The organism is Pseudomonas sp. PWP3-1b2 (assembly GCF_049896045.1).
GTDB classification, from domain to species: Bacteria; Pseudomonadota; Gammaproteobacteria; order Pseudomonadales; family Pseudomonadaceae; genus Aquipseudomonas; species Aquipseudomonas antarctica_B.
This window is the reverse complement of the sequence record NZ_JAFCTN010000020.1, coordinates 1-53,851: the sequence shown is the minus strand read 5'-3', so window position 1 is coordinate 53,851 and position 53,851 is coordinate 1. Positions and strand designations below refer to the sequence as shown.

Sequence of the window (53,851 nt, the reverse complement as noted above, 5' to 3'; positions counted from 1 at the left end):
GTGGTTTGACACCAATTACCATTACCTCGTGCCTGAGTTCAGCGCTGACCAGCACTTCCACCTCGGCTGGGACCAGCTGTTTGAGGAAGTGCAGGAAGCCCGCGACCTCGGCCACACCGTCAAGCCCGTGGTGATCGGCCCGCTGACGTACCTGTGGCTGGGCAAGGCCAAGGGCGGTGACTTCGACACACTCGACCTGCTTGACCGCCTGCTGCCGCTGTATGGTCAGATCTTCCAGCGTCTCGCCGAGCTGGGCGTGGAGTGGGTGCAAATCGACGAGCCGATTTTGGTTCTGGACCTGCCGCAGGCGTGGAAAAACGCGTTTGAGCGTGCCTATAACCAGATCCAGCGTGACCCGCTGAAAAAGCTGGTGGCCACCTACTTCGGCGGCCTGGAAGAGAACCTCGGCCTGGCGGCAAACCTGCCGGTGGATGGCCTGCACATCGACCTGGTGCGTGCGCCGGAGCAATACCCGACCATCCTTGACCGTCTTCCGGCTTACAAAGTGTTGTCTCTGGGCATAGTGAATGGCCGTAACGTCTGGCGCTGCGACCTGGAAAACGCCCTGGCGACCTTGCAGCACGCCCATGAGAAATTGGGTGATCGCCTGTGGGTCGCGCCGTCCTGCTCCTTGCTGCACAGCCCGGTGGATGTGAGCCGTGAAGACGCGCTGGATGCCGAGCTGAAAAGCTGGCTGGCGTTTGCCGTGCAAAAGTGCGCTGAGGTGGCGGCTTTGGCTCACGCTGTCGATCAGCCTGAAGCGCCGAAGGTGCTGGCGGCTCTGGCCGAAAGCCGCGCCGTGCACGCTGCCCGCGCTGCCTCGCCGCGTATTCACAAGCCAGCGGTGCAAGCCCGGGTTGCGGCGATTACTGCCAGGGACAGCACGCGGCATTCGCTGTTTGCCCAGCGCATCGAGAAACAACGTGCCGGCCTGAACCTGCCGCTGTTCCCGACCACCACCATCGGCTCGTTCCCGCAAACTGCCTCGATTCGCCTGGCGCGTCAGTCATACAAGGCCGGCAAGTTGAGCGAAGCCGAATACGTCGAAGCCATGCACAGCGAGATCAAGCACGCCGTTGAGGTGCAGGAAAACCTCGGCCTGGACGTGCTGGTGCACGGTGAAGCCGAACGTAACGACATGGTCGAATACTTCGCCGAACAGCTCGACGGCTACGCGTTCACCCGTTTCGGCTGGGTGCAAAGCTACGGTTCGCGCTGCGTGAAACCGGCGGTGATCGTCGGTGACCTCAGCCGCCCGAAGGCCATGACGGTGGAGTGGACCCGCTACGCCCAAGGCCTCACTCACAAGGTGATGAAAGGCATGCTGACCGGCCCGGTGACTATGCTGATGTGGTCGTTCCCGCGCGAAGACGTGAGCCGCGAAGTGCAGGCGCGCCAATTGGCGTTGGCGATTCGTGATGAAGTGCTCGACCTGGAAGCCGCCGGCATCAAGATCGTGCAGATCGACGAGGCGGCCTTCCGCGAAGGCTTGCCGTTGCGCCAGGCGCAGTGGCAGCCCTACCTGAACTGGGCGACCGAAGTGTTCCGCCTGTGCGCCTCGGGTGTGCGTGACGAAACCCAGGTTCACACGCACATGTGCTACAGCGAGTTCAACGACGTGATCGAGTCGATCGCGGCGATGGATGCCGACGTGATCACCATCGAAACGTCACGTTCGGACATGGAGCTGCTCGACGCGTTCGAAGCCTTCGCCTACCCGAACGACATCGGCCCCGGCGTTTACGATATCCATTCGCCACGGGTGCCGGAGGCTTCGGAAATGGCTGACTTGCTGCGCAAAGCCGCCAAGCGAATTCCGGTAGCGCGGTTGTGGGTCAACCCGGATTGCGGCCTGAAAACCCGTGGCTGGGCGGAGACGGAAGCGGCGTTGATTCACATGGTCACCGCCGCCCGGCAACTGCGTGCCGAATTTGCCTGATACAACCCCTGATCTTTGTGGAGAGCGGGCTTTCTGTGGAGAGTGGGCTTGTTGTGGCGAGCGGGCTTGCCCCGCGTTGGGCTGCGAAGCGGCCCCAAAGCCAGCCAACCCATTCTGTCTGATGTTTTGCATGAGCCTGAATGGGGCTGCTTCGCAGCCCAACGCGGGGCAAGCCCGCTCGCCACAACAGTTGTGTTCCACAGAAATAGCTGACCTTACGCTTGATCAAGAGCGGACATTTTGAACAAGGGAAGGCTTGCAAGTTCGGCGTCGGGTAGCGCTTGTGTGGCAGGTTTTTTGTAGATAAACCTGTTAACACTGACAGTAGACTGAGTACTGGATTGGGTATCTAGTGATGGTAAGTCGGCCTCTCACAAAAGCAGATGAGCGTTATCACCCAGCCTGTGCGATGAACGCCCAAGGCGATAGGAGTGTCAATCATGTCTGATTCAACCGAGTCTTCGCGTGAAGTATGCTGCACTGTGAATCTTGAGAATTGCCATGAACACCATGACGGCTGTTCTGAGCACGGTCATGAGGTGCATGTACATGTTCATGTGCATCATCATTGCTGCCGCGCCGCGCCAGTCAAGCCGGATACGTTGCCTATTATCAGGATCGGATATTCAGGTCTCATAGCAATTGGGGTACCCAGCTATCCTAATTTACTGACTCAAATTAAAGCCCCTTCAAACTACGGGCCGAAGGGGACTTATAATAAGATCCAGTCTGTAGAATTTGCAGATGCTACGGCAGATCTAGGTTCTTCATCATTAACAGTGACTCAACTAAGAGATAAATATGATCTACTTTCCATTGGTCTTCATGGTGTTGCAGTAGTAGAAGCAGTCAGGTTGAAAGAGTATGTAGATTTAGGAGGCGCTGTGATATTAGCGTGTGACCATTCTCCGACTCCAAGCGTGATTAATGTTCTACAGCAATTTGGACATACCGGTGACTTTTCGAAATCTATTACTGGTGCTTACAGTGGGGTGTCTTCTACGACGGAAAATTTAAGCAGCTATTTTGGTAGCTCAACTGGAGTGCCGCTTAAGGGGCAATCAGGAATAACGATAACTGCTGCACAACTGCCTTCCGGGAGCAGAGTCTTTGCTACGTATGGTGCCAATGTGCTTTGTTGGAGTGTAGGCGGGATGCAGGATCGAGTATTTGGATTGGCTGACATAGAACTCACAGTAGCAGATGTTGCAGGAACTGGAGTCGAAACCGTACAAGAGAAATTCCTCCATAACTTGATTGCGCGTATTTTCGATCAGGTTTTGAAAGTGTCGAAATAATTGGTTATATCATTATGGCTGGCAGGTCAAATGATAAACGTGGGGACATGCTGAAAATATCCGCGCCATTATCACCAGCCATTGTTGTAGGCATTCCCAACAGGAATGCCCCCATAAAAACCGCGCATTGTCTTTCTGACCGCCGATCTCGTAGCGTGGGCTTCTACTCAAGGAGACTCGCCATGAACCGACCTTCGTTGCGCCTATACGTCGATGCCCAATTCACCAGCCCCTACGCGATGGCGGCGTTTGTCACCCTGCGCGAAAAAGGCCTGGCGTTCGACACGCTGACCGTGGACCTCGACACCGCACAACACCAGACGCCAGCATTTGCCCAACTGTCGTTGACCCGTCGCGTGCCGACATTGGTAGACGGCGACTTTGCGTTGTCGGAATCTTCCGCGATCTGCGAATACCTGGAGCAGGTGTATCCCGATACGCCGGTGTACCCGGCCGACCCGAAACAGCGGGCGAGGGCGCGACAGGTGCAGGCGTGGTTGCGCAGCGATTTGCTGCCGATTCGCCAGGAGCGTTCGACGCTGGTGGTGTTCTACGGCCAGAGCATGCCGCCGCTGTCACCCGTGGCGCAGGTCGCTGCGAACACGCTGATCAATGCGGCGCAGGTGCTGTTGGCGGGCAACCCTGCGTACCTGTTTGGCCAATGGTCGATTGCTGACGTGGACCTGGCCGTGATGCTCAATCGCCTGATTCTCAATGGCGACAGCGTGCCAGCCGAGTTGGTGGACTACGCGCAGCGCCAGTGGCAGCGGCCTGCGGTGCAGGAATGGGTCAATCAGCGGCGCCCGGCACTTTGATGCTTGATGCCTCTCGCGCCACACGCCGGTCCAAGTCTTCCCAATCGGCCATGCCCAGCACGCGCATGGTGTTGAGGCCACGCAGGTAGCCGCGCAATTGCTGGGCGCTGGCGTAGGCCTGGTGCGGGGCGGCCGCCTCATCCAGCAACACGGTTTCATAGTCGACCAGGTAATCGGCGACCCGCTCGCGAAACTCCGGCAATACGGCTTCGCGGATGCGGTCGAAGGTTTTCTGGTGGGGCTTCATGGCGGGGTCCTTATCGGTTTTATGGGCGCACTATCGCTTCAGATAATAGTCACCATCACGTAACGCAAGTTCTGTTTTTACACCAAAAGCGCAGAATCACCTCCATCGAGACGCTGCTCAAGGAACTGCGCGATGAGGACGATTTTCCAGCTTGGCTTAATGATTGTGATGCTCGGCACTGCGGTGCTGGCGAACTCGGCGATTGCCGGTGATCTGCGTACGGGCCATTTGCTGCCCCTCGTCGGTAGCGTAGACTCCCTGGCGCGCGCGCAGTCGGTGGGTGTGCTGTACAGCGAAAACACCCGCGACAACCTCAGCTACCTTGAACGCTACCATGCCATGGCCTTGAACGGCGCCAGGAATGAGCTCGACGGGCGCATCCGCGAGGCGTTTGTCGACAGCTCCGATCCGGAGTTGGCCATTGATTGGTTGATGAATTCGTTGCAGGGCACGTTTTTGTCGGTAACGGTTTACAGCAGCCTGGACGAACTGGTGCAGGCGCACCCGGACGTGGTGGTGATGCTCGATACCCATAACCAGTTGCTGACCCAGCGCAACGACGTGGTCGAGGCCAGGTTTACCGCGCGGTTCTACGACGCGGACCTGCAATACATCGCCAAGGCAGAAGGCTCGATGCACAAGCAGGTGGCCTCGGTTTGGGTGCATGACAAGGCGGCCCCGGAAATTGCCGCGCAAATTGAACAGCAACGAGATGTACAGCTCGATGCCTTGAAGCAGTTCGACGCCTCGCTCAAGGCGTTGGTCCGCGAGGGATGACACGCGGATTGATGTGAACCCCATTGGCTTTTTTCAGGAATGTTTATGCGCTCTTTTTTCGTCCCGGCCGCGGTTGTTGCTTCTTTGTTGCTGACCGGTTGCATCACCGCTCCAAACGCTCCAAGCCTGACCCTGCAAACCGACAAGACGCCTGACGCCTACGTGCAGTGCGTGGTGCCCAAGCTTGAAAAGCACGGCATCACCGCGACCGTCACGCAGAACTCGCGCCACGTTAAGGTGGTGTTGACCAGCAAGATTGCTGCCGATGATGTGCTGGAGGCCTACAAGTCCCAGGACGGCACCAAGGTGTTTTTGTATGAGCGCAAGCCGCTGGCGTCGGCGATCAAGCCATCGCGGCTGGAGATGTCGGCTAAAGCCTGCCAGTAACCCCACGTCCTACATAGATCCAAATGTGGAAGCGGGCTTGCTCGCGAAAGCGGTGGATCAGTCAGTAATGTATTGACTGACACTGCGCCTTCGCGAGCAAGCCCGCTCCCACATTGTGTATTGTGTTTGGCTTTAAGGTTTTGCTTCGTTGCTGAAGCTGTTCACGGTGTTGACCAGCCCTTTGGCCGCCAAGGCCACCAACTCTCCGCCTTTTTCCACCGTCGCCAGCGCCGGGTCTGAGCCCATGCGGCCGTCGGGGAAGCGTGCGCGGAAGTCCAGGGCTTCGCGGATCGGCCCGGTGTTGGCGATTTGTGGCGAGTACTCGGCTGACTTGATCGAGCCTGGGTACGCCCACTGCGTCACGGCGATTTCCGACGGCGTGGCATGGCTGCCATGGCCGACCGGGAATTGGCGGTGGGCCAGGTCGTTGACGCCTTCCAGGTCCCACCAGTTAACCAGCTTGAGCGCAAAGCCGGCCGGGCGACGGGCGAAGCTTGCTTCGGCGTACAGCTCGGAAAACGCCGCTTCAATGGTCGCGACATTGCCGCCGTGGCCGTTCAGAAACAGGATCTTCTCGAAACCATGCCCGGCCAGCGAACGCACCCAGTCGCCAATCGCGGCGATAAAGGTGGAAGGGCGCAGCGAAATGGTGCCGGGAAAGCCCAGGTGATGCTGGGCCATGCCGATGTTGAAGGTCGGGCCGATCAGGATATCGGCGTTTTTCTGCGCCTCATGGGCGATGATTTCCGGGCACATCCAGTCGGTGCCCAGCAAGCCGGTGGGGCCGTGTTGCTCGTTGGAACCGATGGGGATCACCACCGTGCGGCTGCGTTCCAGGAATTGACCGATCTCGATCCAGGTGGACGTGTGTAAAAGCATTAGTTGCTCTCTTTTGTCTGTGGGACAGGCTAACCACCACGCAGTGTACGACTACTTGCCACTTGTTGGGGCTTGCAGTTCAAGTACGTCGACGACTTCAGCCAGCGCTGGTCGGGGTACCACGAGAACATGAACTGCCCATCCTTGAGCTTGTCCACCACTTGACGCGCAACTTGTGGGCGCACGGCGGGGCAACCCTGGCTGCGACCGATACGGCCTTCGCGCTTGCTCCAGGCCGAGTTTACGTAGTCGGCAGCGTGGATCACCAACGCGCGGTCGCGGGCCTGGTCGTTGAAGCCGGGCTCCAGGCCGTCCATGCGCAGCGAGTAGCCGTGGCTGCCCAGGTAACTTTCCTGGGTACGGAACAGGCCCAGGCTGGATTGGTGGCTGCCTTCGAGATTGGAGAACTGTGTGGCGAAGTTCTCGCCGGAGTTGGCCCCGTGGGCCACCAGGTCGCGCAGCACCAGGGTCTGCTTGCGCAAGTCGAAGATCCACAGCCGACGGGCGGTCGAGGGCTGTGAATAGTCAATCACGGCCAGGCGCTCCGAGCGTTCCTCGCCATTATTGACGGCGCACTGCACGGCGCTCAGGGCGCTTTTCAGTACGGTGGGATTGAGTTCTGGAGCCGAGCGCGCCAGGCTGCTATACAAAGTAGGTGGGTTACCATTGGCGGCGAGCGCAGAATTGCTCAACACAGCCAGGCTTAAGGTGATAAAACCCAGGCGGCACATAAAAGTCAGCATCTACAGAGCGTCCCCCGCTGTGGATTGGAGCAGAGCTAATTGTTCAAAAAACACGCATGTTACTTGAGCCTTTGCCTGCTCGTTGCACCACTGGTCGCGACAGCCGATGAGCTGCCGACCGAGCAGCCCGTAGAGGCTGTGCCGCTTGTCGCCATCAGCCCGGTGCAGCAGGCCCTTGGGCAATTGCTCAGCGTTTGCCCAAGCCTGGCCCCACACATCGACGCAGTCGCCCAATCGCGCTTGCAAGCCTTCTATCAGCTACAAGGTGATGTGCCGCTGTGGTCCGCCGACGATCGCCGCCAGGCCTTGCAAGCCCAGTTGCAGTTATTGGCCGACGACGGGCTGGACCCTACCCACTATAGCTTGCCTGCGCCGGATGCCACGGCCAACGTGCTGTGCAGCGATATCGACGTGAGCCGCCAGTACCTGCAAGCCCTGCAGGATTTGCACTTCGGGCGCTTGCAGCAATCGCGCTTTGAACCGCTGTGGCATTCCCAGCCGCCCACCCGCGACCCCAATACCGAGGTGCTGGCCTTTGCCGCCGTCGGTATGCAGGACATGGCCCAAGCCTTTGAACAGGCGCGTCCCAGTGCCGACCTGTATCGCAGTTTGCGCAATGCCTATTCCAGCGTGCGCCTGCAACCGTTGCCGCATTGGGACCCGGTCGCGACTGGCCCGCTGTTGCGCCCCGGCATGGAAGACCCGCGCGTGCCGGAACTGGCGCGACGCCTGGTCAGCGGTGGCTACCTGGACAAGGCGCCGGTTGGTGGCGGCAAGCAATACCGCGACGAGTTGGTCAAGGCGGTCAAGGCGTTCCAGCTCAGCCACTCGTTGCAAGCTGACGGCGTTATTGGCGCGGGCACTGTGGCTGAACTGAATATCAGCCCGACGGTGCGCCGCGAACAACTGCGCATCAACCTTGAACGCTTCCGCTGGCTGGCCCAGGACCTGGAGCCGGAAGGCGTGCTGGTCAACGTCGCCGCCGCGCAACTGAGCGTTTACCAGAGCGGCATTCCGGTGTGGCAGACCCGCCTGCAAGTCGGCCGTGCCGAGCGCCAGACGCCGCTGCTGAAGTCACGCATCACCCGGCTGACGCTCAACCCGACCTGGACCATTCCGCCGACCATCATGCGCGAGGACAAACTCCCGGCCATCCGCCTCAACCCCGAATACCTGCGCCAGCAAAACCTGCAAGTGCTCGACGCCGAAGGCCGCCCGCTGGCCCCCGAGCAAATCGACTGGGCGCACCCCGGTAACATTTTGCTGCGCCAGGAAGCCGGCCCGCGCAACCCGTTGGGCAAGATCGTGATGCGTTTCCCCAACCCCTACTCGGTGTATCTGCACGACACACCCAGCCAGCCGCTGTTTACCAAAGGCCCGCGCGCGTTCAGCTCCGGTTGCGTGAGGGTTGAGCAGCCGCTGTTGCTGCGCGACCTGCTGGTAAGCCCGGCCGAACGCACCCGCACCGACGAATTGCTCGCCACCGGCGTCACCCACGAATTCAGACTGGCCACCCCGGTGCCGGTGCTGCTGGGTTACTGGACGGTGGAAGTCAACCGCGACGGCGGGCTGGTGTACGCCCCGGACATTTACGCCCGGGATTTGGTGCTGATAAAAGCGATGGGAAGCGTGCTGTAAGCAGCGCACTCCCTTCTATGGCAAGTGAGCTTGTTGTGGCGAGCGGGCCTGTCGTGGCGAGCGGGCTTGCCCCGCGCTGGGCTGCGAAGCGGCCCTGACCCAGGCGCTGCGTTTCTTCAGATGGAATGTGTGCTTAGGGTTTGGGGCGGCTTCGCCACCCAACGCGGGGCAAGCCCGCTCGCCACAACAAGCCCGCTTGCGACGGAAAGTCTGGCCACCAGAACAGATCCGCTTACCACAGCAAGTCAGGTTGGCAGGGGGTTGAGCCGTGCCAGGAGAATTTCCAGCGACTGGGCGGGCGTTTTCAGGGAGGTGTCGATTGTCAGTGGCGGCTTGTCCCACACTTCGTACTCATGGGCCAACACGGAGTGCCAACCTGGCGGCTCCAGCCCTGGAATATCCCCGGTGCGCGCTTCTACGCGGCGCTGATGCTCCAGTCGATCAGAGCAAACCACCTGAATATCCAGACATTCAACACCCGCCATGGCAGCGGTAGCCTTCCATGCCTCCCGGCTCTCCCTGACTGGATTCACGCAGTCCGCAATCACCTTCTGCCCCAGGCGCAAATTACTCAGCGCCAATGCATTCGCCACCGCGTAACCACTGGCGCCAACATCCCCCGCCAATACGCCGGCATCCCGCAGCGCCTGCTCGATCACGTCGATGCGCAGGTAAACCGCGCCGGTGCGTTGCGCCAGTTCGCGGGCGATTGTGGTTTTGCCGCTGCCGGGCAGGCCGCTGAATACACTGAGCATCGTCAATCCTTTGAGAGGGGAGCCCGGCCAGTCTAGCGGCACTTATTTCAAATAGCAGGCACTGATCCAGTCTGCCGGGTGAGCCGCCAACTGCTTGGCCACTGGCAGGTAACGCGCGTCCAGCTGCGCCGCCAGCCAAAACAGCGTGGCGCTGCTTTTGGGTTGCCAGGTGCCGCTGTACCCGGCTTCGCCCACACCGGCGCGGTCTTTGTCGAACTGCACATGGGTGTGCACGAACTCCTGATGGCTGCGCTGCCCAGTCGCGTAGGGCACCAGCCAGTCGAGTGCGGCGCGCAGCGAGGCGCCGTTGGCGGTGAGGTTCAGCCATTCGCCGCCGTAGGGCTTGGCCGCCAGCGCCGCCTGCACCAACGGCTCCAGGTCGTAAACCACGTAATGCAAGGCATCGCGGTCTTGAAAGTCAGTCACCGAGCCATCGGGCAGCACGTTGTCAGCGATCTGCTGTTTGAACAGTTGATGGGCCTGCTCAAGCATCGCCTGGTCGCCGAGTGCGGCGGCCGCCACGGTCACCAGCTTGACGCGATGGCTCTGCCAGTTATTGGTTTGCGTGCCTTTTTTCTGCCCGTTGAATTGCTGGATATGGGCGATATAGCCATTGCTCAATGTACGGATCAAACGACGGCTCGCGTCCCGGGTTTCCAGGCGCAGATGATCGGCGGTGAGCGCATACGCATTGATCACCATATCCAGGTTGGTTTCATCAATCGGATTGAAATCCGGCTGATACACATCCGCCCACGCGGCCAGGTAAGTGTCGACTTGCTTGAGATAACGCGGGTCACCGCTCAACCGCCAGGCCAGCGCCGCCTGACGCATCACCGGCCAGTCTTTTTCGGCGGCGATGCTCTGCTCGCGGATGCCGTGGTTCGGCAACGTGCCCTCCGTGTGCAGATGCGCCAACGGCTGGGGTTGGTCGCCCAAGTGGCGTTGGGCGGCGGCGAGCAGGGCTGCGCTGGTCGGGTTTGACGCGACCGGCTGGCACACGTTGGCCGCCAGCGCTGCGTGTGAAAACGCCGCGAACACGGCGGACAATACGAAGGTGGCTGTTTTCATGGGCGGCTCGTGTGAACAGGATCGCGCCACGCTAGCACGCAGCCGAAACCGTCTGGATGAAACTGCCGTATGCTCAAGCGTCTATTCAGTTTCGACAACAGGAGTGTCCATGACCTTGCCGTTCGTGAAGATGCACGCCCATGGCGACGATTTCATCATCATCGACCGCCGTGGCCAGAGCGACCCGATCACCCGCCAAATCGCCCGCCAACTGGGCGACCGCCACACCGGCATCGGCTTCAACCAACTGGCGGTGATACTCGACTGCGAAGACGCCGCCGCCCGCATCAAATTCTGGAACCCCAACGGCACGCCTCTGCAAACCTGCGGCAGCGCCACCCGAGGCGTCGCCGACCGGTTGATGTTCGAGGCTGGCAGCGACGCCATCGTGCTGCGCACCGACCGCGGCCTGCTGACCTGCACGCGCGAATCCGGTCGGCGAGTGTCGGTGGATATGGGCGTGCCGTCGCTGGAGTGGGCGGCCGTACCCCTGGCGCAGGCGATGGACACCCTGTCATTGCCCCTCGACGGCAACCCGGCGGCGTGCAGCATGGGCAACCCGCACCTTACGTTTTTTGTGGACGACGTAGACGCCATCGACGTGGCGGCCGTAGGCCCGGCGCTGGAAACTCACCCGCTGTTCCCGGCCCAGACCAATGTGCATTTCGTGCAGGTTCTCGACCGAGGCCACATTCGCCTGCGCATCTGGGAGCGCGGCGGTGGAGTGCCGCTGGGGTCGGGTTCGTGCTGCTGCGGCGCGGTGGTCAACGGGATTCGGCGCGGTTTGCTCGATGACACGGTTGAGGTGCACTGCGACGGCGGCACGCTGACGGTGCAGTGGGATGGCAGCGGCGGGGTGGTGCTGATTGGCAGCGTGGAGCCGGTGATGCAGGGGACGGCGTATTTGAACTAAGGCCTTTTGATACCCGCTCGTCAAGGGCGAACACTGTAGCTTTGGCTGTAGTTGTCACTGTGGCGAGCGGGCTTGCCCCGCGTTGGGGTGCGAAGCAGCCCTAAAAGCTTGAACGCGGTGAGTCAGGCACTCTTCGGTCGCTGGTGTTAGGGCTGCTTCGCACCCCAACGCGGGGCAAGCCCGCTCGCCACAGAGGGCATGAAGACATTGAACGTAAACTAGAACGTCACGGTGAACGTTGTGCCCTTTGCTGTGCAGGAACTCACCGCCACATCGCCGCCGTGGACTTTGGCCAGTTCGCACACGATATACAGGCCAAGGCCGACGCTGCGCACTTCGCTGCCATGGTCGGTGCCACGGGTCATCGGCTCGAACAACACCGCCATCAGCGGCTCGGGAATCGCCGCGCCGTAGTTGTGCACCGAGACTTCGCAGCCATTGTCGTCAATGCGTGAGGTGATGGTGATCGGCTGTTGCAGGTCGCCATACGCGACGCTGTTGGCCACCAGGTTGCCGATGATCTGCTGCACACGGTCGGCATCCAGGCACGCCACGCCACGCCCTTCGGCGATGTGCTTCAGCGTGGCTTTGGGGAACGCCACGCGCAGTTCATCCACGGCGCGGTGGATCACGTCGTGCAAGTCCAACGGTGCGGTCTTGATGGTAATGCCCTGGCCGACCCGGGCCTGGGTGAAGTCCAGCAAGTCGTCGATCATGCGCTGCGCGCGCTCGGACGACTGGCCGATATGCCCCAGCAACTGGCGCTCCTTGGCCGTGCGCTCGCCACGGCCGAGAAAGTCCGACGCCATGCGAATGGCGGTCAGCGGGTTCTTCAAATCATGGCTGACAATCGCCACCATCTGCTCGGCAAACAGTGCGCGGCGCTGGGCGATGGCATAGGCCTCGCTCAACTCGGCCTGGGCTTGCTGCAGCGCCTGTTCAGTTGCGGTTTTTTCCTGCAACAAGGCTTCGGCCAGTTTGCGAGCGTTGAGCAGCTCGCGCTCGTACTTGTCGCGGTCGGTGGTGCCGAACAGCGCCAGGTCATACACCACGGCGTCGGCGGTCACGCGTTTGATGCCGTTGAGCAGCACCGTCACCTTGTGCCCGTCGCGGTGCAGCATGTCGAGCTTCACTTCGGTGACGCTGCCGCGCATGCGCAACATCGGCGCCAGGTGCGTCTGATGGAAAATCCGCCCGCCCATGGTCAGCAAGTCCTGAAAGCGCAGGCTGCACAGCTCGGCGCTGCAGAAACCCAGCCAGTCGCTGAAACGCGTATTGACTTGCAGGATCGTGCCGTCTTCGGCCGTAACGGCCAGCGCGCAGGCGGCGCTCTCGAACAGGTCAGCCGACATGGGCCACCGCCCACGGTGCCAAAAAGCGCTCCATGGCCTCGGCACAGGCTTGCGGCGCGCTCATGTGCGGGCAATGGCCGACGTTGTCCACCAGGCAATAGGTGCTGTTGGGCAACACGCTGTGCAGGTATTCGCCCACAACCACCGGGGCGATCAGGTCGTCGCTCGATTGCAGGATCAGCACCGGTGTGGTCAGGCCGATCACGTCCTGGCGGTTGTCCGACATAAAGGTGACGTGGGCAAACTGCTTGGCGATGTCTGGTTCGGTGCGGCAAAAGCTCTCGGTGAGTTCTTCGCTCAACGCCGGTTGCCCCGGCGCGCCCATGATGGCCGGGGCCATGGCGCTGGACCAGCCGAGGTAATTGCTGTCGAGGGTGTCGAGCAAGTCGTCGATGTCGCTGCGCTTGAAGCCGCCCACATAGCCTGCGTCATCGATATAGCGCGGTGACGGGCCGATCATCACATGAGCCGCGATGCGCCCGGGGGCCTGGCGGTCGGCGAGGGTGGCGATCATGGAGCTGACCGAGTGGCTCACCAGAATCACCGGGCCAACCGCAAATTCATCGATCAGCTCGTTCAAATCACCGGCGTAGCCTTCCAGGCTGCTGTATTTGGCCTTGTCGAACGCACTGAGGTCCGACAGCCCGGCGCCCACCAGGTCATACATGACCACGCGAAAGCGGTCGACAAACTGCGGCGCCAGGTAATTCCACATGGCCTGGCTGCAGCCGAAACCGTGGGAAAACACCAGGGTCGAGGTGCCGTTGCCCAGTATGGCGACATTGTTGCGGTGTTTCAGGCTCATGGACTTCTCGGTTATGGCGCTTTGCTATGTGTGCGGCAGTTTAGATAGTCAGCGCCGTGGGGTCACGTGTTATACGTCGATAAGGTAAAGTCGGCGCCTTCAGGAAGAAATTTTGGGTAACAAACCATGATGGCGATTTTGCGGCAATCCGTCTTGAGTCTGGTGGCGCTGGTGGCAATAGGCCTGTTGGGCACAGCCCAGGCGGACCCTTCGCCCATCGGCGTCGCCCTCGACCAGCGGGTCATCGACCTCACCAACACCCTCGACGCCGCCATCACCACTCGTCTTAAAAACCAACTCGCCGCGCTGGAACAGCGCAAAGGCGCGCAAGTCGCCGTGTTGCTGGTGCCCACCACCGGCGGCGCGAGCATCGAGGACTATGCCAACACCGTGTTCCGCGCCTGGAAGCTGGGGCGCAAAGACGTCGACGACGGCATCCTGCTGGTGGTGGCCAAGGAAGACCGCAAGGTGCGCATCGAAGTGGGTTATGGCCTGGAAGGCACCGTCACCGACCTGTTGGCCCATCGCATCATTGAAGAACACATCACCCCGGCGTTTCGCCAGGGCGACTACGCAGGTGGCGTGCAACACGCCGTCAACGACCTGACCGTGCTGGTAGACGGCGGCGACCTGCCACCGCAAGCCGCGCCGCAGGTTAACCCGCAGATTATCGCGGTACTGCTCGCGTTAATCGCAGGCGCCATCGGCGGTGTGCTCATCGCCGCCGGCAAACTGCATTGGCGCCGGGCGTTGCTTGCCGTCGTGGCGGTCACCGTGCTGCTGGCGATGTTTGGCGGCGGCGCTGACTGGCTGCTGTTTTTGCTGGTGATGCCGCTGACGATACTGATCGGCGGCGCCACTTTTGGCGCGCTGTGGCTGGTGCCCGCAGTGTTTTACAGCGTGGTGGCGATGCTCGCGTACCTCGTCGCCGTGCTGGTGGCGAGCCATTTTGTCGAGGTCAACCTCGTCCGTTGGCTGGCATGGCCGTTTGGCTGCGCCTTGGTGCTGGCGTTGTACGTAGGGTTGTTCTTCGTAATCCGCGAGTCCTGGAAGAAAAAACCGCGCTTCTTCATCCTGCGCGTGCTGGTGGTGGCGGCGTTGTATGTGGGCGTGGGCATGCTGCTGGGGCACGGTTACCAAGGCTGGGTTATCGCGATACCGGCGGCCTCAATCGTGGCGTTCATTGTGTTTGTCATGAGCATTTCCGATGGAAGCTCGGGTTCGGGCGGCGGGTCGAGTTCCAGCAGTTCCGGCTCACGCTCCAGCAGCAGCTCGTCCGGGGGCGGCGGCTCCAGCGGTGGTGGCGGGGCTTCGGGGAGTTGGTGAGGAGTCTTCAGGGTTATTGTGCCCGCCGTTGCTGCCGGGGGCTTGCTGTGCTGATCGGGTTTGCTGTGGTGAGTGGGCTTGTCGTGGCAAGCCGGCTTGTTGTGGCGAGCGGGCTTGCCCCGCGTTGGGCTGCGAAGCGGCCCTAACCCAGACGCCGCATATCTTCAGACGGAATGTGTGCTCAGGATTTGGGGCGGCTTCGCCACCCAACGCGGGGCAAGCCCGCTCGCCACGACAAGCCCACTCGCCACAAAAAATCTGAGCAGGCCTGAACACCAAAACAACCCCACCCCATTCATGCTAAAACATCGTGCTTCAACCCCTTGAGTACGGAGGCTCAATGTCTGCAATCCTCATCCGTCCCGCCACCGCCGAGGACGCCCTGTGCATCGGCGTGCTGGGCATGCAAGTGTTCCTCGACACCTACGCCACCCAAGGCATTCGCACCTCCATTGCCACCGAAGCGCTGCAAGCCTTCGCCCCAAACACCATTGCCCACTTGCTCGCCCAGCCGAACGTTTCGCTGACAGTCGCCGAGTCGAATGGCCACCTCATCGGCTTCGCCCAGATCAAACTCAACGCGCCTCACCCAATGATCGAAACCCCCAACGTTGCCGAGCTGCAACGCCTGTACATCCAGGAACGTTTCACCGGCCAGAGCATCGGCTACCAACTGCTGCAAGCGGCAGAACAGCGCGCGGCGTTGGGCGGTGCCTCGCTGTTATGGGCGACCGTGTGGGTAGGCAATGACCGCGCGCTGGGGTTTTACCCTCGGCGTGGGTACCAAGTGTTGGGTGAGCCAACCTACACCTTTCAGGGCGAAACCCATGCAAACCGGTTGTTCGGCAAAGCCCTCAACCTCACAACCGCTTAGACAGAAACACCCGGCTGCTGCCCTCGGGTTCGCACGGCACTTCGCCAAACCGCACCCAACCGTGCTTCTCGTAAAACCCCGGCGCCTGAAAACTCAGGGTATACAGCACCGCATTCGCGCAACCCCGACGCCGGGCCTCGTCTTCAAAGGTTTGCAGCAACTGGCTGCCAAGCCCCGAACCACGCAGGGCCTCGGGCAAGTGAAACAGGTCAAGAAACGCCATGCCCAGCGTGGTTTTGCCGGTAATGCCACCGAGGATTTCCTGGGTGACAGGATCCCGGATCAACACCGTCAACAGGCGCCGATCGTTATACCCCGTAACCGCCTCATTAAACGCCGCCAGCCCTTCGCCAAGAACACGCTCGGCCTCCGCGTTGGGCTCGTCGCTGACCTCAACAAGCGGCGCCGCCATCAGAGCACCATCACCATTTCATGCCACGCCATTCCGCCATGATCCGACGGCGACGGCTTCACATACGCATAGCCCATGCGCGCATACAACTCCACATGCTGTTCCTTGCACATCAAATGAATCGTGTGCTTGCCCAAATCGCACATACGCTGCACAAACTCAGTCATCAGCGCCCTGGCGTATCCCTTGCCCTGATGCGCCGGGTCAACCACCACCGACATAATCACCACATTCGGCGCCTCGGGCGAATGCCCCACCAACTCCTTGAACGCCTCGTCCGACATCACCACGTCATAGGCGCAACCACAATTGATAAACCCCACCACCGCGCCATCCGCCTCCAGAATCAGAAACCCCTCCGGATACAGCGCAATGCGCGTGGCAATCTTCTCCAGCGTCGCCGCTTCGTCGCCTTCGTAGGCGGTGGTTTCAATCTCAAAACAACGCGCAGCATCAGCGGGGAGGGCGTTGCGAAAGGTGAGGGCGGGCATGGGTATTTCCTGAGGCGTTGAGCGAAAGCCACATGATAGGCACCCGTCGAGAACACCGCCACAGCGCTTACGGCGATCACACCCTTTCCATGCCGAGCAAAAATCAAAATGTGGGAGCTCTCGAGCCTTGGCGAGGCAGCGATGACGGCAGCCCAGACACCACAAACCTCCCCCCAACCCCCAATTTCGAACCCACCAAAAACCAGAAAACCCGCCGAAGCGGGTTCTCTCACAGCTCACATCACATCAAGCCACAGCAGGCGAATCAAACCCCCGCCGCTCAACCACCGTAAAGATATCCGCCACATCCTGGACCATGATCCGAGCGGTATTGGCGACGGTATTGATGTCGTGCTCGGCATAGTCGGAGACGTTGGAACAGGCCATCAGGTTCAAGTAGGCGAGAGCGGCGTTAAGGCGCTCGCTGGCGCAAGCGTGGAGTTCGCTGAGGGGGGCGTCGGTGTCGATGAGCAGGACGGGGTAGTCGGTGGCGGATTGGGACATGGGGGTGAAGCGGCGGGGCGGGTGTTCGGTAGTCATAAGGTTCGATTCTATTTTGGGTAAAAAGAACTGCCACCTTGCTGCTGCGAAACAGCCTGGGTGGCAACTGTGCGCGGGTTCGCAGACCAGGAAGAATCACCCCCGGCAGACCCGAAGGTCTCCCACGCACAGCCGCCATAAACAAGACGCAGGCGGGCTCCGCCTGAGGGTCTGATGACTGTGCAGGTTGATTCTATTTTGGTAGGGCTGCGAAACCCGGTCGCCGGCCAATGCCAACGACGGGCCGAACTATAAGGGGTGGTTGGCCGGGGTGCAACCGAGAGGATGTATCAAACCCATCCACGAACTTCTCCAATCCATTCTTCATGGGGGGATGGCTAGATTCACAAACCTGCTCATTCATTTGCGATTGACTCGGTCAGTCATTTGCATCGGGATTTACCCGCAAGGTTGCGTGCATGACTGGTAGAAAGTGGCTGGATTGCTTTCTAGCGCAACAGGGTTGCAAGTCGCCGAGAGCTGTCGAATGTGAATGGCAGAAAACGGCCAGAAGCGGCCCTTGGATAGCCTGAGCAGCCTAAGGAGCTGCTCTTGGTCGTTTTTGCCTATGATCGCTACAAAGCGTGCCGGGAAGATTCTTTGCAATTGGTGGTCTGAACGAATGTATATGCCTGGTCAGGCCACCGTCGCTGCTTCGTCTTCTCACTGGACAGGGTGCCCAGCTACCTATAGCGTGAACCGAAGTGGCCTAACGCCACATTGGTCGCCGCAACTTCATAAGGATTTGAAACGTGCTCATAGAATCGCTACGCCTGATCAACTTCAAAAAGTTCAAGGATCAGACATTTGACTTCAACGAAGATGTGAATATTTTCGTGGGTGATAACAACGCAGGCAAAAGCACGATTCTGGAGGCTTTGGAGATCGTTCTCAATTTTCAGTATCGCGGTCGGCCATTCAATAGCGAGTTCTCCCCGGATCTTTTCAATGCCGAGACAGTCGCCGCGTTTCGTGACTCGCCAAAATCGCCTGCAGACTTACCGATCCTCGTGATCGAGGCGTATATGAAGAACGTGCCCGACTATCGCGGTGCGAACAACAGCCTGAAGAAAGATGCTCAGGGGGTTCAGATCAAAGTTAGCTTTGATCCAGATTTTACTGATGCTTATAACGATTACCTCGCCTCCGGTGCCGCGGTAACCAGCATCCCAGTGGAGTTCTACCAAGTCGAATGGATGGATTTTGCTTGGAATGTTATCAAGCCTATGACCAAGCAATTCAGAGCGCTCTACATCGACCCTACTCGTATTCATCCCACCTTCGGCAAAAATCAGTACATCTCGAATGTTCTGAGTACCGCACTCAGAAAGGACGAAGAGTACCGTCTGAGCTTGCACTACCGTGAAACCCTTCAATCCTTCAATAACACTGATGAGGTCACTACCGTTAACAAGGATTTGGATTCCGATAACAGGATCACCGAGAAGAAGCTGACCATCGCCGCCAACACCATGCCCGCTGGCGCTATCCAGAACGGTCTGCAACTTGAAGTAAATGCCGTGCCGTTCCACATGATCGGCAAGGGTGAGCAGAGCAAGGTGCAAATCAAGCTGGCACTGCACAACAAGTCAAAAGATATCGACTTGGTAATGATGGAGGAGCCGGAAAATCACTTGTCGCATGTCGAGCTGAGCAAGTTGGTGCAAGACATAGAGGACCAGCGAGACGGCAAGCAGCTATTCCTAACCACCCACAGTTCTTATGTGCTGAACAAACTTAGCATTGATAAAATTTGTTTGCTGCATGACACATACAAGCGACTGCACCTCCTGGACAAGGGGGTGGTGAAGACGCTGAAGCGACTGCCAGGCTACGACACGCTGCGTGTCGCGCTGTCCAAGAAGGTAGTGTTAGTAGAAGGCCCCTCAGATGAGTTGATTCTCAAAAAAATTTACAAAGACACCCATAAGGAGCGTCTGCCAGAGCAAGACGGGATCGATATCATTGTTGTGCGCGGCGTGGGGTTCAAGACGTTCATTGCGATCGGCAAAGAAATCGGTACAGCGATTAATGTCTTGCGAGATAACGATGGCGATTACGAAAATAACGTAGTTGAAGCACGAAAAGATTACGCAGATTTCCCAAATATAACGCTGGTATCTTCAACGAAAAACAATGAGTTTTCGCTGGAGCCAGCGATGATTCTGGCTAATGCGGATTCGGAAAAAGAGTTGCAGGCATTTGCAGAAATTGTCCTATCAACCAAAACCATCAAGTTGTTCACTGCCAAACCTACCTTTGCTGAAAAGCTCGAATTTATCGTGGAGTGGTTCAGAAGCGGAGGCGGCGACGGCAAAGGCAAGAAGAAGGTCGACACCGCGATTCGAATTTTCGAAACTAATGAGCCGTTCAAATATCCAGCCTTTCTTGCTGAGGTGCTGAATTTTGCCTAATAAACTCTGCATGGCGGGTGCTGGCTCAGGCAAGACTCACAAGGTCATTACCGAATCAATCGCCGAAATCAATCGCGGAGGAAAGGTTCTGGTGGTGACCTACACTACCAGTAATCAACAGGAACTTAGACGTCGATTTCTAGACGTCTTTGGTACTCACAGTGATCGGTTCGTAGTCAAAGGACTGTTCTCATTTTACCTCGAAGACATGGTGAGACCTTATCAGCAGGCCCTGTTCCCGCAGCGGATCCAAGGCATCTGTTTCAACCAGCGCAATCCTCATATGAAGCCAGACTCAACGTTTATGCTCCCGGGGTGCGCGGAGCAGCTGGACGATAAGAGTTTTAACCCAAAACACTTCTTGACTTCATGCAAGACCAAAGCTCACACCGGCTTTCTCGCTAAACTGGCGAGCAGGATCATGAAGGCGACGAAAAACTCTGCTGCAGTACGACTAGGCGAGATTTACACCCAGGTGTTCTTTGATGAGGTTCAAGATTTAGTAGGGTGGGACTACGAAGTGCTCAGGGGGCTGAGCAAGGTGATGCCGACACCCATCACATGCGTGGGAGATTTCCGGCAGACGGTTTACGATACGACGTTTGGCCAAAAAGCGCCTAAGACGGCCGCTGAGAAGATCGCAGCCTTCAAGTCCATGGGCTTTGAGGATGAGTCACTGACGTTTAACCGGCGATGTATTCAACCGATCTGTGACGTCGCCGATGCTGTACATAATGGTGCCTATGCAGCGACGGAGTCGGCGGTGAAGAAGGTTCCAACTGAATTTATCCATCACCTCGGCACATTTATCGTTAGGGAGTCGGATGTCGCGGAATACATCAAGGTGTTCGACCCTATGGTGCTGCGCTGGAGCGTAACTTCAGGCGCGAAGCTTCTTCCCACCGATGCACGCTGCTACAACTTTGGCGGGAGCAAGGGGCTTGGTTTTGATCGGGTGTTGGTACTACCCACAGAAAACCAGTTGCATTTCGTCTTGGACGGCCACAAGCCATTTCCCGCGAAGGACGAAACAGCTCAGAACAAGATGTACGTCGCCATCACGCGCGCGCGATACAGTCTGGGATTCATCGTGCCAGACAAGAAAGCCGCTGGCTTACGGTTCCCGATCTGGGAAAAAGCTCCTGCTTAATGGAAACTAAAGACTCCAGGCAGTGTTAAATCAGGGTCAAAGCACCATTGTTTTAAATGTGGCCTGGCCCCGATTTTTCTTTCACGTCACGCGAAGAATTCAAGCGTCCATGGCTGTAGTAATTCATGAAGTCCCGCATAGTCGGTGAAAGCTCCTCTTGTGAAGCAATCAGCCAGAACTTTCTTTCCCCCAGAACTGGCTGCAACCGCTTGATGAGCTCTTGCGCCGTATTGTGATGGCCAGCACGCAACCAGTGCCTGAACATGTACTCGTTTTCCTGCCTCGGTAGCTGTGCAGACTGGAGCAGTTTAAGTGAGTAGCGGTAGTTCAGTGGCCACAGGCGTTTTAGAAAATCGAGCCTCTCGGAGATCGGAAGACCCACTAACCATTGCTTCACATCGCGATCCACCTGAGCAAGCCCAGATCGCGATGCCACTTGCTCCGGAGTGAAACGAGAGTCGTCCATGGTGTGTAGCGCCGTAGAGTGCAGGGTGAGACCGTATTCTGTCTCAAGCACGGGAGACATGGGCACCTTTTTTAACGTCAATGTCCGGCCTTGATCGACAGTACAAATATCCATATCCCAGCCGTAAAGCCAAGATAGGTGTGGTTCCTCTCATTCTCAACGTTTTGAAACCGGCCCCGCGGCCAGCGCAGTTTTTAAGTTCGTCGTGGAGTATCTTGAGCGGTTCTATAACAACCAAACACTGATAGTCTGCGGGCATAGTTTGGGGGGGCCAACGCTCTCCTGCTCGCCGAACTGCTTCGGCGTCGAACTGACGGCTACAAAGTGGTTCTGTACACCTACGGCGCTCCACGCGCAGGCGACGCCCGCTTCGTGCAACAAGCCGAAGCGCTGACTCACTACCGAATGGTTAACCATAACGATCCAGTGCCCAGTGTGCCGGCTACCTGGATGAACACCAAACCCACGATGTATGCAACCGGAGTAGCATTAGCCTTCATCAATGTGCCGTTGGGGGTCGGTGCCTTTGCCACGGGTATCACTAATCTAAGCGGTGAACCGTATGAGCATCACGGAACACTACGACATTTCATGCCCGTAATTTTCGATGCTAAGCAAAAGTCCTCCGTTCTGTGGGAGCCGGGCTGCGACACGGTTGCTCAACCCGCCGCCTGCAGTGAGCTGGTTAACCAATCCAAAGGCTTACCCAAACGCTCATCCTTTCTAAAGCGAATTCTCGACGGCGGCGATCATTCAATGACGGGCCGTTACATGCCGCATTGTTGGATGACGTTACGGCGCTGGCAGGAGGCTCAAGCGCTAAGTCGCGGGTTAATTACACCCCGGGAATACACGGTCATTGATGATGCGTTAGCTTCAATCGCCAACCAGTTACGGCAAAAAACTTCAAATGTATGGACGCCCGGACGCTTACGTTCGTGCTCATGAAGAGTCCACGCAGGCACTGTCTCGCGAGGTGGACAAGGTAGAGATGACGCGCGCGCGCCTGGAAACTTTGCGCTTCCAAAAAATCAGTTTGGCTGACGTCTATGGCGACTATGCGCGCAGCCCGGAAGTGTTGGCCGAGGGCTTGGAGCGTTGGACGCGCCATGCAGAAAACACGGTTCAACACCAACTGGCCATGGCGCCGCCGATGGGCAGCAGGCAAGAGCAATCCGGGGCTTCGCAGGAGTATGTGGTCGGCGCGCCCCAAGTGCTCGATCTTGACCTGTATGGGCAAACATAATTGAGGAAGTCAGCGGTGATGAACGACGGTGCGGGTGCAGTCGTTCGTGGATTTTTTGTTTAAGCATCATCAGCTGTAGGCGGGGGAGTTGGATGGTTCTTTCAGGCGCGCAATCTACACGCCGCAAGCAGAGCTAGTCCCAGTCCATTTTGATATTTTCTTGCTGCCGAAACGCATCCAGCACGCCGTGATACTGCGACCGGTTGAAGGTGAGGCCGGGTATCGCGTCGAACCATTCGACCGAGGGGTTTGGCGCAGTGACCAAGTCCCTCAGCAAGCCAAATCGAGTCCACTGCACTTCATGTTCACTGGCGCATTGTTCGGCAACAACAACGGTACAGGTCAGGTCCAGGTCATCTGAACAGACAAGCAAAGGAACCAAAGTCGTCCAGCCCGGTGCAGTTGAGTAAATCCGATCCCAGATCAACAACGTATCTTCATCGCTGTGCAAACCAGAGTGGGCTGCGACGAGGTGAAGCTCAGCGTCCGGGTTCTGCAGAGGTAGCCAAACCTCAAGAGGCACTCCGTCAATGGCGAAGGTTGGATAGACGCCGCTGCTGTACTTGGCTTTATGGCTCGCGATTGATAGCAGGTTGATCATTCCATTTCTCGGTTCGCTGAAATTCATACAGGCTACATCTTGCGGTTCTACATTTCTGCCTTTGATCGGTGGGTGACTCCGGCGAGGGCCTGTAATCGGCCAGCAACGGTCGTTGACCGCAGTGATTCAAGGGCCGCGATTGCTTCATCCAGTCTGCATCGCTAGAAGTTCTCAAGACTGACGTGGATTCCAGCGCGTCCAGCCAACTCAGTTATCGCTTCCAGCCGATCGGCGTCAACAATTACACCGTCGTAACTTTCACCTCCGGAGTCCAGGTGAAGATAACGTTTACCGAACCTTGCCAGCCACTGATCAAAGTTGTGGAGCACCTCTGGCATTGATAAAGCGCCTTCCCGAGCATAACCGTAGGGTTCTTTTAACCCGCTGGCGCTGACCAAGTAGGGCGCTTGATACTCAAATACGTCGTAGCCCTTGCAATCCACACTAAGCAGAACGAGGTGTTCAAGTTTTTGTCCCCTTGAGTCATTCAGGAATCCTTCCGTGAGGGCACTGGGTGCGTCGTCGCCCATTGCGTATCTACGCATGACACGTCTGACAAGCCTGGCGCCTTCTTTTTCAGGAATGGACGCTACCAGCGCCTGAGCGAAAGCCTGCAGTGCTTTTTTTTGACCCGGATCGCTTCGCTCGTCGCGCAGTTCCTTCATGATTGCTGAAGCGCTAAGGTTGGTCTCTTCGGGTGGAGGCATAGTAAAACGTCCACCAAACAACCGATCTAAAATGCCCATACCAGTCCCTGTATCAATTTGAGGAAAACCATCCAGTTGCGGTATTGCGTCCATTACCGCAATTACGTCAGAAGTCCCAACCTATCAGGACTTCAGCTCAGTTGAACAGGCCGAAATAGGTGATGGCCGCAGTGCTCTCCGGCAAGCGCGTCTTCTGGAGTGCAGGCAAGCTCAACAAAGTCTGAATCCATATAGAACCCGAGTTCTTCCGCCAGTCGCCACGCCGGATTGCGGTCTTCCCACGAACGCCGGTCGTCGCTTCGGCATAGCCACGCTGGCTGATAACGCCCTTTTTTCAGCGCAAAAGGGCAAGCGCTAAAAGTGGCTGCACAAACATCACCCATCCTTCACCAGGCCCGGTCGGCTTATTGCCCGGCCTGGCTGACAGGGGTAACGCTGCGGGTGTGATAATCGCCCGACGGGTCCTGGATGCAGTAATTCGGGGACACCGGTTTTTCCTCGCCGGCTTTCAACTCAACCACCTCATTGCGGCACGTTGTCTGGAATGTTTGCGACTGGAATGCCTGCCGGACCTCATAGTCGGCGCCTGCGCGTGGCACGAAACTCACAGGCGCTGAAGAGCAACTGGACCGGGACGTGACGAACGCCACAAACACGATCAGCGGTTGCCCGGCCGGGACCACACGTTCATCGAAGTATCTGCGCGTCTTATCGATTTTCGCGCTGACCGGGGAGGCCGGCATGCCGATGACATTGTTCTGGTAGTCGGAAGGCCACATGCCGAAGATATCCGTGCTCTGACCGCTGGGCACGATACGCGAAGGATTCCATCCTTGAGGCCGCTCGCGGGCGGCCAGCGCTTTTCTGTAAGTGTCGTTGAAATACTGCTCGCAACTTTGGCCGGACACGAAACCTGCGTAGGCCCCTTGCCCGCTGATCAGGCGGATGCGCGCCGTACTGGCGGGGTCGTACTTGGCTATTTCGGTCGGGTTCTGGACATCGGTTTTCTTGAAGGTGCAGCTCGCGACAGCCAACGGCACGATGAGCAACAGCCCCAGGCGCGCGATGACAGTGCCCAAGCCGGTATGAATTGATGAGCGCTCGCTGGCGTCCTGCTTCATTATTTTCTCCCTGATTAGTGGCGCAAACTGGGTGATGACGGGATTTGGGCAGGCGGTTGCCTTCAAAGTTCGCGGGTTCGCATTGGATTGGGGCAAAGAAAGCATGGCGGCGGCCTTTTCTCTCTCCCGATGTGTCGCGCGTGCAGTCTGCCCTGTTATTCTGCTTCACCAATCCGGCGTGTAGATAAGATGCTATACGGCGTTAAGTGACAGGAATGTCGGCTAATTGATCGTTAGGGAAAACTGAGTATGCGTCGCTTAATAGCCAACGGGTTTGTGTTTGTCAGCATTGCCATACTCTGTTCCGGCTGCGCATCTTATTCGTCCCAGCCGACAATCAACGAACCCGCAGAACCCGAAACAAAAGAAATCATCTCCAGCTTCAGTTACGCAATAAACTCCCCATGGAAAGACAGCCGCTTCGGCAAGGACGCATACGCGGCGACACTCAACGTAATTCCCGATGCACAGGATACGGGCTCCAGCCTTGCAGCCCCGACCCTGCCGGCATTAGAAATAAAGATCTCGGAGTTCTCATCTGGCGGCGCTTGCGGGCAAGAATACTTAACGGGCCTGAGCCTGGGCTTGATCCCCAGTTGGTGTACGCGAACAAACCTTTTCAAGTTTGATTTTATATTGAATAAGGATCAGCGCTTTTGCAGGCAGAAAACCTACTCGATAAACTCCACGTCATTTTCACATCTCACGATGATTCCGTTTGCACTATTCAATACGGACAATCAGCCATTGACGCTCTATCAGGCGGCGCTTAAAGATTTTCTTCGGATAGGTCAATGTGCGACGCGTTGAGAGGTAGGTTAACAGGCTTTGTTTTGCGGCTACGTCTCGATCAATCGATAACGCTGCACCGAGGATATCTTTCAAGTAGCGCAGCCAGCACTTGCTGCGGATCCTCTTTAGCACCGTACATAAAGTCAAAGTACGGCGCCTCCAGCCCCTGAAACGGGTATAGCAACACCCAGCCATTGGCGGAACCGGCGAAGCACAGCGTGACGTATCGGTACTCCCATTCAGATCCACTCTGCTCGATGCTGCGAAGCACGTCTACGAGCGGGTGGTTTTCGCAGAAACGGAAGCTCTCACAAAGGTGTGTTGGCCGGACGGTTACTCCTCTTTTGTCACATCAGCCTTATATCACCGCCGCCGCAACCATCCTCGACCGCCACACAAACCCCAACACCATCAGTAATCCCAGAGCCGCCATCGCCGCTCCCGCCAGGGATATCGCCGGATAACCCAACCCCGCATTGATCACCTCGCCACCCACCGCCGCGCCAATCGCATTACCAAAGTTAAACGCACCAATGTTCACCGCCGAGGCCAGGTTAGGCGCGTCCTTGGCCGCTTCCATAACCCGCATCTGCAGCGGCGGCACCAATGCGAAGCTGGCGATGCCCCAGATCAGGATGGCAACGGCGGCCGGCAGCGGCCAGCGCATCAGTACGGTGAACGCCAGCAGGACCACAATCAGCGCGCTCAGCGAGACGATCAGGGTGCGGTCTATCGAGCGGTCGGCGGCTTTGCCGCCCCACATGTTGCCCAGTGTCAGGCCTACGCCGAACAGCACCAGCATGGCGGTGATGTAGGCGGTGGAGGCGTGGGTCTCGCTGCTGAGGATGGGGGCGATGTAGGTGAAGACGGTGAACATCGCGCCCGAGCCGACGACGGTGAGGGCCAGCGCGCCCAGCACCGGGCCACGGCCCAGTACTCGAATTTCGGCCATGACGCCGACGCTTGGCGGCGTCTTGAGGTCGGGCAGGGCGAACCACAACGCGGCCATGGCCACCACGCCGAGGCCGGTAATGCCCCAGAAGGCGGTGCGCCAGCCGAACAGTTCGCCAAACCAGGCGGCCAGTGGTACTCCGCCAATGGTAGCGAGGGTGAGGCCCATAAACATGGCCGCAACAGCGCCGGCACGTTTTTCCGGGGCGACCACGCTGGCAGCGACGATGGAGCCAACGCCAAAAAATGCGCCGTGGTTGAGTGAGGTCACCACCCTGGCAATCATGAGGCTGTAGTAGTCGGTCGCCAGCGCTGACATCAGGTTGCCCAGGGTGAAAATCGCCATGAGGCCTATCAGCAGATAGCGCCGGGGAATTTTGCCGGTGGTCAGGGTCATCAGCGGCGCGCCAAGCAGTACGCCCAGGGCGTAGGCACTTACCAGCAAGCCGGCAGCGGGAATCGAAACGCCGAGGTCCGCAGCGATGCCCGGCAACATGCCCATGGGGGCGAACTCGGTAACGCCGATGCCAAAGGCACCCATGGCGAGTGCAACAAGGGGTGGATTGATACGCATGAAAGGCTCCTTATCTATGCCGCCAATGCTACGATCAAGCGTTTTAAGGCGGTAGATGGCATTTTTGGCAATCACCTTTGCGTATGAGGCACAAGTGGACTTCAACGGTAGATCGGGTGAAATGTTCGTGTTCGCCACGGTGGCGCAGGAAGGTAGCCTGTCGGCCGCCGCACGTGCTTTGGGGCTCACGCCCTCGGCGGTCAGTCGAATCATCGCGCGTGCCGAACAGCGCCTTGGCACCCGGCTGCTGTTGCGCACCACGCGGGCGATCACCTTTACCGCCGAGGGCGAAGCGTTTCTGCGCGGCGCTCGGCGCATCCTGGCCGACATGGATGAAGTCGAAGAAGCCATCGCCGATCAGGGCGTCCCCAGGGGCCGATTGCGGGTCAGCGCCGCCCTTGGCCATGGGCGTATGTCCATCGTTCCGTTGGTTGCGGCATTCAGCGAGCGCTACCCGAACATCGTCGTCGACCTCACCCTGGGCGATGAAGTGGTCGATATTCTCAGCGGTCAGGCCGACGTGGCTGTACGTTTTGGCTACCTGCCCGACAGCCCGCTGACCGCGCGCAAGATCGGCGACACCGGCCAGGTGGTGGTGGCATCGCCCGAATACCTGCGGCGCCACGGCCCCCCCCAAACACCGGAAGACCTGCTACGGCACAACTGCCTTCGCTTCAACTTCCGGCGCGCCGAACCCAACTGGCCGTTTGTGCGCGACGGCAAAGCGTTTTCCCTCAAGGTCAGCGGCAACATCGAGTGCAGCAGTGGGGAAGCGCTGGCCCAACTGGCGCGAGTGGGCGCCGGCATTGCGCGTATCGGCGAGTTCACCGTCAGCGAGGACCTGCGGCGGGGCGACCTGATACCGCTGTTGCAAGCCTGGAACCCCGGCGACCGGGAACCGATTCATGCGGTGTTCGTGGGTGGCCCGGCAATGCCGGCGCGGGTGCGGTTGTTTGTGGATTTTTTGTTGGAGCATCATCGGCTGTAGGCGTGAGAGTTGGCGGGTTTTTTCAGGCGCGCAATCGACACGCCGCAAGAGGTAGCCAGACCTCAAGAGGCACTCCGTCAATGGCGAAGGTTGGATAGACGCCGCTACTGTACCTGGCTGTATGGCTCGCGATTGATAGCAGGTTGATCACTCCAGTGAGGCGCTGTAATCGGCCATGAGGCGCCAGTGCTCCTAACCAATAAACCTGAGGCGATTCACCTTTATTTCAAACTTGGGCATGCCTGACGTTCTCACTTATTGCTTGACTCATTCTGACTCATGAGGGTAGTTAATACCGCCCTTTACGGACATTAATAAGGAAATTATGAAGCCTCTTTACCTGTGTTCAGCGCTGCTGCTTGCAGGCTGCGCCCCAGCACCGAAATACCTGGTGCCTGCGGGGGCACCTCACGCGATTATCCGCAGCGAATTGGTGTCGATGGAGAATTATCGAAACGGCGTATCTCTGGTCGAGGCGCCTGTCACCGCCTGCAAATACGGCAGAACCGTGGCGACTGAATCGGGGGAGGGGAGGCAACTGGTTTCCGTTTATAAGAATGTATCAACGCCGGAAGGTTTTTTTCCGATTGAAGCCGGCAAGCCGCTGCACTTGGTGATGCGCGGTGTGGCCAATGCCAATCGCTCGTGCAACGTAGCATTTGTCAGCGAGTTTGCGCCCGGTGCGCGTTACGTGATCAAAGGGGGGATTGTGGACATCCCGGGCTCGCTGAGTCGTTGTTACATTGACATATTCAATGTCGATTCGGGCGTGCGCGTCCCCATGGCCGATGAGCCGAAAATGGAGCGCAATTGTGCGTTAGACCGGCTACCGACGTTCTAGTGGAAAAGCGTACAAAAAACACAGCCGAATGATGAGGCCAGAATGCTATCCAACTGGATTTTTTGCCGTTGGCGCGGTTGAACGGCCAACGCTTGGAACGACCCGCTATACCTGAACGTCTACCCGTCTCTAGTCATCAATAAGGTACAGCGCAATGGACACGATCATTACCGTAGATCTACTGGCTACCGCCGACCTTGGATCAATCAACGAGATATGGCTCGGTGGCACTCATACCGAGCTGTGCCTATGGCGTGGCGAACATGTCTTCACCCACGAAATGATGAGCGAGGGCACCCACGATCAGAATGTTCGACGCCTGTGCGTGCAGTTGGTCAACCCTGACGATCAGGCCGCAGTGGCCAGCGTGGAGCAGATTGTGCGCGAACGGCTGAAAGAGCTGGGGAAGGAGGGCGAGTTTTATCCGGCTGAGGAGGCGGACACTCATCGATAGTCATCCTGCAGCGCTGATAAAAATGCCAAGGCGTATGCGTGCGGCCGAGTCATTCAGTCGCGCTTATTCACTGATCATTGCGCCGTGGAGAGATCAACAGCTTTTTCCAGGACTGCCTGCAACATCTTCTCCGATGATTGTCCGTTGCTGAAGCCTGTCTCTAAATACTCCGCGGTCGATTTATTGATGAGAGCGAGCGATCCCGATTGGCCTGTCTGTTCTTGATAAAGACTGTCGATACTATTCCTGAAGCCATCAGGGTAGGCCGCCCTCTCAACAGCAGGCAGGTTATCGAAATAGTCCATGATGCCTTTGAATACTTCACGGTTGTCGCCTCCATTCGTTATGTTGGCGTACAAGGTTGAGAAGTATGCTTCGTCCTGCTTGCTTAGCTCTCCATAAGCGGCATAGCGCTCGGCATCGGTATAGGTTCCCGTGTCGTCATAAACAATCGCGCTTAGGCCGTTTCGCGCCATGCCCTCAAACGGGTTAGGAAGATTTTCAGGTGGGATTTGAGAGAGGCCAATGGAGTAATCCAGTGACTTCTGGCCTAACGCCAAGCGATCAGGGTCATCCGTTTTGGGGAGCATCTCTTCCTTGTTGAAATTCCCGCCAGCAATGAGCTGCCCGAAGTTATAAATATCCTTTTGCCCTTTCGCGTACATTCCTTTCAAATCGCTTTGCGACATAGATACTTGCCGCTCGCTAGAGCTGCTTAGACTATAAAGTGCCCGTGCAGAGCTGGATATTGAAACGGTTTGCGCTGTACCCGAGGAGAGGTTATCCGAAGAAGAATCAGCGGAAGTCTGTGAGCGAACGACCCCTTGCGCAGAGACCTTTGCGGGAGTACTCGGCTGATAAGTTTTAATCGAGATATCCATTATGATATTCCAAAGGTTTGATAATTAAGCATAGCTATTTCCCGCCAGGATGCCCGGGAATCTCCAGACAAGCCCTCAAATGCGCTGAAATTCGCCTGGCTACCTGCCACCCTGCCCATGAGCCAGCTCCCAAAGGGTTTGACTCGATGTATTCAAGACCAACACAAGCGCCGCCCACTATTGGCAAGGCCAGGGCTGGAAACTCCGAACGGATATCGACCGTTATTCATTCACCCGCGAGGGCAATGAAAACGCATGAAGGGACATCGCAATGCTCGCTATAAAACGCGCCACACCACAGGACGCCACGGCTGCTTTTGAGATCCGCCGCGAGGCCATTCTTGGCCAATGCATCGGCGCCTACACCGCAGAACAAATGGCACTCTGGACCCGTGGCGCCGCAGAGGACGGCTACAGTGTGCTGATGGAAAAGCCATTTTACCTGGGCTGGTTGAACGACAAGCCGGTCGCCACCGGGATGCTCGACCTCGACAACAATGAAATAGGCGCATTGTTTGTGCTGCCTGAATTTACCGGGCGCGGGTTTGGCAAGGTGATGCTCGAGCATCTGGAAGATGTGGCGCGGGCGTTGGCGATTGAGGAGGTGGTGTTGGATGCGACCTTGAATGCGGAGAGTTTTTACAGAAGGCGCGGTTATGTGGGGACTGAGCAGGCGGTCTACCTTGCCCCGTCGGGGTTGACGCTGGCCTGCATGCCAATGAAAAAGCGTTTATCCGCCTGATCCACCGCTACCGCAGGCAGCTCTCACAGGCGATTGGCTGTGTTCGAAAAATTACTACTGTCTGGGCCATTGCGGTAGGCGCATTCTCTGCAGCGATAAAGATTAAATGTGGGAGCTGGCTTGCCTGCGAAGGCGGCGGCACTGCCGACAGAGATGTGCCTGAGCCACCGCTATCGCAGGCAAGCCAGCTCCCACAGATGATCAGAGTCAGTCCTGGAAAGCTGCGCGCAGGCGATTGATCACCTCGTTAACCGAAGGCCCTTGAACCACCGGCGGCACCGGGTTCTCGCCAAATTCTCGCCACACAAACAGTGTCAATTCAGCCCCGTCCGTGAGTGTCTGCGCCTCAGTCTGTACACCAAAGCCTTGCAGCACTCGATAACGCGCGTCCCGCCAAAACGCTTCCTCCACCCAGCCGTACACCGGGATGAAATGAAAGTGCAGCGGGAAGCCCGGCATGTGCCCGTAGCGGCTGATGTACAGCCATTTTGGGTTGAGCTGCGTCTCCATCACCCGCTGCACGTTAGCGAGCAGCCCGCCCAGCTCGGCGAGTGCCGCTTCGGGCATGTCGGCCAACGAATGGGCCGGTGCCTTGGCGCCCAGCATCAGGTAGCCGGGCAATGCCGACGCCAGATGGTGGTTCAATTGCCAATGCTCGGTGTCGAGAAGGATGAAGTCGGGATCAATCTGCATATAGGCGTCCATGGGGGCAGAGCCGGCAGGATATCAAGGGCTGGCGGCTGTATCCCATAAAAGCGAGTGATCTGTGTCTATCGGCGTCTGCAACGGGCCGCTAGGGTCGACCTCCCTGTTTGATCACCGAGAAAACCATGGATCTTTGCGCTGTCCCGTTTGGTACCACTGACTGGTCCACCGTCGAGCCCGTTCTGCATCCCGGCGAAACCGGCGTCGCGTATTGGCGAACCTGCCACTTCGGCACTACCCGTGTGCGGATGGTGGAATATACGCCGGGGTATCTGGCCGATCACTGGTGTTGGAGGGGGCACATTCTGCTCTGCCTCGAAGGCGAATTGCACACAGAGCTGGAAGATGGCCGCCGGTTTACGCTGACGGCCGGGATGAGTTACCAAGTGGGCAATGACATGGAAGGGCATCGCTCATCAACGGGCATTGGCGCGAAGCTGTTTATCGTGGATTGAAATTCTCGCCTGAGGGATGCTCACAAGGGCGCTAAGAATGCGCGGGTTGTGGCGAGCGGGCTTGCCCCGCGTTGGGCTGCGAAGCGGCCCTAAAACCAGGCGACTCGGTTTGTCTGATGCTATGCGGTGAGGGTGAGAAGGGGCTGCTGCGCAGCCCAACGCGGGGCAAGCCCGCTCGCCACAACAGGCCCGCTGACCACAACAGGCCCGCTGATCACAACAGGTCCGCTCGCCCTACAACAGGCCCGCTCGCCACAGAAAGGGCGATCAATGCATCTTGCTATGGTCCATGCCATCCAAGCCACGGGCCGGGGCTTTGATTTCAATCGATTGCTTCTCGCCCTTGGCATCTTCCACGGTCAGGGTCAGTGGCACCTGGTCGCCTTCCTTGATCTGGCGGGTCAGGCCCATCAGCATCACGTGGTAGCCGTTCGGGTCGAGGGTGACGGCTTTGCCGGCAGGCAGGGCCACCGAATCCACCGGGCCCATGCGCATCACGTCGTCTTTCATGCTCATTTCATGAATCTGTACGTCCTTGGCCACAGGCGACGCCACGCTCAGCAGTTTGCTGTCGCTGTCGGCGGTGACGGTCATGAACGCGCCGCTGGACGGCTGGCCCGGCACCGAGGCACGCACCCAGGCGTCGGTCACTTGCACCTGGGCGCTGGCGTGGGCGGCGAGGCCCAGCAGGGTCAGGCCGAAGGTGAGGCGCTTGAGGTGTTGAACGGCAGTCATTAGCAGACCTCCATGACGGTGAGCAGGTCTTCTGCGCACTCTTTAGCGGTAAGGGAAGCCTGTAGACCCAGGCGCAGGTTGCCACGGGTGTCGAAGACGAAGCTGGTGGCCGTGTGGGACAGGGTGTAGGTGTCACCGGCGGGGATCTTTTCATAAAAGATCCCGAACTCCCTGGCGGCCACGGCGATTTCTTCCGGGGTGCCGTAGAGCGCTTCGAAGCTGGGGTCGAAGGCCTTCACGTAGTTGTCGAGTATTTGCGGGGTGTCGCGCTCGGGGTCGAGGGTGATGAACACCACTTGCATGATCTTGCCGTCGCGGCCCATCAGCTTCTTGGCCTGGGCGGCGCGTGCCAGGGTGGTCGGGCACACCGCAGGGCATTGGGTGAAGCCGAAGAACACCACGGGCATCAGGCCACGGTACGAGCTCAGGGTGACGGTTTCGCCGGCAGTGTTCTTGAGCTTGAAGGTGCGCCCCATGATCTTGTCACTGAGGTCCTTGCCGTACTTGAAGTTAAGCTTGGGGCTGTAGTCACAGCCGCCCAGCAGGCTGCCCAGGCCCAACAGGCCCATACCGGTCAGCACTTTGCGGCGGGTGAATAACGTATTCATCAACTGTGCATCCTGTGAAACGCCTGCAGGGTTTTGGCTCAACCCACCAGGCTTTGAAAGGAGTAGCGAGGAAGGCGCCCAGTCTACCAACCCTGGCCGGCCTGCGTAATCTGCGACGTTCTGCCACAGGGGCGCGCCGCGCTTCATCCCCGCGGGCCTTCGGTGGTAGAGTCGCCGCCATGAAATTGAGCCATCCCGACCGTGCACTGATCGCCTGGGCGCTGTACTTCTGCGTGCTGATGAACGTGTTCGTCTGCGGTTTGGGGCATGGCGAGATGATGGGGTTGCAGCTCAATGGCATCGGTGGCCAGTTCTGTTCGGTGGAAGGCGGCCAGTTGCCACTTTCCGACAAAGGGTTGGCTAACCCGTCGTCCAGCAACATCTCGAACTACTTTGCCTGCCCGGTGTGCAACGCCGTCACCCTTGCCATCGTTTTCCTGATCGGCCTGGCGTGGCTGCTGGGCGTTGGGCAAGCGCCGCGCCCCGCCCATGAGCGGCGCAACAAGGCGCCGCCGCGATATTCCTGGCCCTCGGCCAACCCCCGCGCATCCCCCGCAATCTGACGTGTGCCCTGGGCTTCCTGTGCGCAGGAGGCGTCCTATCGTCATGACTGTGAGTGCGATTCATGAATCATGTAGTGCCTGCAGGCGCCCGTCGCCTGGTCAGCAAGGCATCGCGCCGTCTGCGCGCGGAGCCATTACTGGCGGAGTACCCAAGTAATTCCCGCAGTTTCGTGCACCTGGATGCACGGCTATTGCCCCATTGGCACAGCTTGTTTGACATCTGCCCGGCGCTGCTCAAGCTCGACCCGCCGGAAGGCCTGAACCTGTTTCGCAGTTTCATGACCTGGGCTTACAGCAACCAGCCGCCGTTGGATTGGACGTACCACTTGAACGTCTGCCGTTGGTTACTGGCGTCGCAATACCGCGCGCAGATTAACGATGAACCCATCGAAGTGTTCATGGCGGCGGCTGCGGCGCGCTGGATTAACACTGATGCCAGCGAGGCGCAGGGTGTGGTCGTGGCCTGGAGAGGTGTCACGGTCGTCGACTGGAAATGCACACGTTCAACTGAACCCAGTGCGCTGCCAACGTCGCCGTGGGATTTCGCCTGGTGCCCGCTGAATGGGCGAGGCGAATTCAGCGGGTGGTTGCCGGTGCCGTGAAGGGCAATGGCAGGCGCCCTTCAACCGTAAGCGCACCTAGTCTTTTTGCGGGGGCGCTTTTTTCTGCTTTTTGGGGCGGGGTTGTTTGGTCGAAGAGCCCGAAGAGGTCGCCTTATCATCCCTGGGTGGCGTGGCAGTTTTCTTGTCACTGTCCGCCGGGCTGCTGGGGTAGTTGCCTGGCGGCAGTGCCGAGCCTGCGCCGGTCAGTGACTGTGCGGAAGGGTTCGGGTTATCGCCAAACGCGGCAAGTGCTGGGCCGCTCAACAGCGCCGACAACCCGATAATCAACAACATCCTTTGGGAGCATTTGGTCTTCATGACGCATTCCCCTGTGCATGGACAGCTCATCCAGCAGGACCGAGGCCCGGCATAGCGCCAGGCCTCGGTGATGCCACCTTCAAGCCGCCATTGGCTTGGTGGACTGCAACTTCTTGTGGGCCGCCTTCATGGCTTCCATCTCAGCGCCCAATTCTTCCAGCAGTTTCTTGCCCAAGAGCTTTTTGGCCTTGGGAAACATCTCGGTTTCCTCTTCTTCGATGTGGTGCTCCAGCAGCTCCTTGACCACTTTGACGCGACCGGAAAACTCGGTAGTCGACGGCTCGGTCTGCTTCAAGTCGGGCAGCACCAGGGCGTCCACCGTGCGGTGCTCTTCCTTGGCTTCGTGGTACATGATGTCTTCCTCTTTGCCGCCGGCCTTGCGAAAGGCCGGGTAGAGAATTTCCTCTTCAAGCTTGGTGTGCATGCTGATTTCTGCTTCCAGTTTGGCCAGCAGTTCAGTGCGCTTCTTGACGCCGCGTTCGGTGGACTCACTCAGTTGAGTCAGCAGGGCTTTGACGCGTACATGGTCGGCTTCGAGAAGGTCAATGGCGTTCATGGGTGCAACCTCACGGGTAACAATCGGGCACGTCGAAATGCGCGCCTCCTGGGTGTATCTGTGCATCAGGTGTACCAAGTCAGATGCATTTATTTTTTATTTGATAATCAGGGTCTTAGCAGATTCAGTGGTGAGGCGATGTCGTGCAGGTTGCAATGTGAGGCCCCGTCAGGCGTGCATTAAGCCACGCGGGAGTCCAGCAATTTTTTAATGAACCCTCAGCCCAAATGAGTGACCTAACCCATACGACCTCAGGAGGTGAAGCATGCAAATAGAATATGTCTGGATCGGTTTGGCGGTAATTCTGCTGCTCTTGGAACTGTGGGCGATCAATGTCGTGTTACGCAGCACCAGTGGCTGGGAGACCAAGGGGCTATGGCTGATTATTCTGATTTTTGTGCCGCTGTTCGGGCTGATTGCCTGGGCCATGTTCGGGCCGAAACGTGAAATGCCCGATAGCCGTAGAAGCTAAGCATTGAGACAAAAAAAACAGGCGCCCTTGGGCGCCTGTTCAGGTTCTGCGGTATCGCTTTAGCCCGCAACAGCCTTGGCGATGGCCTCATTGAACGCCGGCAAATCATCCGGTGTGCGCGAGGTGATCAGGGTCCAGCCATTGGCCTTGCATTCCTTGACCTCGGCATCGACCCAGTCTGCCGCACCGGCGTTTACCAGGTCCGTGCGCACGCTTTTATACGAGGTCAGCGTCTTGCCCTTGATCACGCCTGCGTCAATCAATGCCCACGGCCCGTGGCAGATGGCAGCCACGGTTTTGCCCGCTTTGACAAACTCATTGATCAGCTTCAGCACCGCCGCATCCAGGCGCAGCGTGTCGGCATTCACCGTGCCGCCGGGGATGACCAGGGCGTCAAAATCGGCGGCGGAAACGTCGGCCAGTTTAGCGTCGGACTCCACGGTTTTATCCTTCTCGGTATCGCCGACGAAGGTCTGAGTGGTGCCGCCTTTACTCGAAGCGTGGGTCACGGTCGCGCCGTAGCCACGCAGGGCCTCCAGCGGCTTGACCAGTTCGTCGCGCTCAATACCGGTATTGGACGTGATGATAAGGATGTTCTTGCCGTTGAGTTGCGAACTCATTGTCGAGTGTCTCCTGTGTCTGTAAGGAATTAATGGTTGTATTTGGCTTGCAGGTCCTTGGCCATTTTCAGATGGGCTTCAAGGGTCGGCAGCGTTTTGGTGGCGAAGGCCTTCAACTCGGCATTGTCCGAGGAGGCGGCTTCTTTCTTGAACAGTTCAACGGTTTTTTCGTGGGCGACAACTTGGTTATTGGCGTAGGCCTTGTCGAACGATTCGTCACGCATTTCGAGGATGGCTTTCTTGGCCTTGTCCGTCAGTGCGGCGTCGTCCGGCACTTCGATGTCGAGTTTTTTCGCCAACTCTGCCAGTTCCTGATTAGCCTTGGTGTGGTCGGTGACCATGTGCTGGGCAAACGTTTTTACGTCAGCCGAGCTGCTTTTTTCCAGCGCCAGTTTGCCGGCTTCAACTTCGGTGATGCCGCCCTGGGCTGCGTCATCAACGAAGGCGTTGGACGTGGCGGCCATGGCCGTAGAAATAGACCCTGCAACCAGTACGAATGTCAGGCCCATCTGTTTCATCAGAAGCGTTGTCATGGTGTCTCTCCTTGAACGTGGCGTGATGCCGTTACCTGACTGTTGAGGGCGTGCAGATGCAAAAGGTTTAAATTAATTCGCGCTTATTTCTCCGGCGGGCACCGTGGGCAATTTCCTTGAACTATCGAAATCCGGCGGGCTCTGCTGCATAAGCGCCCGCGCTTTTTTGCGGGTTTTCCACTGCCTGGAGATAGACATGACCGATCATAAAACCGACGATAAAACCCCGGAACCGATCAGCTCGGAAGCCGCCCAAAAGGGCACTGAAAAAGCCTCCAAGGGCCAGACGCTTGAACGTCCAAACCCCAAGACCGAAACCATCGACAAGGTGCTGACGCCCACTTCTATCAAAGAGACTGAGCGTGTGACCGACGCCATCAACGAGCAAGCTGCCAAGGCTGAGCGCAAGTTGGGCCACTGAGCATGGCCAAGTCGATTACTGCGCCTGACTTGGGTATTGATCTCAAGCCCGATGACGACGGCAGCCTGTTCAAGTGGTTTCTCGCAAGCTTTTTAATGGGTAAGCGCATTCAGGCGCCGATCGCCGCCCAGGCTTACCGGGTGATTGTTGAGGAGGAGGGCCGCGACACGGCGCGCAAGCTGCAGCATTGCACCTCCCGCGAACTGGTCGCGATGCTCGGGCGTGCGCATTACGTGCGTTACGACGAGACCACGGCGCAACGCTTGCTCGACCTCAGCGCCAAACTGAATGCCGAGTACGCGGGCAAAATCACCCACATGCGCGACGCCAGCAAAGACCGTCAAGCCTTTGAAAAACGCCTCGGCGAATTCGAAGGGGTTGGCCCAAAGACCATTGAGATTTTCATGCGTGACGCGGCTGCGGTGCTGTTTTGACCGTAGCGCTTTACGTGGGGTGTGCGGGCTGGAGCCTGCCGCGTGAACACGGGGCGGCGTTCACCCAGCCCGGCACTCACCTGCAACGTTACGCGTCGCGTTTGAATGCGGTTGAAATCAATAGCTCGTTTTACCGACCGCATCAGCCCAAGACCTATGCGCGATGGGCACAGTCGGTGCCTTCAGCGTTTCGCTTTTCGGTCAAACTGCCCAAGCGCATCACCCACGAGTTGCGCTTGCAGCAGTGTGAGACGGCGCTGGATGAATTTTTTGAGCAATGCGTGCAGCTGCAGGAAAAACTCGGTTGTGTGCTGATCCAGCTCCCGCCGTCGTTAGGTTATGAAGCCGTTGTTGCCGAGGGTTTCTTCACTGAGTTACGCCAGCGCTTCGCGGGTGCCGTGGTACTCGAACCCCGGCATGCCAGTTGGCTGCAGGCGGATGCTGTGTTGCAGGCATTCCAGGTTGGACGGGTGGCCGCTGACCCGCCGGTGTTTGCAGGCGGTGATCATCCCGGTGGCTGGAACGGTGTGCGTTATTGGCGCCTGCATGGGTCGCCGCGTATTTATCACAGCGCCTATGGCTCCGAGCGTGTGCAAGGGTTTGCCCGCTTGCTCGGCGAGTCAGTTGAAGCCGGCGTGCCCACCTGGTGTATTTTCGATAACACCGCCAGCGGCCATGCCATCGCCGATGCTCTGTACCTACTCGACCTCTACCCGCAACACTTCCACCCCTAACCGCTCATACGCCTCCACATTCGGCACATGCCACTCAGTGATCAGCGTGTGGATACGGTCGCAGGGGGCCACTACAAAAGGTTCCACCGCGCCAAGTTTGTCGGCCAGGGTCACCGCCATCACGTGGGACGCGCTGTCGAGCAGCGCCTGCTTGACCGCGACTTCGTCGAAATGCAGCGAGGTGATACCGATTTGCGGGTGCAAGGCACACACACCGGTAAACAGCAGGTCCGCCTTGACGCTTTGTATCAAGCGTAGGGTTTCGTGGCCGCCAGTGGACAACGTGGCCGGGTTGAGTTGGCCGCCGGCCAAAATCACTTTCACATGGGGATGGTCCGCCAGGGCGATGGCGATCATTGGCGAGGCGGTGACAACCGTGAGGCGGATCGAGCGCGGCAAGGATTGGGCGATTTGCAGCGTGGTGGAGCCGGAATCGAACAGCACGATCTGGCCGTCTTCCACGCGGTCGGCGGCTAATTGTGCGAGGTGGCGCTTGGCATCATTAGTCTCGCCAACGCGGGTGAAGAAATCCTTGCCGGTGTCTTTAGGTCGGGGCAGGGCGCCGCCGTGTACGCGCTGCAACAACCCGGCGGCTGCCAGCTCACCGAGGTCGCGGCGAATGGTGTCCTGGGACACTGCGAAATGCTCGACCAATTCCGATGCGGTGACTTTGCCGTCGCGCTCCAGCAGCAACAAAATCTTCTGTTTGCGCAACGAAGGCAGGTCAATGGCTTGATGGGTGTTATGCATGGTTGTGCGTCTTTTTGCGGGTTTGTGCGAGATTATTCCGCCGCACATAGAAACGCAATGGCTGGTTGCGCAACCGATGGGCGGTTACTCTGCGTGTTCAGTTCAGGGAGAGGTGACCCCGATGCCGTTGATCACAACCATCGAAGATCTACGCAAGCTTGCGCAAAAACGTGTCCCGCGGATGTTTTACGATTACGCCGACTCCGGGTCCTGGACTGAAAGCACCTACCGCGCCAATGAAAGTGATTTTGCGCGGATCAAATTCCGCCAGCGCGTGGCGCGGGACATTGATGAGCGCTCGATCCGCGCCACCATGATCGGCCAGGACATGGCCATGCCGGTGGCCCTCGCGCCCACTGGCTTGGCGGGCATGCAACATGCCGACGGCGAGATTCTCACCGCCCGCGCCGCTGCCGCTTTTGGCCTGCGCTACACCTTGTCGACCATGAGCATCTGCTCGCTGGAGGACATCGCCGAACACGTCGGCCAGCCCTTCTGGTTCCAGCTGTATGTGATGCGCGACCGCGCGTTTATCGAGCAACTGATCGAGCGCGCAAAAGCTGCCGGCGTAGATGCATTGGTGCTGACCCTCGACCTGCAAATCCTCGGGCAGCGCCACAAGGACTTGATCAACGGCCTGTCGGCGCCGCCGAAACTGACCCTGCCAAATATCCTCAACATGGCCACTAAACCGCGCTGGGTGATGGGTATGCTCGGCACCCAACGCCGTGGTTTTGGCAACATCGTCGGGCATGTCAAAGGCGTGGCAGACATGAGTTCGTTGTCGTCCTGGACGGCCCAGCAATTCGACCCGCGCCTGAGTTGGGACGACGTGGAGTGGATCAAGAAATGCTGGGGCGGCAAGCTGATTATCAAGGGCATCCTGGATGTGGAGGACGCACGCCTGGCGGCCAATTCCGGCGCCGATGCACTGGTGGTGAGCAACCACGGTGGCCGTCAGCTGGATGGCGCGCCGTCGAGCATCAGCCAATTACCGGCGATTGTGCAGGCGGTGGGCGATCAAATAGAGGTGTGGCTCGATGGCGGCATTCGCTCCGGCCAGGACGTACTTAAAGCAATGGCGCTGGGCGCAAAAGGCACCATGATCGGCCGGCCGCATTTGTACGGTTTGGGGGCCATGGGTGAGGCGGGCGTGACCAAGGCACTGGAGATCATCGCCCGCGAATTGGACGTGACGATGGCACTGTGTGGTTATAACGATATACGCGCTGTGAATCGCGAGATTTTGCTGCCAGGCACCTTTCCCGAAGGCGTTTGCTCAGCAAAAAAATCGTAAAAAAGTAAAAAGAGTTGTCCACGAAAACCGTGGGTATCTCTGTGGATAACTTTGCGAGACCCCGGCGGGTATGGCGATTTAACCCTCGGTTAATATTTGATCAACTTTCAGCGCGGGCCAGTATGGGCAGGGTTCGCGCTTGACAGCCAAGCGCTAACCCAGTGCCGAAAAGCAGTTTTATGAGTCGCCGCTATGGCCTGTGGAGTGTGTAACAGCGTGTGCGGGCGCCTTCTCGCGCATCAAATTGTCCAGCGCCTGGCCATAACTGCGACCGGCCAGGCTCATGCTGTTGTTATGGGTCGCACCGGGCACCAATAACAGCCGCTTGGGTTCCTGGGCGGCTTCATACAATTGCTGGCTGAAACGCGGCGGCACGTACTGATCCGCCAGGCCGTGGACCACCAGCAGCGGCATGTGCACGTCGGCAATCTTGTCGATGGAATCAAATTTTTGCGACAGCAACCAGCGCACCGGCAATGAGGTATTGGCCACGGCCGTGGCGACTTCCGCCAGCGAAGTGAAGGTGGACTCGATCACCAGCCCGCGCACCGGCACCGGCGTTTGTTTGCTCAACTCTGCGGCCAGGTCGATGGCCACCGCGCCGCCCAAGGAATGCCCGTAGATCAGGCGTTTGGCGGGGTCGGGTTGCAACACCTGGAAGCGTTCCCAGGCAATGCGCGCGTCTTCATACACGCTGGTTTCCGAGGGCAAGTCGCCGTGGCTCTGGCCAAAGCCGCGATAGTCGATGGCCAGCACCGAATAGCCCAGCGCGTGCAATTGCTCGATGCGGAAAAACTGCCCGGTGAGGTTCCAGCGCACGCCGTGCAGGTAGAGGATGGCGGGCGCGTCCTTTTTGTCTGCCGGGTACCACCAGCCGTGAATGTTTTGCCCGGATTTGAAACTGGCGGGTTTGAGGTCGAATTCCTGCACCGCCTTTGGCAAGCCGCTGTACCAGCTGGCCGTGCCCGGTTCGATGCGAAACACCAGCTCGCGCTCCTTGTGTTGCAGCACGGCGCAGCCCACCGGCAGGCCGATAATCAGGATGGCCATGCACAGCAGGGGAAACCAGCGCAGGCCCAGGCGAGACAGAAAACGAGATGACATGAAGGTTCCAGGACAAAGGCGAAGCACGGGTTTTACCAGATGGCCTGCGGGGGCAGGAATTAATTCGACAGCCGTTCACGGGTATTGCTTGCAAAGTGTTACAGCGCTGCTCCCTTGACGCTGACCGCGCCCCCGCGACATGCTTCTGCTCCTTTGAGCAGAGGCCCGACCATGGACAACAGCCCCGTTCGCATTACCGCCGAAGAGACCCTTTCGGAAAACTGGTATGTGTTGAAAAAATACAGCTTTGACCTGCGCCGCCAGGATGGCAGCTGGCAAGCCCAAACCCGCGAGGTGTACGACCGGGGCAATGGCGCAACCATCCTGTTGTACAACCGCGCTCAACGCACCGTGTTGCTGATCCGCCAGTTCCGCATGCCCACCTTCGTCAACGACTACCACGGCTACCTGATCGAAGCCGCCGCCGGGCTGCTCGACAACGCCAGCCCCGAAGAGCGCATCCGCCTGGAAGCCGAAGAAGAGACCGGCTACCGCGTCGGCCATGTGGAAAAAATCTACGCCGCCTTCATGAGCCCCGGCTCGGTGACCGAGCGCATTCACTTCTTCATCGGCGAGTACCAGCCAGCCAACCAAGTAGGCACCGGCGGCGGCCTTGAAGAAGAGGGCGAAGACATTGAAGTGCTGGAGCTGGGCTTTGAGCAAGCGCTGGCGATGGTGCAAAGCGGTGACATTGTCGACGGCAAAACCATCATGCTGTTGCAGCATTTGGAACTGCGCATGTTGAAGGAAGGCTGGTGACCTGCGATGCAGAAACCTCGGTACATCAGGCATAACCGGTCTGTTTTTGACAAGGCGGATTGCAGTCTTCCTGATGTATGAAGATCAACTGTGGGAGCTGGCTTGCCTGCGATGCAGACACCTCGTTCCATCAGGCAAACCGAGTTGATGCCATCGCAGGCAAGCCAGCTCCCACACTTGAATGGTTTGATCAAAAAACCTGTTTTTGCCAAGGCGGATTGCAGTCTTCCTGATGTATGAAGATCAACTGTGGGAGCGAGCAAGCCCGCTCCCACAGTTTTGACCGAGTACAACTTTCATAACCTCACAATTCTGCTTCTCTGTGGGAGCTGGCTTGCCTGCGATGCAGGCACCTCGGTCCACCAGGCAAACCCTGTCGATGCCATCGCAGGCAAGCCAGCTCCCACAAAAAAAACAGTGACCAGCTGTAAGAATAGAACCATAAGCAGCAACCTCCCAAGCAACCAATAGGTACTCATTCCCCCCCGACTGACGGTTATTGTCAGAAATATCTCACAAGAGTACAAATGTACTCCATGACAACCCTGACCCCCCGCCGTACTGCCATTCTGACCTTCATCCGCGACCGTATCGCGTTACAAGGCCAGCCCCCGAGCCTCGCCGAGATCGCCGAGGCGTTTGGCTTCGCCTCCCGCAGCGTCGCGCGCAAGCACGTGGTGGCCCTCACCGAGGCCGGCTTCATCGAGGTCAACCCCAATCAGGCCCGTGGCATTCGCCTGCTTAACCAACCGGTACGCCCCGAATGGCTGGACATCCCCGTACTCGGCCGAGTCGCCGCGGGCCTGCCCATCGGCGCCGACGCCGAAGTGCACAACCGCCTGCAACTCGATCCCGCCACTTTCGCGAAAACCCCGGATTACCTGCTGCGGGTGCAAGGCGACTCAATGATCGAAGACGGCATCCTCGACGGCGATCTGGTTGGCGTACGCCGTAGCGCTGAAGCCTTGAACGGCCAAATTGTAGTGGCGCGCCTGGACGGCGAAGTCACCATCAAGCGTTTCGAACGCAGCGGCGACCATGTGCGCTTGCTGCCACGCAACCCCGCGTATCAACCCATCGTGGTCGGGCCTGACAGGGACCTGGCCATCGAAGGGGTGTTCTGCGGCCTGGTGAGGCAAGGTTGATGGGCGCCGTGGTTGCCCTGGACTCGCTGTTCAACGGCGGGCGAGTCTGGAAGGGTCGGCCCGCCGCGCCACCGGCCAGTGTGCACCCCACGGGGCTGGCAGCGCTGGACGCGGTGCTGCCCACGGGCGGCTGGCCGGAGTCGGCGCTGAGTGAAATCTTGATGGCCAGGGAAGGTGTCGGCGAGTTGCAGTTGGTGCTGCCAACCCTGTCGCGCTTATCAAAGGCCGGGGAGCGCATTGTGCTGGTGGCGCCACCCTATACGCCGTACCCCCATGCGTGGCAAAACGCCGGGGTGGATTTGCGGCGGCTCTCGGTGATCCAGGCCGAGGAGCGCGACGCGCTGTGGGCGGTAGAACAATGCCTGCGCTCCGGCAGTTGCGGTGCGGTGCTGTGTTGGCCGCGCAAGGCCGATGATCGGGCGTTGCGGCGTTTGCAGGTGGCGGCGGAAACCGGGCAGACCCTGGCATTTGCCTGGCGCGCTTTAAGTGAGGCGATCAATTCATCGCCCGCCGCCTTGCGCCTGGCGGTCGAGGCAAAACCTGCGCAGGTGCGGGTGCTCAAGTGCCGTGGCGGGTTGGCCCATCCGGCGCCGATTGCGCTGGCGGGGCATTGAGGTTGCCATGCGCTGGGTGTGTATTGTCTTCCCGCAATTGGCGCTGGACGGGGTGCAGCGTGTGCACCCCGAACCAGACCAACCGCTTGCCTTGCTCGCCGGTACGCCGCAGCGGCGCGTGCTGCAAACCGTCAACGACGCCGCCCGCGCCTTGGGCCTGCGCCCCGGCCAATCGCTGACGGCGGCGGATGCCCTGGCCAAAACCTTTGCCAGCGCCGAATACGACCCCGTGGACATTGAGCGCTGGCAGCAGTTTCTCGCCGCCTGGGCCTACTGTTTCAGCTCCCAGGTCAGCGTGTATTACCCGCGCGCCTTGCTGTTCGAGATCGAATCGAGCCTGGGGCTGTTTGGCCCATGGCCGAAGTTTGAAGCGCGCTTGCGTAAGGAATTGACCGAGCTGGGTTTTCGTCACCGTATCGTCGCCGCGCCCAACCCGGCGGCGGCGCGGGTGCTGGCGAATATCTACGATGGCCTGGCCGTGGCCGATGATCAGGCGTTGATGCAGGCTTTAGCGCCGCTGCCTATTGATCGCGCCGGCCTTGACCCGAAGGACGCCACCGCGTTGTCGCGCATGGGCTTGCGCACTCTGGCCCAGGTGCAAGCCTTGCCCCGGCATACGCTGGCGCGGCGCTTTGACGCGACACTGCTCAAGCACCTGGATGCGCTGACCGGGCAGCGGCCGCTGGCCCTGGCGTTCTATCAACCGCCGGACCGCTTCGATACGCGCATCGAGCTGAATTTCGACGTGCAATCCCATCAAGCCTTACTGTTTCCCTTGCGCCGTTTGACCGGCGACCTGTCCGCCTTTCTGTGCGGGCGTGACAGTGGCGTGCAGCGCTTTGACTTGCACCTGGAGCATGCCCAGGCGCCCGACAGTGTGATCAAGGTTGGCCTGCTCAGCGCCGAGCGCGAACCGGCGATGCTGTTTGAACTGGCCCGTGGCCGCCTGGAGCAGGTGCAAGTGACCTCGCCCGTGCGTGGCTTTCGCCTGGTGGCGCAGGACCTGCCCCTGTTCGTGCCGCAGCGCCAGGATTTGTTCGACGACCGCCCGCAACAAACTCTGCCGTGGGAGCAATTGCGCGAACGCCTGCGCGCTCGGCTGGGTGACGAGGCCGTGCAAGGCCTGCGCTTTCAGGCCGACCACCGCCCCGAATGTGCCTGGCAAGCGGCAGAGGATAATCGCCCGTGCCCGAGCTTGAATAAGGTGCAACGCCCCGGCTGGTTGCTGCGTGAACCGACATTGCTGGCCGAGCACGGCGTGCAAATATTGATGGGCCCGGAACGCATCGAATCCGGCTGGTGGGACGGCGCCGATATCCGCCGCGATTACTACCTGATCCAGACCCACGCCGGTCAGCAAGGCTGGGCCTATCGCACCGTGGGGCAAAACGATGGGTTGTGGTTGCAAGGCTGGTTTGCATGAACCATTCCGCGCTGGCACCCGCCAGCTGGCCGGCGAAAAACGCCAAAGTGCCGCGTTTAGTCTGGCGTTGCGCGTCATCGTTAACGACCATTGCAGGCAAGCCAGCTCCCACAGGGGGCATGCGTTATGGCGGGTGAATACGCGGAGCTGCATTGCCTGTCCAACTTCAGCTTTCAGCGCGGCGCTTCCAGTGCGCTGGAATTGTTCGAGCGCGCCAAGCGCCAGGGCTACAGCGCGCTGGCGATCACCGATGAATGCACCTTGTCGGGCATCGTGCGTGCGTGGCAGGCAGCGAAGGCGGTGGAATTGCCGCTGATTATCGGCAGTGAAGTGCGCATCGAAAACGGCCCGAAACTGGTGCTGCTGGTGGAAGACCTCAGCGGCTATCAGCACCTGTGCCGCTTGATCACCCTGGCCCGGCGCCGTGCCGAAAAGGGCAGTTACCGCCTGTTTCAGGAAGACTTCGACCAACCATTGCCCGGCCTGCTGGCGCTGTGGGTGGCCGACGACAGCGACACCCAGACGTCGATCCAATGGCTGCGCCGCACCTTCGCCGAACGCCTGTGGCTGGCAGTGCACCTGCATTGCGGCCAGGACGATGCGCGCCATTTGGAGCAACGCCTGGCCCTGGCGGCCAGCCTGAAAATCCCGGCGGTGGCCTGCGGCGATGTGCACATGCATGCCCGTGGCCGCCGCGCGCTGCAAGACACCATGACTGCCATCCGCCATCACGTGCCGGTGGCCGAAGCCGGCACGCGCCTGCACCCCAATGGCGAGCGGCATTTGCGCGGCCTCGACGCCCTGGCCGCGCTGTACCCGCAAGCGTTGCTCGACGAAACCCAAGCCATCGCGCGGCGCTGTACCTTCGACCTGAGCCAGTTGCGCTACCACTACCCGCGCGAACTGGTGCCCGCCGGCCATGACGCCAAAACCTGGCTGCGCGCCGTGACGGAAGAAGGCATCGCCCGACGCTGGCCAGAGGGCGTCGACGCCAAGACCTTGCAGCAGATCAATAAGGAACTGGAGCTGATCAGCGAGCTGGGTTACGAAAGCTATTTCCTCACCGTGCACGACATTGTGAGCTTCGCCCGCAGCCGTTCGATCCTGTGCCAGGGCCGGGGTTCGGCGGCCAACTCGGCGGTGTGTTTTGCCTTGGGCATCACCGAGATCAACCCGAGCCTGATGAACATGCTGTTCGAGCGCTTCCTGTCGAAGGAGCGCAACGAGCCGCCGGACATCGACGTCGACTTCGAACACGAGCGCCGCGAAGAAGTGCTGCAATATGTGTTCAATCGCTATGGCCGCAACCGCGCGGCGCTGACGGCGGTGGTCAGCAGTTACCACGCGTCCGGCGCAGTGCGTGATGTGGCCAAGGCCCTGGGGTTGCCGCCGGACCAGATCAACGCGCTGGCCGAATGCTGCGGGCGCTGGAGTGACGATGCGCCGCCCCTGGAGCGCCTGCGCGAAAGCGGCTTCGACCCGCAAAGCCCGATCCTGCGCCGGGTGCTGACGCTGACTCAACAACTGATCGGCTTCCCCCGGCACTTGTCCCAGCACCCCGGCGGTTTTGTGATTTCCGAATATCCGCTGGACACCCTGGTGCCGGTGGAAAACGCCGCCATGGCCGATCGCACCATCATCCAGTGGGACAAGGACGACCTTGACGCCGTCGGCCTGCTCAAGGTGGATATTCTCGCGCTGGGCATGCTCAGCGCGATCCGCCGTTGCTTCGATTTGCTGCGCCGCCATCGCGGTCGTGACCTGTGCCTGGCGTCGGTGCCCAAGGAGGACGCGGCCACCTACGCGATGATCAGCAAGGCCGACACCGTCGGCGTGTTCCAGATCGAGTCGCGGGCGCAGATGTCGATGTTGCCAAGGCTCAGGCCAGAGAAGTTTTATGACCTGGTGATAGAGGTTGCTATTGTCCGGCCGGGGCCGATCCAGGGCGGCATGGTGCACCCGTACCTGCGTCGGCGGAATAAGGAAGAGCCCGAAACCTACCCGTCGCCGCAACTGGAAGCGGTGCTCAAGCGCACCCTCGGCGTGCCGTTGTTTCAGGAACAAGTGATGCAGATCGCCATGGTCGCTGCCGATTACAGCCCCGGCGAGGCCGACCAGTTGCGCCGCTCCATGGCCGCCTGGAAACGCCACGGCGGACTGGAACCGCATCAGGCACGCCTGCGCACCGGCATGCTGAAAAACGGCTACACCGAAGCCTTTGCCGCGCAGATCTTTGAGCAAATCAAGGGGTTTGGCAGCTACGGTTTTCCCGAATCTCACGCCGCCAGCTTTGCTTTGCTGACCTACGCCAGTTGCTGGCTCAAGTGCCATGAGCCGGCAGCTTTCGCCTGTGCGCTGATCAACAGCTGGCCCATGGGTTTTTACAGCCCGGACCAGATTCTGCAGGACGCGCGGCGCCACGCCTTGCAGATTCGCCCGGTGGATGTGCAGGCCAGTGACTGGGATTGCAGCCTGGAACCCATCGACGGCGCGCAGCCAGCAATTCGCATGGGCCTGCGCATGATTTCGGGGTTTCGTGAGGAAGATGGCCGGCGTATTGAAGCCGCTCGCCAGCGCCGGGTGTTCAGCGACATCGCCGACCTCGACGAACGCGCCGGGCTGGACGCGCGTACCCAGGCGTTGCTGGCGGATTCCGGCGCCTTGCGTGCGCTGGCGGGCAACCGGCACGCCGCGCGCTGGGAAGTGGCCGGCGTGCACAAGCAACTCGGGTTATTCGCCGGTTTGCCTGGCCCGGAAGAAGCAGTGGTGGAGCTGCCGACACCTTCGGTCGGCGAAGACCTGCACGCGGACTACGCCACGCTCGGCACCACCCTTGGGCCACATCCCTTGGCATTGTTGCGCAATGAACTGCGCAAACGACGCTGCCGCAGTTCCCATGAACTGATGGCCGTGGAGCATGGGCGCAATGTGAGCGTTGCCGGGCTGGTCACCGGTCGCCAGCGCCCCGGCACCGCTAGCGGGGTAACCTTCGTGACCCTGGAAGATGAGTTCGGCAACCTCAATGTGGTGGTGTGGCGCGACCTGGCCGAGCGTCAGCGCCAGGCATTGGTGGGCTCGCGGCTGCTTAAAGTGGACGGGCGCTGGGAGGCCGTGGGCGAGGTGCGGCACCTGATTGCCGGGCGTTTGACCGATCTGACAGCGCTGCTGGAGGGAATTAATGTGCGCAGCCGGGATTTTCACTGAAGCCAGTGGTGTGTGCGTCGATTTCCCCCTAACGTATACGCGTTGAAACGATCTGCGTGCGGCGTGCTCCAAACTTTGCCGATGTCTTCTTTTCGCACAGAGTTAAACGATGCAATTTCTATCCAACCCCCACGGCTGTGATGGTTGGGCCGGTGAAATGGCCCAGCGAATTCGCGCGTTTGATTGGTCGGCCACCGACCTGGGCCCGCTCGACCGCTGGCCCACCAGCCTCACGTGCACCGTGCAGATGATGCTGGCGTCCCCCGTGCCGATGGTGATGCTGTGGGGGCCGGCGGGGCACATGATCTACAACGACAGCTATTCGGTGTTCGCCGGAGGGCGGCATCCGTATCTGTTGGGTACGCCCGTGGAGCTGGGCTGGCCGGAAGTGGCCGACTTCAACCGTCATGTAATGAGCACCTGTTTGGCCGGTGGCACCTTGTCGTTCAACAATAAAGACCTGGTGCTGCTGCGCAACGGCAAGCCGGAAACAGTATGGCTGGACCTGTATTACAGCCCCGTCGCCGGTGACGATACGCAACCGGCCGGGGTGTTGGCGATTGTGGTGGACACCACCGAGCACGTGCACTCCGAGCGGGTGCGCCAGGAACTCACGCATAACCTTGAGCAACGGGTGGCCGCCGAAGTGCAGGCACGCTCGGCCGCTGAAGACCAGCTGCGCCAATCGCAAAAGCTCGAAGCCATCGGCGGCCTGACCGGCGGTGTGGCGCACGACTTCAATAACCTGCTGCAAGTGATCGCCGGCAACCTGCACCTGCTGGCCCGGCATGAGCCGGACAATGCCCAGGTGCAACGCCGCGTCTCGGCAGCCATCGCAGCGGTGGAGCGTGGCGCCAAGCTGTCGTCGCAGCTGCTGGCGTTTGCCCGCCGCCAACCGTTGTCGCCCGCGGTGTACAACCCGCAACGCATTTACGCAGGGTTGGGCGAGCTGCTGCAGCGCGCGCTGGGTGAGACCATCCATATCGATGTGCAATTGGCCCAGGATTCCTGGTGCATCAATGTCGACCGCAACCAGCTGGAAAACGCGCTGCTCAACCTGGCGATCAATGCCCGGGATGCCATGAACGGCGAAGGCGTGATTCGTATCACCGGCGAGAACATCATCCTCAACCCCGACGATTGCGCCGGTAAGAGCATTAAACCGGGCGAATATGTACGCCTGGCAGTGATTGACTCCGGTGTTGGCATGCCAGAGACGGTGCTCAAGCGCGCCTTCGAACCGTTCTTCACCACCAAACGCGAGGGGCACGGCACCGGCCTGGGCCTGAGCATGGTGTTCGGCTTTGTGCGCCAAAGCGGCGGGCATGTAGAGGTGTGGAGCGAGGAGGGGAAGGGCTCGGTGGTGCAGATGTATTTCCCCCACAGCCTTGAGCCGGAAAGCGTCGATACAGACAGCGAACAGGCACTGCAGGGCGGCGGCCAGGAAACCATCCTGGTGGTGGAAGACAACGAAGGCGTGCGCCTGACCGTCGTTGAGTTGCTGCAGCAGGCGGGCTACACCGTGCTCACCGCCGAGGACGGTGACCGGGCGATGCAGGTCTTGCAGGGCGGTGCGCAGCCGGACCTGATTTTTACCGACGTGGTGATGCCGGGCCGAATCAAAAGCACCGACCTGGCCGACTGGGCCCGCACGCAACATCCTCCCGTGGCCGTGCTGTTTACCTCGGGCCACACCCGCGACATCCTCTCGACCAATCACCTGCTAAGCCCCGACATTCATCTGCTGAGCAAGCCCTACAACCCCGAAGCCTTGACGCATCGGGTGCGCAGCGTGCTCACCGCCAGACAAGGTTGCCCATGACGTCACAGCGCAATATCCCCCCGATCACTGCCCAACGCCCAGGTTTCGTCCGGGTGCGCGGCGCCCGCGAACACAACCTGCGTAACGTCGATGTAGATATTCCCAGGGATGCCCTGGTGGTATTTACCGGAGTCTCCGGCTCGGGCAAATCGTCTCTGGCTTTTTCCACGGTGTATGCCGAGGCCCAGCGCCGCTATTTCGAATCGGTGGCGCCCTATGCGCGGCGCTTGATCGATCAAGTTGGCGTGCCCGATGTGGACTCCATCGAAGGCCTGCCTCCGGCTGTGGCCCTGCAACAGCAGCGCGGCACGCCGAGTGCGCGCTCATCGGTGGGCAGCGTCACTACGTTGTCGAGCCTGATTCGCATGCTGTACTCCCGCGCCGGCAGTTATCCGCCGGGGCAAGCGATGCTCTACGCCGAGGACTTTTCACCGAACCTGCCCCAGGGCGCTTGCCCGCAATGCCATGGCCTGGGCCGTGTGTATGAAGTGACCGAGGCACTGATGGTGCCGGACCCATCGCTGACCATTCGCCAGCGTGCGGTGGCAGCGTGGCCGTTGGCGTGGCAAGGCCAGAACCTGCGCGACATCCTGGTGACCCTGGGCTATGACGTTGATATCCCATGGCGCGACCTGCCGAAAAAGCAGCGCGACTGGATTCTGTTCACCGAAGAAACCCCGACGGTGCCGGTGTACGCCGGCTTCACTCCGGCACAAACCCGCGATGCCTTGAAACGTAAAGTGGAACCCAGTTACCAAGGCACCTTCAGCGGCGCGCGGCGTTACATCCTGCATACGTTCACCCACACCCAAAGCGCGCTGATGAAAAAGCGCGTTTCGCAGTTCATGCAAGGCAGCGCCTGCCCGTCGTGCGAAGGCAAGCGGTTGAACAAGGCCGCACTGTCGGTGAAGTTCGCTGGCGTGGATATTGGCGAGTTGTCGCAGCTGTCACTGGCGCAGCTGGCTGAGTTGTTGCGGCCCGTGGCGGCGGGGCAGGACAAGATGAAACTGTCGGTGGAGAAGCGCTTGGCTGCGCAGCGTATCGCCGAGGATTTGCTGGAGCGCGTGAGTACCTTGACCGAGCTGGGCCTGGGATATTTATCCCTGGAGCGCAGCACGCCGACCTTGTCGTCCGGGGAGTTGCAGCGGTTGCGTTTGGCCACGCAGTTGAGTTCGCAGCTGTTCGGCGTGATCTATGTGCTGGATGAGCCTTCAGCCGGCTTGCACCCGGCGGACGGCGAAGCGCTGTTTACCGCGCTTGATCGCTTGAAGGCGGCGGGCAATTCATTGTTTGTGGTGGAACACGACCTGGAAACCATGCGCCGCGCCGACTGGCTGATCGACGTAGGCCCAGCGGCGGGTGAGCACGGCGGTCAAGTGCTGTACAGCGGCCCGCCGGCGGGGTTGGCGCAGGTCGAGGCGTCACAGACGCGCGAGTATTTGTTTGCCGAACCGCGGCCTTCGAATGCAGTGCGTCGAGCGCCTACGGGTTGGCTGAAGCTGGAAGGCGTGACGCGCAATAATCTCAAGGATTTGAAGGTGGATTTTCCGCTGGGCTGCTTTACGGCGGTGACCGGTATTTCCGGTTCGGGTAAATCCAGCCTGGTCAGCCAGGCACTACTGGAACTGGTGGGCACGGGGCTTGGCCGTGTGCAGGAAAGCGATGAAGAGACCAGCCTAGAAGACGATGCGCCGCAAACCAGCGGTGGGCGGATCAGTGCCGGTCTGGAGCAGATTCGCCGCCTGGTGCAAGTAGACCAGAAGCCCATTGGCCGCACGCCGCGCTCCAACCTGGCGACTTACACCGGGTTGTTCGACAACGTGCGCAAGCTCTTTGCGGCCACACCGGCGGCGAAGAAGCGGGGTTACGATGCGGGGCAGTTCTCGTTTAACGTTGCCAAAGGGCGTTGCCCCAATTGCGAAGGCGAAGGGTTTGTCAGCGTTGAGTTGCTGTTTATGCCGAGTGTGTATGCGCCGTGCCCGACGTGCCACGGGGCGCGGTATAACCCTGAAACCCTGGGCATTAAATGGCAGGGTTTGAACATCGCCCAGGTGTTGGGGTTGACGGTGGAGCAGGCGGTGGAGGTGTTTGCCGAGCAGCCTGGGGTGTTGCGTTCACTGCAGGTGCTGCGGGATATCGGGTTGGGGTATTTGCGGCTGGGGCAACCGGCGACTGAGTTGTCGGGGGGTGAGGCGCAGCGGATCAAGTTGGCGACCGAGCTGCAGCGCAATGCGCGGGGGGCGACGTTGTATGTGCTGGATGAGCCCACGACCGGGTTGCATCCGCGGGATGTGGATCGGTTGCTGAGTCAGCTGAATCATTTGGTGGAGGCGGGGCATACGGTGGTTGTGGTGGAGCATGAGATGCGCGTGGTGGCGCAGAGTGACTGGGTGATCGATATCGGGCCGGGGGCTGGGGATTTGGGCGGGAAGGTGGTTGTGAGTGGTTCGCCCTTTAAGGTTGCGAAAAGCAAAACCAGCCGGACTGCGCCGTTTCTGGGGCGGGAGTTGGTTTGAGGGGGGCTTGCTGGGGCGGGGTTTTGGTGTACATATCCGTTGCTGTGGTCATGGCTGATAGGGGTTCCGCTCTTACAGCGGGTCACTTTTGGCAAAATCTACAGTAAGGCGGCCTGGTAGCCGAGCTGAGTGGTTGAATCAAAAGCGCTGTTTTTTCTGGAACAGATTGCGATCTCCCGAAAAAATGGAGATCCAAAATATATGGAGATCAACTGTGGGAGCGGGCTTGCTCGCGAATGCGGTGTATCAGCCACCAAATTCATCACTGACC

58 protein-coding genes and 2 pseudogenes (1 of these 60 cut by a window edge) are annotated in these 53,851 nt (G+C 59.4%); 35 read left to right on the top strand and 25 right to left on the bottom strand.

Annotated features, from left to right (window positions below; genetic code table 11):
• From metE to yfcF, 3 genes are all read left to right on the top strand, one after another.
• Positions 1 to 1,939, top strand: partial view of a 5-methyltetrahydropteroyltriglutamate--homocysteine S-methyltransferase gene (metE, locus tag ACP7A2_RS14915; protein WP_426134816.1) — the 3' portion only. Its footprint begins 350 nt before the window's first position; the window shows 1,939 of its 2,289 coding nt (coding positions 351–2,289); its start codon lies off the left edge, out of view; the stop codon is at positions 1,937 to 1,939.
• 440 nt (positions 1,940 to 2,379) lie between these two features.
• Positions 2,380 to 3,237: a hypothetical protein gene (locus ACP7A2_RS14910; protein WP_426134815.1), complete on the top strand. Its 858-nt coding sequence runs from the start codon at positions 2,380 to 2,382 to the stop codon at positions 3,235 to 3,237.
• 182 nt (positions 3,238 to 3,419) lie between these two features.
• Positions 3,420 to 4,052, top strand: coding sequence for a glutathione transferase (gene yfcF / locus ACP7A2_RS14905; RefSeq protein WP_426134814.1), 633 nt, complete (start codon positions 3,420 to 3,422; stop codon positions 4,050 to 4,052).
• Here the strand turns inward: yfcF and ACP7A2_RS14900 are convergent.
• The gene (locus ACP7A2_RS14900; RefSeq protein ID WP_426134813.1) at positions 4,027 to 4,299 is read right to left on the bottom strand and encodes a hypothetical protein; all 273 of its coding nucleotides are present in this window, start codon (positions 4,297 to 4,299) and stop codon (positions 4,027 to 4,029) included. The two genes, yfcF and ACP7A2_RS14900, sit on opposite strands and share 26 nt — an antisense overlap.
• 132 nt (positions 4,300 to 4,431) lie before the next feature.
• Here ACP7A2_RS14900 and ACP7A2_RS14895 point away from each other — a divergent pair, with 132 nt between their 5' ends.
• A complete protein-coding gene (locus ACP7A2_RS14895; RefSeq protein WP_375069026.1) occupies positions 4,432 to 5,076 on the top strand; it encodes an ATPase in 645 nt (214 codons plus the stop codon).
• 45 nt (positions 5,077 to 5,121) lie between these two features.
• On the top strand, positions 5,122 to 5,463 hold the full coding sequence (locus tag ACP7A2_RS14890) for a hypothetical protein (protein ID WP_426134812.1): 342 nt from the start codon (positions 5,122 to 5,124) through the stop codon (positions 5,461 to 5,463).
• A gap of 132 nt (positions 5,464 to 5,595) precedes the next feature.
• Here ACP7A2_RS14890 and ACP7A2_RS14885 read toward each other — a convergent pair whose 3' ends face one another.
• Positions 5,596 to 6,342, bottom strand: coding sequence for a creatininase family protein (locus tag ACP7A2_RS14885; protein ID WP_426134811.1), 747 nt, complete (start codon positions 6,340 to 6,342; stop codon positions 5,596 to 5,598).
• A gap of 29 nt (positions 6,343 to 6,371) precedes the next feature.
• Positions 6,372 to 7,085, bottom strand: a complete 714-nt coding sequence (locus ACP7A2_RS14880) for a murein L,D-transpeptidase catalytic domain family protein (protein WP_348059557.1) — start codon at positions 7,083 to 7,085, stop codon at positions 6,372 to 6,374.
• Between the two features lie 39 nt (positions 7,086 to 7,124).
• On the opposite strand from ACP7A2_RS14880, the gene ACP7A2_RS14875 reads away from it, so the two are divergent.
• Positions 7,125 to 8,723 (top strand): L,D-transpeptidase family protein, encoded by a 1,599-nt coding sequence (locus tag ACP7A2_RS14875; RefSeq protein ID WP_426134810.1) that lies wholly within the window; start codon positions 7,125 to 7,127, stop codon positions 8,721 to 8,723.
• A 245-nt stretch (positions 8,724 to 8,968) separates the two neighbouring features.
• Here the strand turns inward: ACP7A2_RS14875 and ACP7A2_RS14870 are convergent, their stop codons facing one another.
• Positions 8,969 to 9,478: an AAA family ATPase gene (locus tag ACP7A2_RS14870; protein WP_426134809.1), complete on the bottom strand. Its 510-nt coding sequence runs from the start codon at positions 9,476 to 9,478 to the stop codon at positions 8,969 to 8,971.
• Positions 9,479 to 9,520: 42 nt separating this feature from the next.
• On the bottom strand, positions 9,521 to 10,549 hold the full coding sequence (locus ACP7A2_RS14865) for an alginate lyase family protein (RefSeq protein ID WP_426134808.1): 1,029 nt from the start codon (positions 10,547 to 10,549) through the stop codon (positions 9,521 to 9,523).
• A 109-nt stretch (positions 10,550 to 10,658) separates the two neighbouring features.
• Here ACP7A2_RS14865 and dapF point away from each other — a divergent pair, with 109 nt between their 5' ends.
• Positions 10,659 to 11,462 (top strand): diaminopimelate epimerase, encoded by an 804-nt coding sequence (gene dapF, locus ACP7A2_RS14860; RefSeq protein WP_426134807.1) that lies wholly within the window; start codon positions 10,659 to 10,661, stop codon positions 11,460 to 11,462.
• Positions 11,463 to 11,680: 218 nt separating this feature from the next.
• On the opposite strand, the gene ACP7A2_RS14855 is transcribed toward dapF, so the two are convergent.
• Complete coding sequence (locus ACP7A2_RS14855) at positions 11,681 to 12,814, bottom strand: PAS domain-containing sensor histidine kinase (protein ID WP_426134806.1); 1,134 nt, start codon at positions 12,812 to 12,814, stop codon at positions 11,681 to 11,683.
• A complete protein-coding gene (locus ACP7A2_RS14850) occupies positions 12,804 to 13,619 on the bottom strand; it encodes an alpha/beta fold hydrolase (protein WP_426134805.1) in 816 nt (271 codons plus the stop codon). Before ACP7A2_RS14850 ends, ACP7A2_RS14855 begins: the two co-directional genes overlap by 11 nt.
• Before the next feature lie 126 nt (positions 13,620 to 13,745).
• Here ACP7A2_RS14850 and ACP7A2_RS14845 point away from each other — a divergent pair, with 126 nt between their 5' ends.
• Both ACP7A2_RS14845 and ACP7A2_RS14840 read left to right on the top strand, forming a co-directional pair.
• The gene (locus tag ACP7A2_RS14845; RefSeq protein WP_426134804.1) at positions 13,746 to 14,945 is read left to right on the top strand and encodes a TPM domain-containing protein; all 1,200 of its coding nucleotides are present in this window, start codon (positions 13,746 to 13,748) and stop codon (positions 14,943 to 14,945) included.
• A 340-nt stretch (positions 14,946 to 15,285) separates the two neighbouring features.
• Entirely contained in the window at positions 15,286 to 15,819 is a 534-nt protein-coding gene (locus tag ACP7A2_RS14840; protein WP_426134803.1) for a GNAT family N-acetyltransferase, read from the top strand.
• On the opposite strand, the gene ACP7A2_RS14835 is transcribed toward ACP7A2_RS14840, so the two are convergent.
• The 3 genes from ACP7A2_RS14835 to ACP7A2_RS14825 form a co-directional block, all read right to left on the bottom strand.
• On the bottom strand, positions 15,806 to 16,231 hold the full coding sequence (locus tag ACP7A2_RS14835; RefSeq protein ID WP_426134802.1) for a GNAT family N-acetyltransferase: 426 nt from the start codon (positions 16,229 to 16,231) through the stop codon (positions 15,806 to 15,808). The genes ACP7A2_RS14840 and ACP7A2_RS14835 overlap by 14 nt on opposite strands.
• Positions 16,231 to 16,722, bottom strand: a complete 492-nt coding sequence (locus ACP7A2_RS14830; RefSeq protein WP_375069042.1) for a GNAT family N-acetyltransferase — start codon at positions 16,720 to 16,722, stop codon at positions 16,231 to 16,233. The genes ACP7A2_RS14835 and ACP7A2_RS14830 overlap by 1 nt, the downstream gene beginning before the upstream one ends.
• A 246-nt stretch (positions 16,723 to 16,968) precedes the next feature.
• Entirely contained in the window at positions 16,969 to 17,262 is a 294-nt protein-coding gene (locus ACP7A2_RS14825) for a fructose-bisphosphate aldolase (protein ID WP_426134801.1), read from the bottom strand.
• 752 nt (positions 17,263 to 18,014) lie between these two features.
• On the opposite strand from ACP7A2_RS14825, the gene ACP7A2_RS14820 reads away from it, so the two are divergent.
• Together ACP7A2_RS14820 and ACP7A2_RS14815 are read left to right on the top strand one after the other, a co-directional pair.
• On the top strand, positions 18,015 to 19,676 hold the full coding sequence (locus ACP7A2_RS14820) for an ATP-dependent nuclease (protein ID WP_426134800.1): 1,662 nt from the start codon (positions 18,015 to 18,017) through the stop codon (positions 19,674 to 19,676).
• Positions 19,669 to 20,826, top strand: coding sequence for a UvrD-helicase domain-containing protein (locus ACP7A2_RS14815; RefSeq protein ID WP_426134799.1), 1,158 nt, complete (start codon positions 19,669 to 19,671; stop codon positions 20,824 to 20,826). Before ACP7A2_RS14820 ends, ACP7A2_RS14815 begins: the two co-directional genes overlap by 8 nt.
• A gap of 52 nt (positions 20,827 to 20,878) precedes the next feature.
• Here ACP7A2_RS14815 and ACP7A2_RS14810 read toward each other — a convergent pair whose 3' ends face one another.
• Positions 20,879 to 21,292 (bottom strand): hypothetical protein, encoded by a 414-nt coding sequence (locus ACP7A2_RS14810; RefSeq protein WP_426134798.1) that lies wholly within the window; start codon positions 21,290 to 21,292, stop codon positions 20,879 to 20,881.
• Between the two features lie 273 nt (positions 21,293 to 21,565).
• On the opposite strand from ACP7A2_RS14810, the pseudogene ACP7A2_RS14805 reads away from it, so the two are divergent.
• From ACP7A2_RS14805 to ACP7A2_RS14795, 3 genes and pseudogenes are all read left to right on the top strand, one after another.
• Positions 21,566 to 21,724: pseudogene (locus ACP7A2_RS14805) on the top strand (lipase family protein); the annotation flags it as partial.
• Between the two features lie 18 nt (positions 21,725 to 21,742).
• The gene (locus ACP7A2_RS14800; RefSeq protein ID WP_426134797.1) at positions 21,743 to 22,240 is read left to right on the top strand and encodes a hypothetical protein; all 498 of its coding nucleotides are present in this window, start codon (positions 21,743 to 21,745) and stop codon (positions 22,238 to 22,240) included.
• A gap of 43 nt (positions 22,241 to 22,283) precedes the next feature.
• Entirely contained in the window at positions 22,284 to 22,538 is a 255-nt protein-coding gene (locus ACP7A2_RS14795) for a hypothetical protein (RefSeq protein ID WP_426134796.1), read from the top strand.
• 133 nt (positions 22,539 to 22,671) lie between these two features.
• Here the strand turns inward: ACP7A2_RS14795 and ACP7A2_RS14790 are convergent, their stop codons facing one another.
• The 3 genes from ACP7A2_RS14790 to ACP7A2_RS14780 all read right to left on the bottom strand — a co-directional run bounded on the left by ACP7A2_RS14790 (position 22,672) and on the right by ACP7A2_RS14780 (position 24,967).
• Positions 22,672 to 23,166, bottom strand: a complete 495-nt coding sequence (locus ACP7A2_RS14790) for a hypothetical protein (RefSeq protein ID WP_426134795.1) — start codon at positions 23,164 to 23,166, stop codon at positions 22,672 to 22,674.
• Between the two features lie 134 nt (positions 23,167 to 23,300).
• Positions 23,301 to 23,885, bottom strand: a complete 585-nt coding sequence (locus ACP7A2_RS14785; RefSeq protein ID WP_426134848.1) for a DUF6630 family protein — start codon at positions 23,883 to 23,885, stop codon at positions 23,301 to 23,303.
• Positions 23,886 to 24,250: 365 nt separating this feature from the next.
• Positions 24,251 to 24,967, bottom strand: a complete 717-nt coding sequence (locus tag ACP7A2_RS14780; protein WP_426134794.1) for a hypothetical protein — start codon at positions 24,965 to 24,967, stop codon at positions 24,251 to 24,253.
• A 249-nt stretch (positions 24,968 to 25,216) separates the two neighbouring features.
• On the opposite strand from ACP7A2_RS14780, the gene ACP7A2_RS14775 reads away from it, so the two are divergent.
• On the top strand, positions 25,217 to 25,777 hold the full coding sequence (locus ACP7A2_RS14775; protein WP_426134793.1) for a hypothetical protein: 561 nt from the start codon (positions 25,217 to 25,219) through the stop codon (positions 25,775 to 25,777).
• Between the two features lie 340 nt (positions 25,778 to 26,117).
• Here the strand turns inward: ACP7A2_RS14775 and ACP7A2_RS14770 are convergent, their stop codons facing one another.
• Positions 26,118 to 27,284, bottom strand: a complete 1,167-nt coding sequence (locus tag ACP7A2_RS14770) for an MFS transporter (RefSeq protein WP_426134792.1) — start codon at positions 27,282 to 27,284, stop codon at positions 26,118 to 26,120.
• Between the two features lie 94 nt (positions 27,285 to 27,378).
• Here ACP7A2_RS14770 and ACP7A2_RS14765 point away from each other — a divergent pair, with 94 nt between their 5' ends.
• The 3 genes from ACP7A2_RS14765 (at position 27,379) to ACP7A2_RS14755 (ending at position 29,567) form a co-directional block, all read left to right on the top strand.
• Positions 27,379 to 28,272 carry a LysR family transcriptional regulator gene (locus tag ACP7A2_RS14765; protein WP_426134847.1) on the top strand — a complete coding sequence of 298 codons (894 nt, stop codon included), beginning with the start codon at positions 27,379 to 27,381 and terminating at the stop codon, positions 28,270 to 28,272.
• Between the two features lie 325 nt (positions 28,273 to 28,597).
• Positions 28,598 to 29,113, top strand: a complete 516-nt coding sequence (locus ACP7A2_RS14760; RefSeq protein WP_426134791.1) for a hypothetical protein — start codon at positions 28,598 to 28,600, stop codon at positions 29,111 to 29,113.
• A 154-nt stretch (positions 29,114 to 29,267) separates the two neighbouring features.
• Complete coding sequence (locus ACP7A2_RS14755) at positions 29,268 to 29,567, top strand: hypothetical protein (protein ID WP_426134790.1); 300 nt, start codon at positions 29,268 to 29,270, stop codon at positions 29,565 to 29,567.
• Positions 29,568 to 29,641: 74 nt separating this feature from the next.
• Here ACP7A2_RS14755 and ACP7A2_RS14750 read toward each other — a convergent pair whose 3' ends face one another.
• Positions 29,642 to 30,448 carry a hypothetical protein gene (locus ACP7A2_RS14750; RefSeq protein WP_426134789.1) on the bottom strand — a complete coding sequence of 269 codons (807 nt, stop codon included), beginning with the start codon at positions 30,446 to 30,448 and terminating at the stop codon, positions 29,642 to 29,644.
• 142 nt (positions 30,449 to 30,590) lie between these two features.
• Between ACP7A2_RS14750 and ACP7A2_RS14745 the strand changes: the two are divergent.
• Together ACP7A2_RS14745 and ACP7A2_RS14740 are read left to right on the top strand one after the other, a co-directional pair.
• Positions 30,591 to 30,707, top strand: a pseudogene (locus ACP7A2_RS14745) (GNAT family N-acetyltransferase); the annotation flags it as partial.
• Positions 30,708 to 30,719: 12 nt separating this feature from the next.
• Complete coding sequence (locus ACP7A2_RS14740; protein WP_426134788.1) at positions 30,720 to 31,190, top strand: GNAT family N-acetyltransferase; 471 nt, start codon at positions 30,720 to 30,722, stop codon at positions 31,188 to 31,190.
• A gap of 207 nt (positions 31,191 to 31,397) precedes the next feature.
• Here the strand turns inward: ACP7A2_RS14740 and ACP7A2_RS14735 are convergent, their stop codons facing one another.
• Positions 31,398 to 31,883, bottom strand: a complete 486-nt coding sequence (locus ACP7A2_RS14735) for an HIT family protein (RefSeq protein WP_426134787.1) — start codon at positions 31,881 to 31,883, stop codon at positions 31,398 to 31,400.
• Positions 31,884 to 32,020: 137 nt separating this feature from the next.
• On the opposite strand from ACP7A2_RS14735, the gene ACP7A2_RS14730 reads away from it, so the two are divergent.
• On the top strand, positions 32,021 to 32,350 hold the full coding sequence (locus ACP7A2_RS14730; protein WP_426134786.1) for a DHCW motif cupin fold protein: 330 nt from the start codon (positions 32,021 to 32,023) through the stop codon (positions 32,348 to 32,350).
• A 267-nt stretch (positions 32,351 to 32,617) separates the two neighbouring features.
• On the opposite strand, the gene ACP7A2_RS14725 is transcribed toward ACP7A2_RS14730, so the two are convergent.
• Both ACP7A2_RS14725 and ACP7A2_RS14720 read right to left on the bottom strand, forming a co-directional pair.
• Positions 32,618 to 33,085: a copper chaperone PCu(A)C gene (locus tag ACP7A2_RS14725; RefSeq protein WP_426134785.1), complete on the bottom strand. Its 468-nt coding sequence runs from the start codon at positions 33,083 to 33,085 to the stop codon at positions 32,618 to 32,620.
• On the bottom strand, positions 33,085 to 33,693 hold the full coding sequence (locus ACP7A2_RS14720; protein ID WP_348059103.1) for an SCO family protein: 609 nt from the start codon (positions 33,691 to 33,693) through the stop codon (positions 33,085 to 33,087). The genes ACP7A2_RS14725 and ACP7A2_RS14720 overlap by 1 nt, the downstream gene beginning before the upstream one ends.
• Positions 33,694 to 33,872: 179 nt before the next feature.
• On the opposite strand from ACP7A2_RS14720, the gene ACP7A2_RS14715 reads away from it, so the two are divergent.
• Both ACP7A2_RS14715 and ACP7A2_RS14710 read left to right on the top strand, forming a co-directional pair.
• Positions 33,873 to 34,256 carry a DUF2946 domain-containing protein gene (locus ACP7A2_RS14715; RefSeq protein ID WP_348059105.1) on the top strand — a complete coding sequence of 128 codons (384 nt, stop codon included), beginning with the start codon at positions 33,873 to 33,875 and terminating at the stop codon, positions 34,254 to 34,256.
• Between the two features lie 62 nt (positions 34,257 to 34,318).
• Entirely contained in the window at positions 34,319 to 34,858 is a 540-nt protein-coding gene (locus ACP7A2_RS14710) for a putative natural product biosynthesis protein (protein ID WP_426134784.1), read from the top strand.
• Positions 34,859 to 34,894: 36 nt separating this feature from the next.
• Here ACP7A2_RS14710 and ACP7A2_RS14705 read toward each other — a convergent pair whose 3' ends face one another.
• Complete coding sequence (locus ACP7A2_RS14705; protein ID WP_426134783.1) at positions 34,895 to 35,176, bottom strand: hypothetical protein; 282 nt, start codon at positions 35,174 to 35,176, stop codon at positions 34,895 to 34,897.
• A gap of 79 nt (positions 35,177 to 35,255) precedes the next feature.
• Positions 35,256 to 35,732, bottom strand: a complete 477-nt coding sequence (locus ACP7A2_RS14700; protein WP_348059111.1) for a hemerythrin domain-containing protein — start codon at positions 35,730 to 35,732, stop codon at positions 35,256 to 35,258.
• Between the two features lie 265 nt (positions 35,733 to 35,997).
• Between ACP7A2_RS14700 and ACP7A2_RS14695 the strand changes: the two genes are divergently transcribed.
• Entirely contained in the window at positions 35,998 to 36,204 is a 207-nt protein-coding gene (locus ACP7A2_RS14695) for a PLDc N-terminal domain-containing protein (protein ID WP_426134782.1), read from the top strand.
• A gap of 59 nt (positions 36,205 to 36,263) precedes the next feature.
• Here ACP7A2_RS14695 and ACP7A2_RS14690 read toward each other — a convergent pair whose 3' ends face one another.
• A complete protein-coding gene (locus ACP7A2_RS14690) occupies positions 36,264 to 36,824 on the bottom strand; it encodes a type 1 glutamine amidotransferase domain-containing protein (protein ID WP_426134781.1) in 561 nt (186 codons plus the stop codon).
• A 29-nt stretch (positions 36,825 to 36,853) separates the two neighbouring features.
• On the bottom strand, positions 36,854 to 37,357 hold the full coding sequence (locus ACP7A2_RS14685) for a DUF4142 domain-containing protein (protein ID WP_426134780.1): 504 nt from the start codon (positions 37,355 to 37,357) through the stop codon (positions 36,854 to 36,856).
• Positions 37,358 to 37,553: 196 nt separating this feature from the next.
• Between ACP7A2_RS14685 and ACP7A2_RS14680 the strand changes: the two genes are divergently transcribed.
• From ACP7A2_RS14680 to ACP7A2_RS14670, 3 genes are read left to right on the top strand one after another with little or no spacing between them, the layout of a single operon-like run.
• Complete coding sequence (locus tag ACP7A2_RS14680; protein ID WP_348059118.1) at positions 37,554 to 37,778, top strand: hypothetical protein; 225 nt, start codon at positions 37,554 to 37,556, stop codon at positions 37,776 to 37,778.
• Between the two features lie 2 nt (positions 37,779 to 37,780).
• Positions 37,781 to 38,212: a DNA methylase gene (locus tag ACP7A2_RS14675; RefSeq protein ID WP_348059120.1), complete on the top strand. Its 432-nt coding sequence runs from the start codon at positions 37,781 to 37,783 to the stop codon at positions 38,210 to 38,212.
• A complete protein-coding gene (locus ACP7A2_RS14670; protein WP_426134779.1) occupies positions 38,209 to 38,946 on the top strand; it encodes a DUF72 domain-containing protein in 738 nt (245 codons plus the stop codon). The genes ACP7A2_RS14675 and ACP7A2_RS14670 overlap by 4 nt, the downstream gene beginning before the upstream one ends.
• Here the strand turns inward: ACP7A2_RS14670 and ACP7A2_RS14665 are convergent.
• Positions 38,911 to 39,696: a DeoR/GlpR family DNA-binding transcription regulator gene (locus ACP7A2_RS14665; RefSeq protein WP_426134778.1), complete on the bottom strand. Its 786-nt coding sequence runs from the start codon at positions 39,694 to 39,696 to the stop codon at positions 38,911 to 38,913. The genes ACP7A2_RS14670 and ACP7A2_RS14665 overlap by 36 nt on opposite strands.
• Positions 39,697 to 39,817: 121 nt before the next feature.
• Here ACP7A2_RS14665 and ACP7A2_RS14660 point away from each other — a divergent pair, with 121 nt between their 5' ends.
• Positions 39,818 to 40,993, top strand: a complete 1,176-nt coding sequence (locus tag ACP7A2_RS14660) for an alpha-hydroxy acid oxidase (RefSeq protein WP_426134777.1) — start codon at positions 39,818 to 39,820, stop codon at positions 40,991 to 40,993.
• Between the two features lie 177 nt (positions 40,994 to 41,170).
• On the opposite strand, the gene ACP7A2_RS14655 is transcribed toward ACP7A2_RS14660, so the two are convergent.
• Complete coding sequence (locus tag ACP7A2_RS14655) at positions 41,171 to 42,097, bottom strand: alpha/beta hydrolase (RefSeq protein ID WP_426134776.1); 927 nt, start codon at positions 42,095 to 42,097, stop codon at positions 41,171 to 41,173.
• A gap of 171 nt (positions 42,098 to 42,268) precedes the next feature.
• Between ACP7A2_RS14655 and ACP7A2_RS14650 the strand changes: the two genes are divergently transcribed.
• The 7 genes from ACP7A2_RS14650 (at position 42,269) to uvrA (ending at position 53,580) form a co-directional block, all read left to right on the top strand.
• On the top strand, positions 42,269 to 42,856 hold the full coding sequence (locus tag ACP7A2_RS14650) for an NUDIX domain-containing protein (RefSeq protein WP_426134775.1): 588 nt from the start codon (positions 42,269 to 42,271) through the stop codon (positions 42,854 to 42,856).
• 527 nt (positions 42,857 to 43,383) lie between these two features.
• Entirely contained in the window at positions 43,384 to 44,001 is a 618-nt protein-coding gene (gene lexA, locus ACP7A2_RS14645; RefSeq protein WP_348062324.1) for a transcriptional repressor LexA, read from the top strand.
• A complete protein-coding gene (gene imuA, locus ACP7A2_RS14640; RefSeq protein WP_348062323.1) occupies positions 44,001 to 44,615 on the top strand; it encodes a translesion DNA synthesis-associated protein ImuA in 615 nt (204 codons plus the stop codon). Before lexA ends, imuA begins: the two co-directional genes overlap by 1 nt.
• A gap of 7 nt (positions 44,616 to 44,622) precedes the next feature.
• Positions 44,623 to 46,038, top strand: coding sequence for a Y-family DNA polymerase (locus ACP7A2_RS14635; RefSeq protein WP_426134774.1), 1,416 nt, complete (start codon positions 44,623 to 44,625; stop codon positions 46,036 to 46,038).
• 126 nt (positions 46,039 to 46,164) lie between these two features.
• On the top strand, positions 46,165 to 49,242 hold the full coding sequence (locus ACP7A2_RS14630; protein ID WP_426134773.1) for an error-prone DNA polymerase: 3,078 nt from the start codon (positions 46,165 to 46,167) through the stop codon (positions 49,240 to 49,242).
• Positions 49,243 to 49,351: 109 nt separating this feature from the next.
• A complete protein-coding gene (locus tag ACP7A2_RS14625) occupies positions 49,352 to 51,064 on the top strand; it encodes an ATP-binding protein (RefSeq protein WP_348062215.1) in 1,713 nt (570 codons plus the stop codon).
• On the top strand, positions 51,061 to 53,580 hold the full coding sequence (gene uvrA, locus ACP7A2_RS14620; RefSeq protein ID WP_426134772.1) for an excinuclease ABC subunit UvrA: 2,520 nt from the start codon (positions 51,061 to 51,063) through the stop codon (positions 53,578 to 53,580). Before ACP7A2_RS14625 ends, uvrA begins: the two co-directional genes overlap by 4 nt.
• The last annotated feature ends 271 nt before the right edge of the window (positions 53,581 to 53,851 follow it).

Excerpts from the sequence above, each read along its gene's own strand:
- ACP7A2_RS14910 (WP_426134815.1), top strand. The coding sequence starts at position 2,380 with ATGTCTGATTCAACCGAGTCTTCGCGTGAAGTATGCTGCACTGTGAAT.
- yfcF (WP_426134814.1), top strand. The coding sequence starts at position 3,420 with ATGAACCGACCTTCGTTGCGCCTATACGTCGATGCCCAATTCACCAGC.
- ACP7A2_RS14900 (WP_426134813.1), bottom strand. The coding sequence starts at position 4,299 with ATGAAGCCCCACCAGAAAACCTTCGACCGCATCCGCGAAGCCGTATTG.
- ACP7A2_RS14895 (WP_375069026.1), top strand. The coding sequence starts at position 4,432 with ATGAGGACGATTTTCCAGCTTGGCTTAATGATTGTGATGCTCGGCACT.
- ACP7A2_RS14890 (WP_426134812.1), top strand. The coding sequence starts at position 5,122 with ATGCGCTCTTTTTTCGTCCCGGCCGCGGTTGTTGCTTCTTTGTTGCTG.
- ACP7A2_RS14885 (WP_426134811.1), bottom strand. The coding sequence starts at position 6,342 with ATGCTTTTACACACGTCCACCTGGATCGAGATCGGTCAATTCCTGGAA.
- ACP7A2_RS14880 (WP_348059557.1), bottom strand. The coding sequence starts at position 7,085 with ATGCTGACTTTTATGTGCCGCCTGGGTTTTATCACCTTAAGCCTGGCT.
- ACP7A2_RS14870 (WP_426134809.1), bottom strand. The coding sequence starts at position 9,478 with ATGCTCAGTGTATTCAGCGGCCTGCCCGGCAGCGGCAAAACCACAATC.
- ACP7A2_RS14865 (WP_426134808.1), bottom strand. The coding sequence starts at position 10,549 with ATGAAAACAGCCACCTTCGTATTGTCCGCCGTGTTCGCGGCGTTTTCA.
- dapF (WP_426134807.1), top strand. The coding sequence starts at position 10,659 with ATGACCTTGCCGTTCGTGAAGATGCACGCCCATGGCGACGATTTCATC.
- ACP7A2_RS14855 (WP_426134806.1), bottom strand. The coding sequence starts at position 12,814 with ATGTCGGCTGACCTGTTCGAGAGCGCCGCCTGCGCGCTGGCCGTTACG.
- ACP7A2_RS14850 (WP_426134805.1), bottom strand. The coding sequence starts at position 13,619 with ATGAGCCTGAAACACCGCAACAATGTCGCCATACTGGGCAACGGCACC.
- ACP7A2_RS14845 (WP_426134804.1), top strand. The coding sequence starts at position 13,746 with ATGATGGCGATTTTGCGGCAATCCGTCTTGAGTCTGGTGGCGCTGGTG.
- ACP7A2_RS14840 (WP_426134803.1), top strand. The coding sequence starts at position 15,286 with ATGTCTGCAATCCTCATCCGTCCCGCCACCGCCGAGGACGCCCTGTGC.
- ACP7A2_RS14835 (WP_426134802.1), bottom strand. The coding sequence starts at position 16,231 with ATGGCGGCGCCGCTTGTTGAGGTCAGCGACGAGCCCAACGCGGAGGCC.
- ACP7A2_RS14830 (WP_375069042.1), bottom strand. The coding sequence starts at position 16,722 with ATGCCCGCCCTCACCTTTCGCAACGCCCTCCCCGCTGATGCTGCGCGT.
- ACP7A2_RS14825 (WP_426134801.1), bottom strand. The coding sequence starts at position 17,262 with ATGACTACCGAACACCCGCCCCGCCGCTTCACCCCCATGTCCCAATCC.
- ACP7A2_RS14810 (WP_426134798.1), bottom strand. The coding sequence starts at position 21,292 with ATGGACGACTCTCGTTTCACTCCGGAGCAAGTGGCATCGCGATCTGGG.
- ACP7A2_RS14800 (WP_426134797.1), top strand. The coding sequence starts at position 21,743 with ATGAACACCAAACCCACGATGTATGCAACCGGAGTAGCATTAGCCTTC.
- ACP7A2_RS14795 (WP_426134796.1), top strand. The coding sequence starts at position 22,284 with ATGACGCGCGCGCGCCTGGAAACTTTGCGCTTCCAAAAAATCAGTTTG.
- ACP7A2_RS14790 (WP_426134795.1), bottom strand. The coding sequence starts at position 23,166 with ATGAATTTCAGCGAACCGAGAAATGGAATGATCAACCTGCTATCAATC.
- ACP7A2_RS14785 (WP_426134848.1), bottom strand. The coding sequence starts at position 23,885 with ATGGGCATTTTAGATCGGTTGTTTGGTGGACGTTTTACTATGCCTCCA.
- ACP7A2_RS14780 (WP_426134794.1), bottom strand. The coding sequence starts at position 24,967 with ATGAAGCAGGACGCCAGCGAGCGCTCATCAATTCATACCGGCTTGGGC.
- ACP7A2_RS14775 (WP_426134793.1), top strand. The coding sequence starts at position 25,217 with ATGCGTCGCTTAATAGCCAACGGGTTTGTGTTTGTCAGCATTGCCATA.
- ACP7A2_RS14770 (WP_426134792.1), bottom strand. The coding sequence starts at position 27,284 with ATGCGTATCAATCCACCCCTTGTTGCACTCGCCATGGGTGCCTTTGGC.
- ACP7A2_RS14760 (WP_426134791.1), top strand. The coding sequence starts at position 28,598 with ATGAAGCCTCTTTACCTGTGTTCAGCGCTGCTGCTTGCAGGCTGCGCC.
- ACP7A2_RS14755 (WP_426134790.1), top strand. The coding sequence starts at position 29,268 with ATGGACACGATCATTACCGTAGATCTACTGGCTACCGCCGACCTTGGA.
- ACP7A2_RS14750 (WP_426134789.1), bottom strand. The coding sequence starts at position 30,448 with ATGGATATCTCGATTAAAACTTATCAGCCGAGTACTCCCGCAAAGGTC.
- ACP7A2_RS14740 (WP_426134788.1), top strand. The coding sequence starts at position 30,720 with ATGCTCGCTATAAAACGCGCCACACCACAGGACGCCACGGCTGCTTTT.
- ACP7A2_RS14735 (WP_426134787.1), bottom strand. The coding sequence starts at position 31,883 with ATGCAGATTGATCCCGACTTCATCCTTCTCGACACCGAGCATTGGCAA.
- ACP7A2_RS14730 (WP_426134786.1), top strand. The coding sequence starts at position 32,021 with ATGGATCTTTGCGCTGTCCCGTTTGGTACCACTGACTGGTCCACCGTC.
- ACP7A2_RS14725 (WP_426134785.1), bottom strand. The coding sequence starts at position 33,085 with ATGACTGCCGTTCAACACCTCAAGCGCCTCACCTTCGGCCTGACCCTG.
- ACP7A2_RS14720 (WP_348059103.1), bottom strand. The coding sequence starts at position 33,693 with ATGAATACGTTATTCACCCGCCGCAAAGTGCTGACCGGTATGGGCCTG.
- ACP7A2_RS14715 (WP_348059105.1), top strand. The coding sequence starts at position 33,873 with ATGAAATTGAGCCATCCCGACCGTGCACTGATCGCCTGGGCGCTGTAC.
- ACP7A2_RS14710 (WP_426134784.1), top strand. The coding sequence starts at position 34,319 with ATGAATCATGTAGTGCCTGCAGGCGCCCGTCGCCTGGTCAGCAAGGCA.
- ACP7A2_RS14705 (WP_426134783.1), bottom strand. The coding sequence starts at position 35,176 with ATGAAGACCAAATGCTCCCAAAGGATGTTGTTGATTATCGGGTTGTCG.
- ACP7A2_RS14700 (WP_348059111.1), bottom strand. The coding sequence starts at position 35,732 with ATGAACGCCATTGACCTTCTCGAAGCCGACCATGTACGCGTCAAAGCC.
- ACP7A2_RS14695 (WP_426134782.1), top strand. The coding sequence starts at position 35,998 with ATGCAAATAGAATATGTCTGGATCGGTTTGGCGGTAATTCTGCTGCTC.
- ACP7A2_RS14690 (WP_426134781.1), bottom strand. The coding sequence starts at position 36,824 with ATGAGTTCGCAACTCAACGGCAAGAACATCCTTATCATCACGTCCAAT.
- ACP7A2_RS14685 (WP_426134780.1), bottom strand. The coding sequence starts at position 37,357 with ATGACAACGCTTCTGATGAAACAGATGGGCCTGACATTCGTACTGGTT.
- ACP7A2_RS14680 (WP_348059118.1), top strand. The coding sequence starts at position 37,554 with ATGACCGATCATAAAACCGACGATAAAACCCCGGAACCGATCAGCTCG.
- ACP7A2_RS14675 (WP_348059120.1), top strand. The coding sequence starts at position 37,781 with ATGGCCAAGTCGATTACTGCGCCTGACTTGGGTATTGATCTCAAGCCC.
- ACP7A2_RS14665 (WP_426134778.1), bottom strand. The coding sequence starts at position 39,696 with ATGCATAACACCCATCAAGCCATTGACCTGCCTTCGTTGCGCAAACAG.
- ACP7A2_RS14660 (WP_426134777.1), top strand. The coding sequence starts at position 39,818 with ATGCCGTTGATCACAACCATCGAAGATCTACGCAAGCTTGCGCAAAAA.
- ACP7A2_RS14655 (WP_426134776.1), bottom strand. The coding sequence starts at position 42,097 with ATGTCATCTCGTTTTCTGTCTCGCCTGGGCCTGCGCTGGTTTCCCCTG.
- ACP7A2_RS14650 (WP_426134775.1), top strand. The coding sequence starts at position 42,269 with ATGGACAACAGCCCCGTTCGCATTACCGCCGAAGAGACCCTTTCGGAA.
- lexA (WP_348062324.1), top strand. The coding sequence starts at position 43,384 with ATGTACTCCATGACAACCCTGACCCCCCGCCGTACTGCCATTCTGACC.
- imuA (WP_348062323.1), top strand. The coding sequence starts at position 44,001 with ATGGGCGCCGTGGTTGCCCTGGACTCGCTGTTCAACGGCGGGCGAGTC.
- ACP7A2_RS14635 (WP_426134774.1), top strand. The coding sequence starts at position 44,623 with ATGCGCTGGGTGTGTATTGTCTTCCCGCAATTGGCGCTGGACGGGGTG.
- ACP7A2_RS14630 (WP_426134773.1), top strand. The coding sequence starts at position 46,165 with ATGGCGGGTGAATACGCGGAGCTGCATTGCCTGTCCAACTTCAGCTTT.
- ACP7A2_RS14625 (WP_348062215.1), top strand. The coding sequence starts at position 49,352 with ATGCAATTTCTATCCAACCCCCACGGCTGTGATGGTTGGGCCGGTGAA.
- uvrA (WP_426134772.1), top strand. The coding sequence starts at position 51,061 with ATGACGTCACAGCGCAATATCCCCCCGATCACTGCCCAACGCCCAGGT.